The organism is bacterium (assembly GCA_018814885.1).
Lineage (GTDB): Bacteria > Krumholzibacteriota > Krumholzibacteriia > LZORAL124-64-63 > LZORAL124-64-63 > JAHIYU01.
The window spans coordinates 1-52,003 of record JAHIYU010000193.1; the positions used below are offsets into that span (position 1 = coordinate 1).

General features: G+C 67.3%; 32 protein-coding genes. 10 read left to right on the forward strand and 22 right to left on the reverse strand.

Translation table 11 applies throughout. The features are described from left to right. The 5 genes from KJ554_14840 to KJ554_14860 form a co-directional block, all read left to right on the forward strand. On the forward strand, nt 1-836 hold an 836-nt coding region (locus KJ554_14840; GenBank protein MBU0743607.1), incomplete at its 5' end, for a translocation/assembly module TamB. A gap of 56 nt (nt 837-892) precedes the next feature. After that, nucleotides 893-1,957 (forward strand): magnesium/cobalt transporter CorA, encoded by a 1,065-nt coding sequence (gene corA, locus KJ554_14845; GenBank protein ID MBU0743608.1) that lies wholly within the window; start codon nt 893-895, stop codon nt 1,955-1,957. Between the two features lie 25 nt (nt 1,958-1,982). Then, complete coding sequence (locus KJ554_14850; protein ID MBU0743609.1) at nt 1,983-2,807, forward strand: hypothetical protein; 825 nt, start codon at nt 1,983-1,985, stop codon at nt 2,805-2,807. Then, nucleotides 2,788-3,648, forward strand: coding sequence for a mechanosensitive ion channel family protein (locus tag KJ554_14855; protein ID MBU0743610.1), 861 nt, complete (start codon nt 2,788-2,790; stop codon nt 3,646-3,648). The genes KJ554_14850 and KJ554_14855 overlap by 20 nt, the downstream gene beginning before the upstream one ends. Before the next feature lie 67 nt (nt 3,649-3,715). Next, complete coding sequence (locus KJ554_14860; protein MBU0743611.1) at nt 3,716-4,336, forward strand: DUF502 domain-containing protein; 621 nt, start codon at nt 3,716-3,718, stop codon at nt 4,334-4,336. 121 nt (nt 4,337-4,457) lie between these two features. Here KJ554_14860 and KJ554_14865 read toward each other — a convergent pair whose 3' ends face one another. The 3 genes from KJ554_14865 to KJ554_14875 form a co-directional block, all read right to left on the reverse strand. Then, complete coding sequence (locus KJ554_14865; GenBank protein MBU0743612.1) at nt 4,458-5,420, reverse strand: TerC family protein; 963 nt, start codon at nt 5,418-5,420, stop codon at nt 4,458-4,460. Between the two features lie 31 nt (nt 5,421-5,451). Next, nucleotides 5,452-6,744: a 4Fe-4S dicluster domain-containing protein gene (locus KJ554_14870; GenBank protein MBU0743613.1), complete on the reverse strand. Its 1,293-nt coding sequence runs from the start codon at nt 6,742-6,744 to the stop codon at nt 5,452-5,454. Between the two features lie 190 nt (nt 6,745-6,934). Then, nucleotides 6,935-7,555 carry a sigma-70 family RNA polymerase sigma factor gene (locus tag KJ554_14875; GenBank protein ID MBU0743614.1) on the reverse strand — a complete coding sequence of 207 codons (621 nt, stop codon included), beginning with the start codon at nt 7,553-7,555 and terminating at the stop codon, nt 6,935-6,937. Between the two features lie 121 nt (nt 7,556-7,676). Here KJ554_14875 and KJ554_14880 point away from each other — a divergent pair, with 121 nt between their 5' ends. Further along, the gene (locus KJ554_14880; protein MBU0743615.1) at nt 7,677-10,892 is read left to right on the forward strand and encodes a CHAT domain-containing protein; all 3,216 of its coding nucleotides are present in this window, start codon (nt 7,677-7,679) and stop codon (nt 10,890-10,892) included. A gap of 3 nt (nt 10,893-10,895) precedes the next feature. Here the strand turns inward: KJ554_14880 and KJ554_14885 are convergent, their stop codons facing one another. Continuing rightward, on the reverse strand, nt 10,896-11,651 hold the full coding sequence (locus tag KJ554_14885) for a hypothetical protein (protein ID MBU0743616.1): 756 nt from the start codon (nt 11,649-11,651) through the stop codon (nt 10,896-10,898). A 157-nt stretch (nt 11,652-11,808) separates the two neighbouring features. Beyond that, nucleotides 11,809-12,579 (reverse strand): hypothetical protein, encoded by a 771-nt coding sequence (locus tag KJ554_14890; protein ID MBU0743617.1) that lies wholly within the window; start codon nt 12,577-12,579, stop codon nt 11,809-11,811. Nucleotides 12,580-12,772: 193 nt separating this feature from the next. Between KJ554_14890 and KJ554_14895 the strand changes: the two genes are divergently transcribed. Further along, on the forward strand, nt 12,773-13,459 hold the full coding sequence (locus KJ554_14895; GenBank protein ID MBU0743618.1) for a DUF2807 domain-containing protein: 687 nt from the start codon (nt 12,773-12,775) through the stop codon (nt 13,457-13,459). A gap of 100 nt (nt 13,460-13,559) precedes the next feature. On the opposite strand, the gene KJ554_14900 is transcribed toward KJ554_14895, so the two are convergent. The 14 genes from KJ554_14900 to KJ554_14965 form a co-directional block, all read right to left on the reverse strand. Then, the gene (locus KJ554_14900; GenBank protein ID MBU0743619.1) at nt 13,560-16,139 is read right to left on the reverse strand and encodes an AAA family ATPase; all 2,580 of its coding nucleotides are present in this window, start codon (nt 16,137-16,139) and stop codon (nt 13,560-13,562) included. A gap of 37 nt (nt 16,140-16,176) precedes the next feature. After that, nucleotides 16,177-17,241 carry a DUF4231 domain-containing protein gene (locus KJ554_14905; protein MBU0743620.1) on the reverse strand — a complete coding sequence of 355 codons (1,065 nt, stop codon included), beginning with the start codon at nt 17,239-17,241 and terminating at the stop codon, nt 16,177-16,179. A 6-nt stretch (nt 17,242-17,247) separates the two neighbouring features. After that, nucleotides 17,248-17,826 carry a hypothetical protein gene (locus KJ554_14910; protein MBU0743621.1) on the reverse strand — a complete coding sequence of 193 codons (579 nt, stop codon included), beginning with the start codon at nt 17,824-17,826 and terminating at the stop codon, nt 17,248-17,250. Nucleotide 17,827: 1 nt separating this feature from the next. Next, on the reverse strand, nt 17,828-19,339 hold the full coding sequence (locus KJ554_14915) for a hypothetical protein (GenBank protein ID MBU0743622.1): 1,512 nt from the start codon (nt 19,337-19,339) through the stop codon (nt 17,828-17,830). An 18-nt stretch (nt 19,340-19,357) separates the two neighbouring features. Continuing rightward, nucleotides 19,358-21,091, reverse strand: coding sequence for a hypothetical protein (locus KJ554_14920; protein ID MBU0743623.1), 1,734 nt, complete (start codon nt 21,089-21,091; stop codon nt 19,358-19,360). 84 nt (nt 21,092-21,175) lie between these two features. Beyond that, on the reverse strand, nt 21,176-23,692 hold the full coding sequence (locus KJ554_14925) for a hypothetical protein (GenBank protein MBU0743624.1): 2,517 nt from the start codon (nt 23,690-23,692) through the stop codon (nt 21,176-21,178). A 96-nt stretch (nt 23,693-23,788) separates the two neighbouring features. Next, complete coding sequence (locus tag KJ554_14930; GenBank protein MBU0743625.1) at nt 23,789-28,465, reverse strand: DUF11 domain-containing protein; 4,677 nt, start codon at nt 28,463-28,465, stop codon at nt 23,789-23,791. A gap of 1,184 nt (nt 28,466-29,649) precedes the next feature. Beyond that, nucleotides 29,650-30,216 carry a hypothetical protein gene (locus tag KJ554_14935; GenBank protein MBU0743626.1) on the reverse strand — a complete coding sequence of 189 codons (567 nt, stop codon included), beginning with the start codon at nt 30,214-30,216 and terminating at the stop codon, nt 29,650-29,652. 262 nt (nt 30,217-30,478) lie between these two features. Next, a complete protein-coding gene (locus KJ554_14940; protein MBU0743627.1) occupies nt 30,479-32,035 on the reverse strand; it encodes a PEGA domain-containing protein in 1,557 nt (518 codons plus the stop codon). Between the two features lie 244 nt (nt 32,036-32,279). Next, nucleotides 32,280-33,350 (reverse strand): hypothetical protein, encoded by a 1,071-nt coding sequence (locus KJ554_14945; protein ID MBU0743628.1) that lies wholly within the window; start codon nt 33,348-33,350, stop codon nt 32,280-32,282. Between the two features lie 27 nt (nt 33,351-33,377). Further along, on the reverse strand, nt 33,378-33,941 hold the full coding sequence (locus KJ554_14950; protein ID MBU0743629.1) for a hypothetical protein: 564 nt from the start codon (nt 33,939-33,941) through the stop codon (nt 33,378-33,380). 291 nt (nt 33,942-34,232) lie between these two features. Then, nucleotides 34,233-35,462: a glycine C-acetyltransferase gene (kbl, locus tag KJ554_14955; GenBank protein MBU0743630.1), complete on the reverse strand. Its 1,230-nt coding sequence runs from the start codon at nt 35,460-35,462 to the stop codon at nt 34,233-34,235. Nucleotides 35,463-35,498: 36 nt separating this feature from the next. Further along, on the reverse strand, nt 35,499-35,747 hold the full coding sequence (locus tag KJ554_14960) for an acyl carrier protein (GenBank protein ID MBU0743631.1): 249 nt from the start codon (nt 35,745-35,747) through the stop codon (nt 35,499-35,501). A gap of 15 nt (nt 35,748-35,762) precedes the next feature. Further along, nucleotides 35,763-37,901: an AMP-binding protein gene (locus tag KJ554_14965; protein ID MBU0743632.1), complete on the reverse strand. Its 2,139-nt coding sequence runs from the start codon at nt 37,899-37,901 to the stop codon at nt 35,763-35,765. A 204-nt stretch (nt 37,902-38,105) separates the two neighbouring features. Between KJ554_14965 and KJ554_14970 the strand changes: the two genes are divergently transcribed. Beyond that, the gene (locus KJ554_14970) at nt 38,106-39,992 is read left to right on the forward strand and encodes a sulfatase-like hydrolase/transferase (protein MBU0743633.1); all 1,887 of its coding nucleotides are present in this window, start codon (nt 38,106-38,108) and stop codon (nt 39,990-39,992) included. Between the two features lie 8 nt (nt 39,993-40,000). Here the strand turns inward: KJ554_14970 and typA are convergent, their stop codons facing one another. After that, nucleotides 40,001-41,815 carry a translational GTPase TypA gene (gene typA, locus KJ554_14975; protein MBU0743634.1) on the reverse strand — a complete coding sequence of 605 codons (1,815 nt, stop codon included), beginning with the start codon at nt 41,813-41,815 and terminating at the stop codon, nt 40,001-40,003. A 313-nt stretch (nt 41,816-42,128) separates the two neighbouring features. Here typA and KJ554_14980 point away from each other — a divergent pair, with 313 nt between their 5' ends. Together KJ554_14980 and KJ554_14985 are read left to right on the forward strand one after the other, a co-directional pair. Then, on the forward strand, nt 42,129-42,527 hold the full coding sequence (locus tag KJ554_14980) for a hypothetical protein (GenBank protein ID MBU0743635.1): 399 nt from the start codon (nt 42,129-42,131) through the stop codon (nt 42,525-42,527). A 281-nt stretch (nt 42,528-42,808) separates the two neighbouring features. Continuing rightward, entirely contained in the window at nt 42,809-48,898 is a 6,090-nt protein-coding gene (locus KJ554_14985; protein ID MBU0743636.1) for a hypothetical protein, read from the forward strand. Between the two features lie 79 nt (nt 48,899-48,977). Here KJ554_14985 and KJ554_14990 read toward each other — a convergent pair whose 3' ends face one another. Together KJ554_14990 and KJ554_14995 are read right to left on the reverse strand one after the other, a co-directional pair. Continuing rightward, complete coding sequence (locus KJ554_14990) at nt 48,978-50,033, reverse strand: putative porin (protein MBU0743637.1); 1,056 nt, start codon at nt 50,031-50,033, stop codon at nt 48,978-48,980. A 207-nt stretch (nt 50,034-50,240) separates the two neighbouring features. Then, entirely contained in the window at nt 50,241-51,344 is a 1,104-nt protein-coding gene (locus KJ554_14995) for an endonuclease (protein MBU0743638.1), read from the reverse strand. Nucleotides 51,345-52,003: the final 659 nt, after the last annotated feature.

Consider the following 52,003-nt stretch of genomic DNA (forward strand, 5'->3'; position numbering starts at 1 on the left):
CGCGGCCCCTGCTGTGGGACGTGGCGAACGGCGGCGGCGGCGCGTCAGCATCGCCGCCGGCCGCGCCCGACGACGGTCGCGACGCGGCCGGCGCGGGTGATGCGGAAGCGCGGTCGTTCAACCCCACGGCCGACGTACGGGTCTCCATCCCCTCCGGGCTGTGGTTGCGCGGCCAAGGCCTGGAGGTCGAACTCACCGGCGACCTGGAGCTGCGCACGGTTGACGGCCGCCACGACATCGGCGGCGAGCTGGAGGCCGAACGGGGCTTCTACCGGTTCCTCGGCCGAACCTTCCAGGTCGAACGCGGCGCGGTGTCCTTCGACGCGGGCGAAGAGCTGGACCCGGCGCTGGACATCTCGCTGACGACCCTGCTGCACGGCGCCCTCTACCGCGTCGCCTTCGGCGGCACCCTGCGCAAACCGATCCTTCTGCTCACCTCCGAGCCGGAGCTGCCCGAAGGCGATATCATGGCCATGCTGCTGTTCGGACGGCCTCTCGAAGATCTCAGCAGCGGCCAGGAAGGCCTGGTGCAGGAGCGGGCCACGGATCTGGTGGCGGCTTTCGGCACGTCCCAGCTCGAGGCGCGCCTCTCGCAGCAGCTCAAGGTCGACATGGTCAGCCTGCGCCGCGGCGGCGCCACCGGCGGCGGCGACGCCCTGGTGATCGGCAAGCACCTGCACCAGAAGGTGCTGCTCAAGTACGAGCAGGTGCTGGACGAGTGGTCGTCATTCATCGTCAACCTGGAGTACTTCCTCTCGCGGCACCTCAAGCTGGAGACCATGATCTCGCGCCACGACCAGTCCGCCGCCGCGGTCAACTGGTCGGTGGAGTACTGACACGGGACCGTCGATGCGCTAACATGGCCCACACGTAGCCCTGGAGGAGGTCCATGATGGTCAAGCTGCACCACCGCGTCAGAAAACCCGCCGCCCAGGCGCCCGGCACCGTCGAATTCCACGGCGAAAAGAGGGTCGAGCGCGTCACGATCAAGGTGATCGATTACCAAGGCGACCGCTTCGAAGAGCGTGAGATCGACGACTTCCACGAGTGTTTCACCTACCGCAACACCGACACCGTCACCTGGATCAACGTCAACGGGCTGCACGATACCGATCTGCTGCGCGAACTCGGCGCCCACTACGGGCTGCACTCGCTGGTCCTCGAGGACATCGTCAACACGCACCAGCGCCCCAAGATGGAAGACTTCGGCGATTACATCTATCTCGTCTGCCGGATGCTCAGCTTCAACTCCGAAAACCTGAGCCTCGCCTCCGAGCAACTCAGCCTGGTGCTCGGCCGCAATTTCGTGCTCTCCTTCCAGGAGCGTCCCGGCGACGTCCTGGAGCCGGTGCGCGAACGGCTGCGGCTGGGCAAGGGACGCATCCGCACCAACGGCCCGGGGTATCTCAGCTACGCCCTGGTGGACGCGGTGGTCGACCACTACTTCACCGTGCTGGAAGGCTTCGGCGACGAGATAGAGACGCTGGAGGAGGAGCTTCTGCTCGAACCGGGCTTGGACGCACTGCAGAGGATCCACCATCTCAAGCGTGAGATCGTGCTGCTACGCCGGGCGGTCTGGCCGCTGCGCGAGGTCGTGTCGAGACTCGACCGGGAGGAACTCCCCCTGCTGGGCGCACACGTCAGGCCGTACCTGCGCGACCTGTACGACCACGTGATCCACGTGGCCGACTCCGTGGATTCGTTCCGCGATCTCCTGTCCGGACTGCAGGACCTCTACCTGTCGAGCGTCAGCAACCGCATGAACGAGGTGATGAAGGTGCTGACGATCTTCGCCTCGATCTTCGTGCCGTTGACCTTCTTGGCAGGCGTCTACGGCATGAACTTCACGTACATGCCGGAGCTGGGCTGGCGCTGGAGCTATCCGATCTTCTGGCTCGTGACCCTGGCCCTGGGCGGCGTCTTGCTGCTCTTCTTCCACCGCCGGAAATGGCTGTGACCCGGCGCAAACGGAGGGAACCTCGATGAGCGGTATCTGGTGGGGCGGTTTCGAGTTCGCGGCCGGCGAGATGCGCGCCTGGCGCCTGGGGCCGCTCGAGGTGTGGATCACGCGCGCGGCGGCGGAGTTCAGGGTCGCCACACGAAGCGATCCGGGCGGGGACGAGTTCGCGTTGCGGGCCGGGGAGCCCTGCACCGAACCCGTGCCAGACGATGCCGAGCTCGTGCGCTACGGCGTCCGTGACGCGTCCCGCCGGCTGGAGATCGCGCCCGCCGCCGCCGACCGCGCCGTGATCGTCAAGTCCGAGACGACCTTCATCGTGCCGCCGGGCGGCGCCACGACGGCCTTCATCAGCTCCCCCATCTGGCTGCGCATCCAGCTGCCCGAGCCGCGGCGTCTGCTGCACGAGGAGCCGGCGCAACGACCGTCCGACACCTGGTTCGGCGCGTCGACCCTCGAGGGCGAGCTCTGCTACGCGATCCGCACGAGCGTCCGCTTCGACCTGAAGAACCTGCCGGTCCGCCCGTACCGCGCGGTCTCGGTGGTGAGGATCCTCAACCACGCCGACACGCCGCTGCCCCTGGCCCGGCTGCGCCTCCCGCTGCCCTACCTGTCTTTCTATGCGGACGGCGACGGCCGCCTGTGGACCGAATCGGTGACCCTGGACCGCAGGCAGGACGACGATCTGGCCGAGATCAAGCTGGGCAAGTCCGCGCCCCGCGAGGCCGGGCAGTGCACGAAGGTCACGGGGCCGCGCGAGGAGATGGAGAAGAAGCACCTCATCAGATCGTTCACGGGCCTGCTCGGCCTGCGGAAGGACAGGGAAGGATATGAACGCGTTGTTGAGTAAACTGGGCCTGAGCGGCCTGATGACGGCGGAGCAGTTCGCGGACGTGCTGCGCGCCCTGCTGATCCTGGCGGTGGGACTGCTGCTGGCGCGCCTGGCCGGCGCGGCCGCGGGGCGGGCCGTCGGCGCCCGCCTCGGCAAGCAGGAGTCGATGCTCGTCAAGCGCGGCGTCTTCTACGGGCTGGCCGTGCTGCTGATCGCCACGACCCTGAATCAGCTCGGCTTCCAGCTCAGCGTGCTGCTCGGCGCCGCCGGGGTCCTCACCGTGGCCGTCGGCTTCGCCTCGCAGACCTCGGCCTCCAACCTGATCAGCGGGCTGTTCCTGATCGCCGAGAGGCCTTTCCTCGTCGGCGACTTCATCACCGTCGAGGGCACGACCGGCGAGGTGCTGTCCATCGACCTGCTGTCGGTGAAGATGCGCACCTTCGACAACCTGTACGTGCGCGTGCCCAACGAGGCGATCATCAAGGCGCGCATCACCAACCTCACGCACTTCCCCCTGCGGCGCGTGGACGTGAAGGTGGGCGTGGCCTACAAGGAGGACCTGTCCCGGGTCCAGGACGTGCTGCGCCGGGTCGCCGACGCGAATCCCCTCTGCCTCGACGAGCCCGAGCCCCTGTTCATCTTCAAGGGCTACGGAGACTCGGCCCTGGAGATGCAGTACTCCGTGTGGGGCAAGCGGGAGAACTACCTCGCGCTGCTCAACGCGATCCACCTGGAGATCAAGGCCGCCTTCGACGCCGAGGGCATCGAGATCCCCTTCCCCCACCGCACGCTGTACACGGGGTCCGTCACGGAGGCCTTCCCGGTGCGGGTCGTGGAGACCCGGGCGGAGGATTCGTGACACTCTTCTCCGTGCTCTTCGGGGCGGGCATCGTGCTGATGCACGAGCGCGCGAAAGGTCGATGCATATGGGATCCTGGCTGAGAACCCGATTCGTCGCGGGCCTGCTGGTGACGGTACCTCTGATCATCACGTTCCTTATCCTGCGTCTGCTGTACCGGAACCTCAACGGCCTGCTGGGGCCCTGGCTGGATCGGCTGCTCGGCTGGCACGTCCCGGGCCTCGGACTGCTGGCGACCGCCATGCTGGTGCTGCTGATGGGCCTGCTCGCCGCCAACTTCGCCGGCAAGCGCCTCATCGTCCTGGGCGAGGGCATCCTGAGCCGGATGCCCCTGGTGCGGGCGGTGTATCGAACCACCAAGGAGATCGTCGCCGCCGTCGCCCTGCCCAAGGGGCAGGGGCTGCGGGAACCTGTGATGATCGAGTATCCGCGGTCGGGCCTCTGGTCGTACGGCTTCGTGACCGCCTACATCGAGCGCGAGGCGGCCGGCGGGATCGAATCCCTCGCCAACGTCTACCTGCCGAGCCCGCCGATGCCCACCTCCGGGGCCCTGGTGGCCGTGCGTCTCGACGACCTCTATTACCTTGACATGTCCAACGAGCAGGCGATGAAGCTGATCGTATCGGGCGGCATGGTGGCTCCTCCGCGCCTGACGGCCCGGTCATCCGTGACGAAGAACGACGATTAGCCCGTCTCTGGCAGCAGCTGGCCTGGGGGCGCCGCTCCGCGCCCTCCACGCCGGCCCCTGGCGTTCTCCAACAGCACATCGACCACACCCCCGGCTCCGCCGGTCGGCCGGGCCGTGATCTTCACGACCTGTCCTTTTCTCCGCCGCGCCACGAGGCGAACACGCCCCCGCCGAGCAGGGCGAGAATCACGGGGAGCGAAACCGCGGCCGTGATGTGGAACTGATTGGAGACGAGCATCTTGACGCCCACGAAGGCCAGCACCAGCACCAGGCTCGTCTTCAGGTGCGGGAAACGGTCCAGGGCGCTCGCCAGGGCGAAGAAGAGGGACCGGAGCCCCAGAATGGCGAATACGTTGGAGGTGAACACCAGAAACGGATCGCGGGTGATGGCGAATACGGCCGGGATCGAGTCGACGGCGAAGAGCACGTCGCTGCTCTCGACGAGCAGGAGAGCGAGGAAAAGTGGCGTCATCGTGCGCCGGCCCTCGATCCGCGTGAAGAAACGCTGGCCGTCGAAGCGGGGGCTGACCGGGTAGAACCGCCGGGCGGCGCGGACCAGGACGTTGCGTTCCGGGTCCGGGGGGGCGGGCTCGGAGCGCAACATGCGGACCGCGGTCACCAGCAGGAAGGCTCCAAAGACGTAGACGATCCAGTCGAAGCGGTGGATCAGGGCCGTACCGGCCGCGATCATCGCCCCGCGCAGCACGAGGGCCCCGAGGATGCCCCAGAAGAGGACGCGATGCTGGAAGACCGCCGGCACCCGGAAACAGGAGAAGATCATGGCGATGACGAAGATGTTGTCCAGGCTGAGCGACTTCTCCACCACGTAGCCGGTCAGGTACTGCAGCATCGCCGTCCTGCCGTCCAGGGGCCAGGCGGGATCGAGGCCGAGCCCGAACAGGTGGCGGTCGTAGAGCACGTGGACGAGGGCGGCGAAGGCCAGGGCCACCGCGACCCAGACGCCGGTCCAGGCGAGGGCTTCGCGCAGGCTCACGACGTGGGCCCGGCGATGGAACACCCCCAGGTCCAGGGTCAGGAAACAAAGGATGAGCAGCACGAATCCGGACCAGAGCCAGACGATCATGGTCTCCGACTTTCGTGTCGATCCCTCCGACCTAGCTCGCCGCCGTGGCCTTCTTGCTCGAAAGCAGGCGGTTCAGGTAGCGTGATCGCACTTGCTCGCCAGCCATCACCCGCTTGACCGGCGACAGCTTCAGGATGGCGCCGAACACCGCCGCCAGGGCGCGGTGGCTCCACAGCGTGCGCTCGTCCCAGATCAGGTGCTGCAGCTTGCCGCGCTCCACGGCCATGGCCACGTAACGGTGTGCCGCGGTCTCGGGCGTGATGACGCGCTGCGGACGGCTGCGCAGGCTCAGCCCGCCCTTGGTGCAGGCACGCACGCAGACGCCGCAGCCCAGGCACACGATCTCGTCCAGCACGGCCGTCTCCTGCTTCGGGTTCTTCCTGCCGACCGCCGGCGCCAGGCTCATGGCGTCCACCGGACAGGCCTCGACGCACTTGCCGCAGCCCTTGCACTGCTCCGCGTCCACCGCGGGGATGAAGTTGGTCGTGTGCACCGGCTGCAGATGCGCGAAGCGCTTGGCGGCGAGCAGGGCCTCGCAGCAGCAGCCGCAGCAGTTGCAGATGAAGCTCACGCGGCGCCGGACGTTCTCGCCGAACTGCACCAGGCCGCGTTCGTAGGCCTGGTCCAGCAGGTCGAGACACTCGGCCGTCTCCACGCGCCGCGCGTGGCCGTGGCGGGTCAGCGATTCGGCCGATCCGTTGAAGGTCATGCAGATGTCCAGGGGCGCGTCGCAGGCCCGGCCCAGGTGCTGCATCTTGTGCCGGCAGTAGCAGAGGCCGACGCCGATGCAGCTCGCCGTGCGGATGACCTCGCTGGCGCGCTCGTAGTCGAGCACGTGGACGGCGGCCTCGCTGGTCAGGACGGGCTCCTGCACGAAGACGCGGCCCAGGTGGGTCTCGCCGTCGACGAACAGGTTCTTTATGAAGTCCTCCTCGACGTTGAGGTACTGGTAGAAGAGCTCGCTTAGCGCCTGCTGGTCCAGGTCGTCGCGCACGCGCATCAGGGAGAACTCGAAGAAGCCGGCCATGGGCGGCGGCAGCACGTAGCGGGTGACGCCGCCGCGCTCGATGTCCACGAGCATGGCGCGGTCCGCGAGATCGTCCAGCACGCGGCGGGCGGACGCGGCGTCCATCTTCCAGATGCGCGCCGCCTTTTCCGCGGTGAAGGGCTTGATGGGGATCTGGGCCAGCAGCTTCGCCTCGCGCTCGTCGATCAGCATCTTCAGGATGGCGAAGAGCTTGTCCGAGGGCGGCGCGCCCTGGGGGAAGCGGTTCAGGCGCTCGGTGAACGACGCGTACCCGGATTTCACTGTGCGATGGGCCATGTCCGTACCGCCGTCGAAGGAGTGGATCGCCACGATTGTAGCGCGCTCACGCCTTAGCGGCCACGGGCTTCTTGAATTCCCGGTCGTCGGCCTATTCCCCGGTTGGTCGAAGTCGCACTTCTGGATCCCGGGAGCCTTTTCTCGATCGGGTGAGCGGTATCGACGGGACCGGGGTCGAGGCGGGTCGGGATCAGGGCGAAGACATCCCGTCCCGCACGGCGTAGGCGGCCACACTGTCCTGGATGGCCACGGCCAGTTCTTTCAGACAGGCGCCGCGCCGATAGTAGACGCCCTGGACCGTCTTGAAGCCCGTAAGCGCGCGCAGACGCTCGATGGTATAGCCCCGCAGGTAGAATCCCCGCAGCAGGATGCGGCACAGGCGCCCGAGGCCGTCGACGGCTTCCTGCAGAAAGCGACGGGCCTCGTCGGCGAGCAGAAGATCGAGAGCGCTGCGGGCGGGACTCTCCACCCACTCGAGCATCGATTCGATGGGCACCCCGGGACGCCGCTTACGCCAGCTGGCCACGTTGCGGCAGCGGTTGCGGGCCACCGTGATGGCGAAACGGACCAGATCCCCCTCGAAGCCGCCCCCCTCGCGGACATAACGGAAGGCTACGGTGAGCGTCTCCTGCACGATGTCGTCGGCTTCGAGAGCGTCCAGCGGCATGAAGCGACGCACGGCGGTCCGCACGGGTGTCTGCAGGGCGGCGTAGAACTTCTCCTCCGCCACCGGATCTCCGGCGACCACGGCATCCAGGACGCGGTCCAGGACGGGATCGCCGACGCTCTTGCCTTTCCCCGCTCGCTTCACCGTTGTTCCACCACGCAGATCGGGGATATAATGACGTCTGTCCCGGGTGATTCCATGCCTGATACTAGGACAGCCCCCGGGATCTGTCCATAAACCGGCATACCTCCAGGTGAGACGTCGCATGCCCGTGGCACCCTCCCATTCCCGTTCGATCCGCGGTCGCATCCTCCTGATCGCCCTTTGCGCCGCGTCGTTGACGGCCTGTGTCGGTTGCGGGGATGGCGGTCGCGGCGAGGGGCCGGCGCCGGCCCGGGACTCGCTGCTGTTCGATCTCGCGGGCGTTCCCGTCTCCGAACAGCTTGCGCTCGCCCTGGCAAGCGAGGCCCGGGAAGCCGTCTCGACGGCGCCGTCGCGACGGGAGCCATGGACCGGATGGGCCGGCGTCCTCGCACTCGGCGACGAGCTCGAGGTCGCCGTGCAGCGCCCCGCCAGCCGCGAGGAGGCGGGCGACAGGTTGTACGCCCTGTGGCGGGAGCAGACACGGAACCTGTTCTGGATCCAGACGGCCGTCCGCTACGACTATCTGCTGCGACGCGAGCGGGACCTGGACGCCATGATCGCGAGCCTGGCGGCGGACGACTCTACCTCCCCCGCCGCCGCCTTCGCCCGGGGCAACCGCTTCTACGGACGCGGTTCCCGCGGCGAGCACTTCCGCACGGCCGCCGCGCGCGCGACCGAGCTGGACGGTTTCGGGCAGGTCCTGCTCACGCTCAAGCTGGCCATGGTCGAGGCGGACGAAGGAGACTGCCTGGAGGCCGTGGACCGTTTGCTCGCGGCCCTGCCCGGCTGCCGGGCGGGCGGGCCCTGGCTGAGCATGCGGGTCTGGTACGACATCGCCGTCTATCTGAAGCGGGCGGACCGCCTGGACGACGCCATGCACGCCGCCGCCGCCGGCATGGGCGCCTGCCGGGCCACCGGCAGCGCGTACTGGTGGGGGCGATTCCTCATCCTGTCGGCCACCCTGCGCGAGGCGCGACGCGAGACCGACGCCGCCCTGGCCCTCCTGGAGGAGAGTTCCCGCTTCGGCGAGACGCACGACCTGCCCTGGATCTTCCTGGACGGCACGGACAGGGCCGCTTCCCTGTGCAGCGACCTCGGCGACGCCACGCGGGCCCTGCATTTCGACCTGCGGACCCTGGCCCACAGCATCGCCGTCGGCGACTCCTTGAACGCGCCGCGCAACATGATGAACATCGCCGACGACTATCGGCTGCAGGGCCGGCTGGATTCCTGTCTCGTCTACCAGGAACGCGCCAGACGCTGGGTCGACGCCTTCGACGACGCCCGCAACCGCGCCAAGCTCCCGCTCCTGGCCGCGGAATACCACTGCCAGGTGGGCAACTACGCGGTCGCCGATTCGCTGCTGGCTGTGGCCCGCAGCAGATCGTCGACGGCGAGCCTGGCGGTCGACGAGGCCGACCTGCTGCTGGGCATGATCCACCAGGGACTGGAGCTGGGACAACCCGACCTCGCCTACCAGGCCATCGCCCGCCTGGGCGACCTGCGCAAGGTGCTGCACGACGAGCAACCCGACCAGAACCTCGTGGCCGACTACGAGACGGCCACCGCCGAATTCCTGGCCGGGCAAGGCGAGTACGTCCTGGCCCACGAAGCGCTGGGACGCGCCGCTGCCGCCATCGCCCGCGGCGGCGGCGAGAGCAAGGCCTGGCGCTATCATCGCTGCGCGGGCGAGCTGGCCCTGAAGCGCGGCGACATGAAGACCGCCGAGACGGAGTTCACCAGCTGTCTGGACCTCGCCAGGCGCATCGGCAACCCCGGCCTGGAGGCCGCCGGCCGCTTCCACCTGGGACATTATCTCCTGCTGAGCGACCGCCATGCCGAGGCCCGCGACCTGTTCACGGCCGTCTCGAACAGCGGGCGGTACGGCGGCCCCTTCCGCCAACGCCTGGAGACACTCGTTTTCCTCGGCCGGGCGCTGGCCCGGGAAGGACGGCTCGCCGAGGCCGTGGCGCATCTCCGGCGGGCCGACGCGCTGCTGACGCCCCACACTCCCGCCGACCTGGTCGCCCTGGTCCGTTTCGAGCTGGGCAGCTCCCTGGCGTCCACGGACGCGCGGGAGGAGGCGCTGGCCACCCTGCTGTCGGCGAAGGCTCGCCTCGACGAGACCACCCGCGCGTCCATCCCCGAGCTCAAGGCCTTCTCCGAGGACCTGCGCCGGGATATCGTCTCGGCCCTCGTGGACATCTATCTTCATCACACCGACCAGCCCCCGGAACAGGACCGGATCCGCTCGTCCCTGGGCCTGGCCATGGCGTTGAAACCGTTCGCATCCGGGTCCGACGATCCCGCGCGGCTCCTGACCGCCGACGGCTCGTGCGCAGCCGTCTATCTGGTCGGCCGGGAACGCTCCTACCTGTGGGTCGGCGGCGGCGGCGACTTCTCGGTCCACGAGCTTCCGGGACGAGGCGAACTGGCGGAGCTGATCGCGCCGGTGCTGGCCGATCTCACCACACCCCTGCGGCCCGTGGACGGGGAGGCGGTCGCACGCCTGTCGTCGCTGCTGCTGGGGCCCGTCATGCCGGCCTGGCGACAGGACCGGTTGCTGCGCATCTCTTCCGACGATCTGCTCGCGTCGCTTCCCTGGGGCGCGTTGGCGATCGACGACGCGGGCACCCCGGCGGTGACCCACGGCCCCATCATCGAGGCGGAGCAGTGGCGCGACGCGATCGACCGGGCGGGCGACGCGCGGGAGCGACCGGGTGCGGGGCCTGTGCTGACCGTGGGCCTCGACGGCCACGGCGGCGGGAGCGACGCGCCGGCGGACCTGCATCACGCCGAGGCGGAAGCGAAGGCCGTGGCCGCCCTCTGGCCCGCCGACCGCGTCACTCTGCGCACCGGAGAGTCGGCCTCCTGGTCCGCACTCCTGGCGGCGGACCTCGAAGAGGCGAGCGTCCTGCACCTGGCCACCCACGCCGTGGTCCATCAGGGCGCTAGCGAACGGGCCTCGTTGCGTCTCGCGGGGAGCGCGGGGAGCGCGCCCTTGACCCTCCGCTCCCTCGCCGGCCTCGACCTGAAGGCGGACCTGATCTACCTGTCCTGCTGCGAGGGGGCGCAGACGAGCCGGCCGGGCGCCGGCCTGACCGGTTTCGCGCGGGCCTTCCTGGCGGCCGGCGCGCGGACCGTCATCGCGTCCACGGTCCGCGTGGATGACGAGGCGTCCCTCGAGCTGGCCCGTCTCTTCTACACCCACTGGCCGCAGGGCATGAGCAAGGCCTCGGCCCTGCGCGCCGCGAAGCTGGCGCTGCGCGAGGCCAGGCCGGAGTGGGCACACCCCTATTACTGGTCGTTCTACAGGATCATCGGCGAGGCCGGCTGATCGTCAACGCATGCCGTCGGGCAGGGATTTGCCGCTGCCGCCGCCGCTGCCGTTCTCCATGCCCCAGCGCGAGAAGTGCAGGGTTTCGAAGACGAGCTCGGTGCGCGGATCGCTGCCCTGTGGCGCCAGGGTTTCGAGACCGGAGTAATAATAGGTCCAGACGGGATCCGTCCCCTCCCGCCAGAAATGGAATTTGTAATAATCCGGGGTGTCCGGAAGCCACGGCGGGAAACAGAAGGTGACCTCGACCGGCTTGGAGAACTCCAGGTTGTGCGGCTCGAGCAGATACACGGCCGGGTAGTCGTAATTGCCGGGTATGCCGGGATAGTAGCGGGGGACGTAGATGGAGATCTGGACCGGCGTGATGACCGGTTCGAGCAGGATACGATCGTTCCAGGGATTCTGGAAACCCTGGGGCGCGCTCTTGCCCTGGATGATGCCCGGTTCCGCGACCTCGCCCGGGCGGGCGAGCAGGGCCTTGGGCGGTATGTCGACCGAGAAGACGAAACCGGCCGGCCAGGAGTCCGGCACACCGGAGACCAGGCCGCCGGCGATTGGATCGACCGTTCCGCTGATGACATCCCAGTCGCCGTGGTTGCTGGCTTCCCAGAGATTCGCAAGGTAGTCCTGGAGCCAGTCTTTATCCTCGATCCTGGAAGCGGTTTCGGCGGGCTGGACGGGGTCGAGGGCGCTCTCTTCACAGCCGCCGGCCATCAATACGAGGATGCAGAGCAGAATCTTGGCCTTTCTATTTTCCACCTCGGAACCCCCATCGCTCTGGTGATCTCGGTTCGGTTTCCTGTCCTGCTGAACAACGGCGAGCGACTTGTTTCACGGCGAATCCACCAGAATGTCGAAAACAAGAGTACCATTTCCCTGCACCGCGCGTCAAATCGCCCATCGGTGGCGGTTCTCGTCAGGCCGCGGAAGGACGTCTCCGACGCGCGATGGGCGCGGCCAGCAGCAACGAGGCCAAGCCGAGCCAGCCGAGCAGATGCACGGCGAGAGGTGCGGCCTGGATCCTGTAGCCGAGGGTCGCGGCCAGGCCCGCCCGCCGGAAGGAGACGCTGACGCCGCCGAGAGGCGTCAGGTCGGCCGGAACGGGCTCCAGCAGGACCAGGAAGCGGCCGCGGGCCGGCAGGGCCGCCTCGGCGGGTAGCCGGACGCTCGCGCCGTCGGCTCCTTCTTGCCAGCCGTAATCACCGTCGATCTGCTTGATCTCGAGGCGATAGGACGTGGCCCCGGCGATGGGCCGCCAGCTGAGGATGGGCGTCCCGTCGTTCAGGACCTCGCCCTCGACCGGGCGCAGGAATCCGGATTCGGGGTCCTCGCCCCGCGACGTGCCGGGCAACCGGGGCTGGGCCGGCGGCAACAACGTGGCCAGGACGAGCGAGGCTGCCAGGGCGAGACCGCCGCAAGCGGCCAGGAACCTACCGGGGCGCCGCACCCGCAGCTGCAACGGACACTCCGGTTCCACCTCGATGTCGATCCCGCCGGCGGCCCCCAGGGATCCGAGACGGTCGTGCACGGCGCGCTGCAGCCGACAGTCGTCGCAGACCCGCAGGTGGCGTTCCAGCCGACGCCACAGGTCCGGCGCGACGTCGTCCGTGTCCAGCCTCCAGAGCTGCTCGCCCAGTTCCGGCTGCACGCATTCGAAGCGGTGATCGTGATCCGTCACTCTGTCCATGGCGACTCCTGGCGTGTTTCTGGATGGGCGGCTGGGGGAAAAACCCGGCCGCCTACGCTGAGGGAACACGAGATGTTGTCGCGTTTCAAGAGGAACCCGCGATTTTCACCGCGTCTGCGAATAACCCCAAACCTTTCCCCGCGCTCCCGCGTCTAAACACTGTCCGGACAACCCAACGAGCCAGGAGGACGTGATGTCGAGACACAGGTTACTCACCGTATTCGCCTCGATCCTATCGATCGCCCTGATCACCGCCCCCGCTGCCGCCGGCCGGCATTTCCGGCACCACGACGGCGACGTGATCGAGGGCTCTGGCGTGATGGAGACGCGCAGCTTCGACCTGAAGGACTTCGAGGCCATCGAGCTCGAGGGCGCCATGGACATCGAGGTCGCCTTCGGCGGCAGGCAGGAGGTCGCGGTCACGCTCGACGACAACCTCTTCGACAACCTCGAGCTGGAGGTCAACGGCAGGACCCTGACCGTCGGCTGGGACAAGAGCTGCGATCCCGACGGCGACTGCCGCATGAGGATCACCATGCGCAAGCTCAAGGCGGTCAAGATCGAGGGCGCCGGCGACATCGGGATCCGTGACTTGTCGGGAGACGCCTTCGCCTACGACCTGTACGGCGCGGGCGACCTGGAGATCGACGGCCAGGTGGGCGAGCTGGACATCACGCTCAACGGCGCCGGCGACGTCGAGGCCAGGGCGCTGAAGGCCAAGCGCGTCAAGGCGCTCGTCAACGGCGTGGGCGACGTGAAGGTCACGGCCACCGAGAGCATCGACGCCCGGGTCAACGGCGTGGGAGAGATCGACTACTGGGGCGAGCCCGAGCGGGAGAAGACGCGGGTCGGCGGCATCGGGGAGATCAATCGCAAATAGAACCCTGGTCCGGATGTCTGTTCGACTGGATTATCACCCGATCGCGACGCGCCACTTCGCGATCCTGTCTGTTCGACGTCTTCGCGAATCGTACAAGACGCTACTGTTCGAAGACGATGATGTGCTCGTCCTGGGCGACGATCTCGGGATACGCCCTGACGGAATCGCGGTCCCGCTCCCGCATCGCCCCGTCGAGATCGCGGTAGGGAACGAGACAGTCGTGCTCCTTCAGGTCGTCGTCCCGGTCGTCCCTGCTCTCGACCCCGCGCCAGCCGTTCTCCAGCTTGAACCGCACCCATCCCTCGTGCTCCGCCTCCGCCAGATATTCGATGTTGTCGCGGATCATCGTCTCGACGAGGGCCGCGTCCACGGGCTCGCCGGCCGCCTCCGGCACCACCTGGAGACCGATCAGCGACAGCACCTCGGGAATCCGCCGCGCCGCGGCCACGTTGTCCTGCTGGATGCACAGGGGGAGTTCAGCGAACTCCACGTCGTACTTGAAGTCCCATTTCTTCTCGTGCGCCTTCCGGCGGTAATACGCGTGGATATACGGAGCCAGCTTCTCGCATTCCTTCTCGAACCTCTCTCCCTCCCGGACCAGTTCGATCAAGCGGTCGTAGTTCATCTGCCGGTCCACGTGCTCCTTGGGCGGCAAGCCGGATTTCATCAGCCAGCCGGCGTCGTCGCGCTTGGTCAGGGAGAGGATCGTCTCGAGGGAGCGGGCGCCGTGTTCGTACTTGTCGATCTTGACAAGCGCGGACAGCAGTCCCGGGTCCATCTTCAGTCCCTCGTCGTCGCCCAAACGCAGCATGCCCCGCATCAGGATGACGCGCCGGATCGGGAAGCTCGTGTCCTCGGGATCCGGCGCCCAGGCCGCATCGGCGCCGCCGCCGGGAAGCTGGCGGGGGTTGGGGCCGAGCACGTCCAGGTATCCCTTCAACCTGCTGACGAAATCCGGGCCCTTCATCCGCCTGAACCTGCCGGATTCCCAGTCCTCGGAGAAGCTCTTCATGGTATAGCGGGTTCCCCCGGCGAAGACGAAGACGCATCTGCCGATCGGATGCATGATCTGGCCCTCGAGAAAACTGCCGTCCTGCATCGGGGAAAGCAGGTACTGCAACCAGCCCAGATCGTTGCAGTCGAATTCATCCCAGAACACGACGGGGATCTCGCCCTCCAGGGCCTTGTCGCGGGCCTGGTGCAGGGCGCCGTGCAGCATCTTCGCGTTGGGCTCGCCGAACTGCGAGAGGTTGAATTCCAGGATGGGCACGTTCCTGCCGAGGATCCCTTTGGCGATCTGCTTGACGCCGAAGGACTTGCCCGCGCCCGGAGGGCCAAACACGCCGATGCAGAGCGGTTTCTTGAGGGCGCGGTTCCCCCTGTAGTCGCTGATCAGCCTGCGCAGGCCGTTGAAGCTCTCCAGCTCGGACCTGTCCACGGTGAAGAGGTTGCCGAACTCCCCATACGGCGCGACCTCCTTGAGCGGCCGCTTGCCGCATCGCGCCAGGAGACGGGCCTGCCCGTAGAGAGGGGTGCGTTCGTACGAGCACCGGTTCAGGAGGAACGACCACCGTTCGCTCGCGTCGATCGCGGCTTCCGGGACGCAGCTGGTCACGAACGCGCCCTCGTCAGCCCCCTTCTCGCCCTTGATGACCTCCGTCACGCGATCGTAGGGGAATCCCGGCTCCGTAGCCGGCGACACGGCACCGTGACCCAGCCTCAACAGGGTCCGCGTGGCGCGCAGGCCCCGCACGATGCCCGCCGCCAGGTCGAGCGGCGCGGCGGCGGCGTCCCGGCGCACGTGCTCCAGCACCGAGCGGACGACGGCCGCCGTCAGGCACGAGCCGCCGCCCAGCACCCGACCCTCGAAACGGTTCTCGAAGCAACCTTCCAGGCAACCCGGATCGAACACGAGATGGCGCCGCACCGAATCGCCGGTGCCGTCCACCCACAGGGCGCCGTCGTTGCGGAACGTGACGACCAGGTGGCCGCACGAAGCGAGGTCCTTCAGGGTGTCGCGGTTCCCGAGCTCGGCGAGCAGGTCGCGGACCGTGTCCTCCCACGAATGATCCCTCGAGATCATGGCGCCGCCCCGGCGCAGGTCCTCGACGGGGATCACGACCACGACACGGGCACGTCGTTCCACGTCGGGCAGCACTCTTTTGCGCAGTTCATACCACAGGTCGCCCTCGCACGCGGGATGGCTCATCTTCACGACCACCCAGGCGGGCGGGGGGGCGTCGCGGCCCGTGACCCAGGCCGGCCAGCCGTGCGCGGCGAAACGGAAGCCCAGCGCGGCGTCGTCGATGACGGCAACGTCGCAATCCCCCGACAGGACCGGTTCTTCGTCGGGAGCGGGACGCCAGTCGGGCCTGGGGCTGTAGCCGAGCATGCCGGTCACGCGCCAGACGCCCTGCTTCCGCTTGCCGCCGTTGTCGGGGCAAGGGCTCCAGGCCGCGTACGAGTTGTCCGTCCTCGAGCCGGAGGACCAGGTTTCGGTCAGCACCGCGTCGTCGCCGTCGTAGCATCTGCGGATCAGTTCGCCCAGCAGGCTGGCCCCGCCGGGTGCCTCGCGAATCTCCGTGCCCCTTCCGGTGAAGGAGGGATACAGCCGCTCTCCCAGGTACATGTGGTGATCGGTTATGGCATCACCGGCGACCAGAACCTTGATACGCGTCATGTCTACTTCCTCGCTTGGCTGATGTGTATCCGGATCGTCAAGCCTCGACCACGATCTCGTTGAAGCCGGTATTCAGGTGCCAGCCGGCGTTCTCCTGCAGCATGAGCTGCTCGGTCTCCCAGACCATGTGATACAGCCCCTCCAGGTCGTCCACCGCACGGAGCCTCCGCTCGAGATGGCGCAGGTGGCGGACCATCACGGCGGAACGCGTCGCCTGCTTCTTGAACTCGAAGTGGCCGCGCACGCCGGCGAAGGCCGTGCCCAGCGCCGGCAGGGCGATCACCAGGAAGGTCAGCACTTCGCGGCTCAGCGCCCCGTCGACGTGAACGGCGCGCAGCCAGCCGTGCGGCAACAGGTGGAGGATCGCCGTGACGAAGGTGAGCCAGAACAGGGTCTCGCTCGCCGCCGATACGGACAGGTGGGCGCACATCCCCCGGGCTTGCTTGCGCATGTGGAAATCACGCTGGCCGTTGAGCCAGGACCGACGCATGAAATCCCGGAGGATGGGCAGCGCGGCCGGGGGCGCCGACTCCAGCCGCGGCCTCTGCAGCCAGCGGCGTCCGAACTCCTCCAGGCACCACGATTCCTCGACCAGCCGGTCGGACCAGTGCAGCTCCTCGTGGGCGTCGGACTTGCCGCTCAGGAAGGCGACGAAGATGCCGCATCTCATCCGTTCGGCCAGGAAGCGGCAATCCACCCAGTTGCGGTGCCAGCCGAAGCGGTTGCCCAGATGGAAGATCAACAGGATCGAGGCGATGGCGGCCACCTCTGCGGCCACGAAGGCGTGGGGCAGGCCGAAGATGTACTGGGCGGACGCGACGATCACGGCCAGGGCGGCCAGCGAGAAGACGGCGACCGAGGCGCGGCGGTAGCGGATCTGGTAATGGCGCGCGGACAGGTCGACCTGGACGTAACGCGGCAGGAAATGGTCGATCACGGCCTCGAAGCGATCGGCCAGCCGCGCCGTTGCCTGCCCGTCGCCCGCCGCCGCGTGCCTGGCGCAGCTGTCGGCCAGCTGCTCCAGCAGGCTCTCCTTGCGCGCGGCGACGGCCGTCGCCAGGACCGCCTCGGAAACCGTGTTGCACAATCGTGTCCCGTGCATCGAATCCTACCGGGTTTCTGCGTCCAGGCGCTCGCGCACGACGCGCGCAGGATCCTCGCTGTGGATCCAGCAGAGCGGGCGTCCCCGTTCGCGGGCGTAGGCCACGACATCCGCCGTGCCGCCGGCGCCGCGGGCCGGCTTGCCGTCCCAGATCGCGACGACAATATCACAGCGGTCGACCAGTTTGCGACCGGCGTTCGCGTAGGCCGCGTTCCGCGAGCCCGGCGCCGCGAGCACCTCCACGGACGCCGCCCGCGCCAGCAGCGTATCGAACTCGACGCGGGACGCCTCGGTCGCGAAATCCAGACAGTAATCCGCCGGAGGCAGGGGCAACACCGCGTGCAGCTCCACGCCCGGCAGGGCCAGGCCCTCCCGCGCCAGCAGCCGGTCGGCGCCCTCCGCCAGCGAAGAGATGATGATGCCGCGAACGGCGTGGGGAACGTCCTGCGCATCGACGTCCGGCCCGAGGATCGTCGCCAGGACGCGACGCACCGCAGCGGCCAGCCCGTCGTCCGCCGAATCGCGGTGGCCGACCGCGGCGACGCGGATTCCCCCGCCATCGCCTCCCCGGCGCGTCTCCGTCAACTCAAAACCTCCATGTCAATCCCGCCACCAGATAGGTCCCACCATACCACCCGGCTCGAACCTGTCCGTCCTGATCTTGCGGCTCGTCCGCGTCGCCGCCCGGGACCGGCCCGCTTCTCTCCACATCCACCCAGAGGAACTGCTGGAGGGACAGGTGGAGCGCGCCGTCGGGGCCCAGTTGCAGTTCCCCCCGCAGCAGCAGCGAGCCGAGATGGATGCGCCGAACATCGAGCTCCCGGAAACGGTAATCCGTCCGGCCGAAGACCAGGAACGCCGGCTGCCACGTGGCGAGCGTGGCCCGGGGCGAGATCCTGCAGTAGGCGCCGCCCAGCGACAAGGACGCGCCGCGTCCCTCGCGCGTGTACAGGCAGGAGATGCGATCCCAGTCCAGGAACAGCTCGCCGTAGGCGATCTGCTTCAGCCCCATGAGATCAACCACGGTGGACGTGAAGGGCCAGCTCTCGATCTTGGCCCTCCCCCGGCCGTCCAGACGGCTCCGCTCCCATTCGGTCTGGAGCCGCCACGGACCGTGAGGAGACCACCGCCAGCCCAGCACCCGCGAATGGAGGCTGCTCTCCAGATAGTTCAGCCAGCCGAACTTCTGACCACCCCAGTAGGCCCCCGCTTCCACATCCGTATCCAAGTCGGCTTGCCTGAAGACCACGTCGTGCCCCCCGCCGAGGGCGCAGGACACGGCGCCCCGCCACCCACGATGCGCGCCCTCAGGGGACAGCTCGTAGCGGTGCGCGTCGGTGATGTCGGCGAGAGGGTCGAGCACGGTGTCGATCCATTCCAGGTCGCAGGCGAGACGGCGCCACGGTTCGGCGCGGGCGCCCACCCGCCAGGTCCGCTGGCCGAGATTGAGACCGAACTCCACGTGGTCGTCGACCACCCGGCTGCCGAACAACGACCGGGACTCCGTACGGAGGCGCGAGGTATACAGGGTCAGGCGGCGATCGGGGACGAGGCGGACGGCCCAACCCGCACGATCGGCGGGCAGGCCGGGCTCGGATCGCCAGAGAGGACCGACTACGAGGAACTCCAGGCCGAGGTCCCGCTCCCTCGCCCGCAGGGAGGCGCCCAGGATCGAGCCCGAGCCGTCCAGGCTCGTGGCGCCGTCGACGCCGTCGGCCCAGGTGGAGACCTCGGCCCTGCTCAGCGAAGCGCCAACCTGCACGTCCCAGGCGCGGTACCGGAGGGGATGGACATACCTGGCCGTGGTCATCCTGTCTAACGTGGCGCCCTCCCCGGCGGTCAGGCGCGCGGTCAGGGGTTCGAGATGGTGACGCTCGAGATCGAGGACGGGACATTCGGTGGACGGGCACGCGGACCACAGACCCGCGTCGCCCGACAGTGCGGACCGGAAGGCGTCGGGCAGGACACCCGACGCGTCCGCGCCGCCCGACATCAGCAGACCCAGCATGGTCCCGGGGACCTGGCCCGCCGCGAGGGCGGGCCAGAGCGAGACCAGCAGCAGCGCCGACAGGACGGCGCGCGTCGGGGGGGTGCTCACGCGAACGCCCACGACGGGTCAAGGCCCCCAGGGATCGACCGGGTCGCCGTAATCCACGTAGGACCAGTCGATGACGAAGGACGGCTCCCAGTCGTATTCCTCGAAGCCGAAGACGGCGCAGACGTCCGTGCCGCTGGTCATGTCCGGCAGCAGTCCGCTGAACGTCGGGGCGGGCCAGGCCGCCGCCCAGTCGGCGAAGGTCTGGTGCTCCCAGGTGATGCGGGGGACGTGGATCAGGGTCGCGGCCGTCTCATAGGACACGTACCAGTCGATGTCGATCGTGTGCTGGCCGGGCTCCAGGCTCGACCAGTAAGAGAACGAGAAATACGCGGTGCCGGACCAGTCGGGAACGGCCTGCAGCGTGGGAAGGTACGAGGCGACGAACGCGTCCGCCGCGGCCATGAAATCCGCATTGTAATCCCACATGTAGGTGTTCTCGACCTCGCCGTATTCGATGTCTACCGAGTAGTAGAGTTCGTACATGTAGTCCAGCACGTCGATCTCGACATCTTCGATGGTGCCATCGTCGTTGAATCCCTCCACGTCCCCTTGTCCCGTCGTTTCCAGCGTGACCGCATAGGGCGGCAGGAGCTGCTTCATGTCGACGGGCGGGGTGGCGAAGAAGTCGAGGAGGTTGATCGTCAGGGCGACGTCCGGCGTCCAGCCATGGCCGTCCCAGTCCTCCGTGTGCACGACGTCCCCCGCGAAACCCTGCCGGATGTGGGGCAGGTCATCGGCCTGGAATTCGAGCAGGTCGTTCTCGGACAGGTCGTCCGGATCCGTCTTGATGACGTCGTCGTCCTGGGAGTCGGTCTCGTTCAGGAGCGAGGTGATGGCCGCGTCGACGTCGTCCACGGCGTCGATGAAGCGCGTGGGTACGAGGGCCATGCTGGCGGCGCCGTCGAAGCCGTGCGCGCCCTGGGTGCGGAGTCTGAGCAGGTTGCCGGTGTCCTGGTCCAGTCCCTGGAGCAGGCCGGCGCCGTCGTAGGACGGCAGCTGGAGATCGTAGGCGACGACGATGTGGCAGCCGGCGGCGAGCAGCTCGCAGGCCGCCCGCAGGGCCAGGATGTCCGTCCGGTCGATCTCGGCGGGGTCCTCATCCAGGTCGCCCTGCATGCGGGGGCTGACCATGTAGATGAAATCCATATCGTCGGCCACCGGCCCGAGCAGGCCGATGACCTCCTCGGTACGATGCAGGATGATCGTCTGGAAGATGTTCTGCACGCGCGTGATCTGCGGTTCAGTGACCTGCAACGCGGACTTGACGTTCGCCATGACCGTGTGGGTGACGATGTCGAAGGGCAGGTCGAAGGCGCCATCGCCCGAGGGCATGCCCAGGGGAATGCCGAGATGGCGTCCGCGCGACTTGGCGGCCTCGAAGGGGGTGTTCTCGTCGAGATAGGCTTTCCACTCGTCGAAGGCGTCGTTCACCTCTTCGTCGACCGACAGGATCAGCAGGCTGGTGACGGCGAGACCGAACCTGGCCTGGGTGTTCGAGGCGTCGGCCTCGTAGGCGATGCGATAGAGTCTCTCGGCCTCGCCGAAGTCGATGTCGTTCGGGACGTCGGGGTCGACGGCGTCGGGTTCGAGATACTCGTAGAGCCGGGCCTCGAGTTCGTTGCGAGCGGCCTCCAGTTCCGGATCGATCGGGTCGTCAGGGTCGACGGGATCGTCCGAGCACGATGCGAGGAACAGCAACCCGGTCGACAGGAGAAAGATCAGGAACAGGCGGGTTCTTGCGTCGAGCGACATGATACAACTCCTCGTTCAGTGCTTTTATTCTTTCCGCGATGAAGAAGCGGCTTCCCCACCCGGAACCGACATCCTCGAAGGCGACTATCTGACGAGCACCAGCTGCCTGGTCTCTTCGACTCCGGGCGCCGCGAGACGGTAGAAATAGTTTCCGGACGCCACCTTGCGGCCGGTCTCGTCCGTTCCGTCCCAGACGGCTTCGTGTCGCCCGGCGGGCATATCGCCGGCCACCAGGGTCCGGACGAGGCGGCCCGCGAGATCGAAGAGGCGCAGGACGACCGCGCCACCCCCGTCGGGCACCGTGTAGGCGATGCGGGTGCGGGGGTTGAACGGGTTGGGGTGGTTCTGCTCGAGGAAGACCGTGGGCCGGGCCACGGCGTCATCGAGGACCGGTGTGGCTTCGGTGCAGTAGATGGCGAAGCGGCAGGAGGGTCGGCCGCCCGCCTGGCGGAAGTCGCCGCCGACGGCCAGGACCTGGCCCATCACGGCCAGTGCCCCGACTTCGCTGCTGGAGTATCCGTTCCCGATCCCGGAGCCCAGGCCGCTCCAGGAGTCGCCGTCCCAGGCGACGATGTTGTGGGCCACCATCCCGTCCACGTAGCCGATGCTGCCGCCGACGTAGAGCCGGCCGTCGTATTCGACCATGTCTCCGATGACTGCCGAGCCGCCGAACTCGCCGGTCATCTCGGAGACGAGGCCCGTCCAGGAAGCGCCGTCCCAGGCGGCAAGGCCGTCGGCGAACTCCCCCCCCGCGATGTCGAAATATCCGCCGACGATCAGATCGCCTTCGTACACGGTCATGCTTGTGACGGAACCGTACAACCCGGTTCCCAGGGAATACCAGTCCGCCCCGTCATGCCCGGCGATATAGTCGTAGCCGTTGATGTCGTAACCGCCGGCGATCAGGTCACCGCCGTAGACCGCCAAGGCGTAGACCTCGGCGTAGGATCCGGCCTCGAGGTTCGTCCAGGACGCTCCGTTCCAGCTCGCGACGCCATCCATCGGGTCGGCGCCGGAATACTCGAACTCGCCGCCGGCGACAAGCTGACCGTCGTGGGAGACCAGGGCGCGCACCGGGCTGTATTCGCTGTATCCGTCGAGCCCGTACCCCAGGGCCGACCAGCCCGATCCGTTCCAGCACGCGATGTTCCTGGCCGGGACGCCCCCTATCTCCGAGAAGTGACCGCCCGCGTACAGCTGCCCATCATGGACCGCCAGGGCGACGATCCAGTCGTCATCGTCGGCGAGACCCGAACCCAGCGGGTACCAGTCGGTGCCGTCCCAGCGCACGATGCAGCCCGCTGCGATGTTGCCGGCGTGGGTGAATTCGCCGGCGATGATCAGGTCGCCGTCGTAAATCGTCATGGCGAGGATGCTGTCCGAGAAACCGTCGCCGACGAGGCCGCTCCATTCCGCTCCGTCAAAGACGTACATGCCGTGGTCGCCATCCCACGAATAGGCGGATATGAAGAGCAGGCCCGCATAGTCCAGCATCACGGTGATCTCGAGATCCGATTCCTCTCCCGTCATGGGCGTCCAGAGCGGGTCGTCCCAGCGATAGATCAAGGCGCCGCCGGAGGAATACCCCCTGCCGGCATAGAGCACGCCATCGACGTCGGCCAGACAGGTCGCCCAGTCGCCGAAACCGCCGCCCAGGGCGGACCAGGAGCCGCCGTTCCAGGCGGCGACACCATGGGCCGGCACCATGCCCGCCGAAGAGAAGTTCCCGCCCGCGATCAGCCGGCCGTCGTGCACGGCCAGGGCCTGCACGTCCGAATCGGTGCCGTTCGCCAGCGCGGACCAGGAATCGCCGTCCCAGGCGGCGATGTGGTTGACGATCATCGGGCCCGCCGACGTGAAGTCGCCGGCGGTGTAGAGCATCCCGTCGTACTCGGCAAGGGCCTCGACCTCGTCGTTGAGCCCGTCGCCGAGGGGGCTCCAGGCCAGGCCGTCCCAGGCGGCGATGCGATTGGCGTAGCCCGCGCCCGCGACGGTGAACTCGCCGGCGGCCACGAGCAGGCCGCCGTAGGTCGTCAACGCTTCGACGCGGTCGTTCATGCCGTAGCCGAGCGCATGCCAGTCCTGGCCGTCGAACCTGGCGATCCTGTTGGCGACGACGCCGCCCGCGATCGTGAATTCACCGCCCACGATCAGGTCGTCGCCGTGAACGGCGAGCGCGTAGGCCCACCCGTTGATCTCTGCGTTCAGGATCTCCCAGTTGCCGTTGGTCCAGCGGTAAAGGACGCCCGACACGACCACGACGAGTTGATCGTCCCAGACGACCGCCGCGCTGGCGGAACCGTCGAGGGTGGGATCGGGAAAGGTCATGATCCAGAACTCGTCGCCGGGCAGCTTGGCGTCCGACACCGGCATGCGGGTACCGGGAGCCAGGCGGTAGCCGTCGAAGTTGACGGGGCCCTGATAGCCCGCAGCGCGCAAGGCGTCCAGGTCGACCCGGCCGTCCGGCAGCAGGTAGGAATCGAGGGCGGGCGGAGGGACGTCGCCCGCGACGGCCTGCACGAGGCCGGCGGACGAGATCGCCGTGAACAGCAGCGCCAGCATCAGCAATCTGAAGCAGAACAGCCCGTGGTGCGTCCTCATGTCTCTGCCTTTCTCATCGGTGTCCTCGACAGGAACCATCCGGTTGCAAAGAGGGCCGGGAGGGAAGCGTCCGCCCCCCTCCCGGCCGATATCGGTCTACTTCATCAACAGCATCTTCTGCGTCTTCATCGCGTCGCCGGTCACCAGGCGATACAGGTACACGCCGCTGGAGACGCGCCGGCCCGCATGGTCGTCGCCTTCCCAGACCGCGGCGTGGTAGCCGGCCGGTCTGTCCTCGTCCACGAGCGTCGCGACCAGACGGCCGCGCAGGTCGTAGATCCCGAGCTTCACCCTGCCGTCGCGCGGCAGCCCGTAACGGATAGTCGTCAGCGGGTTGAACGGGTTCGGGAAGTTGGCGAAGAGCGTCACCTGGCGGGGGATCGCCTCTTCCGCGGGCAACGCCTCGGCGATGTAGTCCGCGTCGCCCACCACGAGCTTCAGGGCGTGCGGCGAACCGCTGCTGGCGCCAACGAACGTGTACGTGTCCATCTCGCGCAGGTCGACGTTGATCAGCAGCAGCTCGTCCCGCAGCCAGACCTGGTGGTCGGCGGGCACCGACTCGACGCCGGAGAACGTCAGTTCGACGCGCCCCTCCACGTTGGTGCGCACCTCCAGATCCCAGCTCTGGCCACCGCTCTCGGCGTCGACCGGGCGGGCGTCCCTGCAGTAGGCGGGGAAGGGCGTCTCCCATTCGGGATGCGGGAAGCTGACGGTGACGTAGTCGCCGATCACCGGCGGTTCGGGGCGATCAAGGCGATCCCAGTCCGTGTCGGCCTTCTCGTAGACGGCCGCCGTGTTGTCGTTGTCGAGCGCCGCGCCGGTGCGGGCCTCGATACCGACGGCCCACAGGGGTGGCGGATCCGACGCGGGCATCACCTTGTTCTGCGCACCCACCGGGTCGATCAGCAGCCGGTCGTCGTCGCTGTTCGCGGCGACCAGGTAACCGTTGAAGGGTTCCAGGGAGCTGGCCCCCGAGAGCGCCGCCCACGAGCCGACGAAGTTGCGCATGTCGACAGGGTCGCCCGACTCCAGGCTGACGCCGATCATGGGCACCGCGTAGTTGTACGGGTTGCCGATCAGGTTCCAGCCTTCGTTCAGGTTGATCGCGAACGGCGCGGCGGTGGGCACGGTGCCGCCCGGACCTGCGTCGAAGTACAGGCCGGCCTGCTTGACGATCAGGAAGAACCCGCGACCCGGGATCACGTCGCCGCAGTTGGGAAACTCCGAGTTCTCCCACGATTGCGACTCGTTCAGACCGAACAGCCTCCACTTCGCCGGATCATATGTCCCGAAATCGTCCTCGAACACGGGCCCCGGCCGCGGGTCGTCCAGTTCCAGCGGGATGGAGATCATGCGATAGGCGCTCTGCTCGGTCCCGCCCGGCTGGGAACTGGGGTTGGACAGGAGGGTGACGGTGATCGTCAACGCCCCGTGCGCCGATTCGCCCAGGTTGTCCGCCATGTCGCGGGCGCTCACGTAGCAGTCCACGCCGGCCGCGGTGACCGACGCGCCCGGGATCGTGCCCGCATAGGTGTCGGGCGTCGCGGTCGGGCTCATGACCACGTCGGTGTAGGCTCCTGACGCCCCCTCGCAATAGTGGAGTGTGACCGTGCCGTCCTGGATGCCGCCGTTGTCGGTCGCCGACGCGGTGACGGTGATCGACTCGCCCACGGACGCCGGGGTGATGCCGGTGATCGCGACGGCCGGCGGCGGATCGATGGGCAGCATGTCCTCGATGGCCGAGTTGTCATTGGGGTTGTCGTCGATGCCGTTCAGGCTGACGATCTCGGCCTGGTTGGTGATCTCGTCCAGCACGTCCGCGGTCACGACGATATTCAGCGTGGCGCTCGCCCCGTCGAGCAGGGAGTCGATCGTCCACAGGCTGGTGGCATCATCGTAGTCACCTGCGCTGGAGGTGTCGGAGACCCAGGTCACCCCCGACGGCAGGACGTCGCGGATCACGATGTCGGACGTATCGTCGGGACCGTTGTTGACGACGGTCAGCGTGTAGGTCACGTTCGTGTTGACCGGCGGCGCGTCGTCGCTCACGTCCTTGCTCAGGGCCAGGTCGGCGAAGGTCAGGTGTCCGCCGGCCCAGGCCAGGTTGTTGTCGACGCGCGGATCCGGCAGGCTGCTGCCGGAGATCTCGGCGGTGTTGGTGAACGGTTCCGCGAGCAGGACGTCGGCGTAGATCGTCAGGGACTTGCTGTTGGCGGCGCCCGGCAACAGATCGCCCACGAGCCAGTCGCCGCCGATCTCGTCGTAGGTCACGCCCGTCTGGTCATAGCCCGTGAGCGTCAGCACGTTCGCCGGCAGCAGATCCTGCACGTGCACGTCGGTGGCCGTGCTGGGTCCGTTGTTCTTGACGGTCACGACGAAGATGATGGGGTCGCCCTGGCCCGGATAGGAGTTGTCCAGCGTCTTGGTGACCGCCAGATCCGCGGCCCGGCCCACGATGGCGACCTCGGCGCTGTTGTTGACCTGGATCGGATCGGCCTGGTCGGCCCCCACGATCGTCGCCGTGTTGACGATCTCGGCGGCCAGATCCACCTCGGCCTCGATGGTCAGGGTGTCCTGCTCGCCGTAGGCCAAAGTGTCCAGGCTCCAGATGCCGGTCCCCATGTCGTAGCTGCCGGCCGACGGCGTGGCCGACACGAAGGTCAGACCCGGCGCGGACCGGTCCAGGATGCACAGCCCCGTGGCGTCGTATTCGCTGTCGGTGTGGTTTTCCACGATGACCTCGAAGGTCACGGTATCGCCGAGCGCCGGGTATGTCTCGTCGACGCTCTTGGTCACGGACACGTCTACGGGATCGGACGACACGGTCGCGCAGATCATGTCGTTGTTGGGATTGGGATCGGCCTGATCGCTGGACGCGATGAACGCGCAGTTGGTCACGGGATCCTCGGTCGCCATGTCGGCGCCGATCTGCAGGACAAGCTCCTGGCCGACGCCCAGCTCGGCGATGGTCCAGGTGCCGTCCTCGAAATCCGAGTCTGCCGCGGACCAGATGTAGCTCACATCCGTCAGGCCCTCGGGCTCCTCGTCGACCACGACGACGTTGTAGGCGGTCGAGGGGCCATTGTTTTCAATGGTCAGCGAGAAAGTGACGGTGTCCCCGAGTCCCGGACTGTACGGATCGGCCGTCTTGCGCAGCGACAGGTCGGCGCTGTGGCCGCGGATGGTCGCCTCGGCAGTATCGTTGGTGTCGTCCGGATCGGGCGGATGGGCGACGCTGACCGTCGCCGTGTTGGCGATCAGGTCCGCCACGAGCACGGTGGCGCGGACCATCATCGAGTCGACCTGGCCGACGGGCATGGTGCCCAGCCGCCAGTTGTCACCGATGTAGGTGCCGGCGCTCTTGACCACGGAGGTGTAGTACAGACCTCCGGGCAGGGCGTCTTCCACGACGACGTCCACGGCCGCGTCCGGCCCGTTGTTCTCGACCTTCACCTTGAAGACGATCTCGTCGCCCACGCTGGGGTCGGTGTCGTCGACCGACTTGGTGACCGCGAGATCGCAGGCGTGGCCGACTACCCAGGCTGAATCGGTATCGTTGTCGGGAACGGTGTCCGAAGAGCTCTCATCCGCGACGGTGGCGGTGTTGGTCAGGGTGTCGGTCGGCACGTCCACGGTGGCGCTGAGGGTAAGGGTGGCCACCCCGGCGTTATCGAGCTGCCCGATGGCCCACTCGCCGGTCAGCGTGCCGAACTCGCCCTGCGACGGCAAGGCCGACACGAAGGTCAGGCCGTCGGGCAGAGTGTCCACGGCCAGGGTGTTGAAGGCGGTGTCCGGGCCGTTGTTGGTGACTTCCAGGGTGAAGGTCACGGTCTGGCCTACGTCGATGTTGGTGACATCGACGGTCTTGACCAGGGCCAGGTCGGCGACGGGGCCCTCGGCCGCGTCACATGCGGTCGCAGAGAGACCGCTGGCCAGGCCCGCGTTGTCGACTGCCTGGATCTCGTAGCAATACTCGACGTAGTTGTCCACAGTATCGTCCCCGTACGTCATCGAGCTGCCGGCTAGCGCCGACACCGTATCGATCACGGCCGGCGAGCCCTCCTCCGGCGTGCGGGTGATCCAGTAGGCGACGAGGTCGCACTCGTCGTTGTTGTCCCAGGTCAGCGTGATGAGGCGGTCGCCGGTCGAGGTGTCAAGACCGGTCGGTTGAACCGGGGCTTCGGTATCACCGGGGGTGGCGCAAACATCGTCCGAGTACGGGCTTTCGCGCCCGACAACGTTATAGGCCGTAACCGCATAGATATACTGAGTTCCCGAGATGCCGGTGTCGTCGTCGTAGGTCAGGGTGCCCGCCGGGGCGGCACCGATCTGTGTGAGGCTCTCGGGTGTTTCGCCACGGTAGATGCGATATTCAACGATGGCGACTTCGGATTCCATCTGCCAAGCCAGCGCGACCGTGGCGTCATCGACCGTGGCTGCGAGGTCGGTCGGGATGGGCGGTGCAGTGGGACAGGGTTGATCGAAGGTGCAGAACTCCCACACGTAATCACCGCCCGGGTACATGTCGCCGTCGCCGTCGAGTGGATCTCCATCGGCGTCATGTACGCCGTCGGTCAGCCGGCAGGTCACGAACTCGTCCGGGGCAAATGGCGTGTCGGGAGTAAAGGTGAACGCGAGACCGCTTGGGGCATGAGCGAATGTCCCCGTTACCGGCCCTGATTCGGAGCCCGTGACCTCGAACGTGGAGGCGTTGATTGTTGCGGCGTCGGCTGGTTCGCTGAAATCGACGCGGACAGTGCCCGACTCGTCCACATTGAAGTCGTTGGCGGCCGGGGTCGTCCGGTGGGCCAGGAGGCCGAGACCCTCGAAGTAGATGTGGTCGATCGCAACACCGAACGCGGAGGTGTAACCGTAATCATCGGCGCCCCTAAAGTAGAAAAGAAATCTCAGATCCGTGCCAGCACAGTCGGGAACTACAACGGAATGGGGGTTCCAGTTGTTCGAATTACCGGAAAACGGACCTTCGAGATATTCCCACTCACCTCCATCCTTCGAGATCGATACTTGGTAGAAGTCATTCGCATTATGAGTGGACATCCAGAGTGTGTAGTTCAACTTGACTTGACCTTCAATGCCATCTGGAATCCGAAATGGAGGTGAAATTAAGGAACTGGCAGTCTCTTCATAATAGTCCCCCCACGGGATGGTAGAGGCACAATTATCACCGATATATGACTCCGCCGGCCCGGCGGTTGGCACATCGACGAACCAACAACCGTTAGTGGCATACCAGTCGCCCTGTCCATTATCGAAGTTCTCGGGAACTCTTGGTGAGGGAACTATGCCTTTCAGAATATGGATATTATCGACATACCAGCCAAGTGTACTTGTGTAACCGTAGTCGTCACGTGACACGAATCGAAACCCCAATTTGATCATCCGACCTGCATATTCAGTCAGATCAACTGCAAGCCATGACCAGTCGGATGTATACCGCCATTGTGTCGGACCAATATCCTGCCAGCCACTCCCATCATCAATGCTGACTATGCCATAATCATTGGAGTTGTGGCAAATGGTCCAATGCTGGAACCAGAGGATGATCTGCTCATCTGGTGATTCCAGCTCGGGGAGTGGATCGGATAGAGCGATCCAAATTCGTCCGCTGGATGCTTCAGGGTAGTCCCCGGATAGTATAGTGCCTGCACAATTGGCTCCTTGAGGAACCTCTGGTGACGTGGTTGTGGGCCCGACTTCCCAACAAGAATTGATATCAACTTGCCAGTCCCCCTGGCCCCACTCCCAGTTCTCATAGAAGATCACCTCGCCGGAACCGGGCACATCGGTTTCACCTGCTCTGGGCCCCGACAGCCCTACCGCAGCCTGCACCGATAACAACAAGCTCATCACGAGTCCCAAGACCAACAATCTATTCAACATGTCATCTCCCCCTGAAGACCTCACAATGAAATGCGCACGCGAAAACGATCCAACGCCTACCGCGGCAACGCCGGCGGATCCGGCAGTTCATCCGTCGGTGGCGTCGGATCATCGCCGCCGGAGACCAGGATCGCCACGACCGCCACCGCCGCGGCTCCGATCCCGTAGACGGCCTTCTTGAAGAAGCCCTTCTTCTGTTCTGGCTCGCCGGTCGGCGGTTCGTAGTCGGGGTCCTGTTCCATGCGTACCTGGTACACGAGATCCACGTAGTTCCGGTTGTCCTGGGGGTCCGGCTCGTAGCCGGGTGCGATCTCCAGTAGTTCGACGATGGCCTGCTTGGCCTCCGCCTCCTTGCGGCTGCCGATGTAGGCCATGCCGATCAGGCGGTAGGCCTTGGCCTGGATCTCCAGATCTGGCGCGTTGTGGTCGAGACAGTACCTGAGCGTCTCGATCGCCTCGTCGAAGCGGCCGATGTTGTAGCTCTGCTGGGCGCGGGCCAGCTCCTCGTCGCAATCCTGGGCCCGGACCGCCGTCGCGACGGCGAGACCTCCGATCAGGACGGCTAGCGAGAGGACGGCCGTGAGCTTGGCGCGGCCGCTGGGCATAGAGAGACGCATGGACATGATCCACCTCCAGAACGCGGGAATGAACGGGTCGTATTGAAATCCGGGCTGTATCGAGGTATGCGAAGAATCGTCGTTGCTCCACGTGGCCGGGGAAGCGCTCCGACGCCTGATGGCAGTCTTCCCTGACTGCGGGATGCCCATGCAGGGGCAAGTCGGGTGTTGACTGGCGATAGGTGCTCTTCAAGGACACGGATTTTACGATACCGCAAATCGGATGTCAGCCACTATTTTGAACAAACTGAATCGATTCGGTGGGATATCAGGGCGTTCGCTGCATGTCGAAGTGGATGAACGTGCCCACGCCCTCCTCGACCATGAGCTCCCTGGCCCCCAGGGTGTGATAACCGGCGAGCCGTACGTCGATCCGGCGCAATCCCGGCCGCACGGAGATCATGTAGGGGGTGTAGCAGCCCCGGAAACGGTCGTTGACGTAGATGGTGGCGTTGCTCGGATTCGAGGTCACGGTGAGGTCGAATTCCTGCGTGAAGTCGAACACGAGGTTTTTCTCGTCGCCGTTGGCGATCTCCACGGTCTTGCGCCAGACGCCGTAGATCACGTGCCGGGCCTCGACCTCGTAGGTTCCCGGCCGCAGGGCCGTGGTGTAGGGCGCATTGGAGTCCTCCGCCTTCGGATCGCCGTTGATCGCGATCGAGCCCGAGGGGACGATCGTGACGGTCAGGTGACCGACCAGCCGCTCCAGCCGCGCCTCGTGCAGGTAGGGGCGGTCCACACGCAGCGCCAGGGTGTCCCGCCGTGTCGCATAGCCGTCCTTCGACACCACGACCACGTGGTCGCCGCCGGTCAGGCGATCGAAGGTGCAGGGCGTGGTGCCGAGGCGGCTGCCGTCCAGCACGACCTCGGCGGAACTCGGGATCGACGTGACCTCGAGAGCCGTCAGCGCGCGGGACAGGGTCACGTCCACGACGCTGCCGCCGCCGGCCCGCACCTCGACATCGCGCGTCTCGGAGCGATAGCCGGCGAGCCTGAAGCTGGCGGTGTAGGAACCGGCCTCGAGCTCGTGATCCCGCAGCGGGGTGGCGCCGACGTGGTCGCCGTCGAGGTAGACGCTCGCGCCGGACGGGTGCGTCGTGAGCGTGACCGTTCCCCGCGTATCCGCCAGGATCGGGGAAGACTGGCCGGTGATGGCCGTCACGTCGCTCGGTGTCCCCGCCGTGTCCCGTTCGGCCGCCGCCAGGGAATCCGCGCCGGACGCGTCCTGCGTCATCTGCCGGCGGGCCGTGACGTCCGCAGGGTCGCCGATGACGAGGTCGCGCAGGTAGGGCACGCCGAAAATCCCCAGGGCCGCGATCGCGGCGATCGCGAGGCCGAGCAACGGCAGGGTCCGTTTCCGGCCGCCCCTGTACCAGAAACCATCGGGGTCGGGGCGCCACCAGGTGCGCTTGAGATCCAGCAGGCACCGGTCTACTACCCCCACGAGAGTCTGCAGCTGGCGGTCGTTGGGAGGATTCGCGGCGGGCACCCATTGCTCGATGCTGAGGTGGAACATGAAGCCGCGGTTCGGCTTCACCTTGTCGATGCGGAAGATGACGTGGGGCATCTTCATCTGAGACGCCAGCGTCAGCTCCTTCAGGACCTCGTTCGACTTGACGGAATTCTCCGACAGGACGAGGACGACCAGCTTGGTTTCCTCGAGACCCCGGGTGATCTCGACCGCCCAGTCGGCCTTGGGAGGAATATCGCGACTGGAGACCCAGCAGCCGATGTCGTTGCGCTCCAGGGCCTGGCAGACCAGCATGACGGCGCGTTCGTCCTCGCTGGAATGGCTGATGAATACAGATTTCTTCCCGTCACCCACCGGCGATGGCTCCCAGGAGAGTTGACCCGAAGCGGCTCACACCAGACATCCACTCTACACCCTTCCGCCTGATAAGTGAAATTCATATGGCAACGGGCCGGCCACCCCACCCCTTTCGCTCCGGAATGAAACGCCTCGGACCCGCTGGACGATTCTCGTGCGGCGACGGCGTCGCCGCACGGCAAACCGCCCGCCCCCGGCGGGGGGCGGGCGATCGCGTCGCCGTCCCGGACGACGGCAGGGGTCACTGGAATTGCCAGGGGATGAGATCCCGGTTCAGGGGCGGGTGGCAGCAGCCCAGGGCGCAGGCCTCGTAGGTCGCTTCCGCAGCGCCGTAGGCGCCCTTGCAGGCCTTCTTGGCTTTCTTGATGGCCGTCTTGCAGGTGCTCTTCGCCTTGTTGCAGCAACGGCGATAGCTGTTGAGGATCGTCAGATCGGCCACACCGATGGCGATCGGCGCGAACGGACCCGTGAAGACCAGGGGTGTGGCGATGCCCATGCTTTCCAGGGCCTCCTCGTGGCAATCGTCCAGATCCTCGTTCATGACGTCGATGGCGTCGCAGGCCGCGGAGCAGAAGGCGCCCAGGGCGCTGTTGACCGAAGTGTAGAAGACCGCCTTGCAGCCGTTGAGACAGGCCCGGTCCATGAGCTGGCCGGGGGGGCAGTCGACATCGGGCGGCGAGGGCTTCCAGGAAGTCTGCTGGCAATCGTCCTCGCAGGCCTGGTCCTTGGCGAAGCGGTCGGGCCGCGCCTTGGCCATGTCGGACGGATCGACGAAGTTCTCCGGCTCGCAGGCATCGACCAGCGGCCGCAGGAAGTTGAAGTCGACGCCCGTCTCGGTGCCGGCCGAGGCGGTGGCGAGGATGGTGACCCCGCCGAGGGGCGTGAAGATCGTGCCCGTCAGGAAAGTGAGCCGCAGGTCGAGCTGATCGACCAGGGTCTGCCACCGGGGATCGATGGCGACCAGGTCGGCCTGGGTGTAATAGTCGGCCTCGACGACCTCCAGTGTGAAGGGTTCGCCCGTCTGGGACGCGCCCGTGTAGACGCCGGGCGCCACGATCTCCGCGTCGAGATACGTCGCGCTGGCTTCGGAATCGTAGGGCGAGGCGAAGAGTTTCTCCCAGAACTCCTGGTAGTACTCGTCCAGGGGCTGCAGCACGGGTTCCGGCTCCGGCTGGTCGGGCGGCACGATGACGTTCTTGTCGGTCTCGACGGGGTTCGTGACGTCGTCGCTACAGCCGTAGGCGAAGAGCAGCGCCCCCAGCGCCACTAGGGCGAGGGCGGGTACGGATCGTCGGATACGCAGGGTTCGCATGAGGTTTACCTCCCGGTTCGGAGCCGGCTATTCCCAGTGGATGCGGATGATTTCGTGTGCCAAGGCGGGACACAGCTTGCAGCCGCCCTTGCCCGAGGCGGGCGGTCCGTTGCCGCTGTTGAAATTGACCCACGCCATGCAGTGCCAGGCCCAGTTGCCGTCGTCGTCCTGGAGCCATTCGCAGTCCTCGGGGTCTTCCACGTAGGCGCCGCCGCGGTCGATGTCGGTGACGAACTTCTCGCAGGCTTCTTCGTCGGGACAGAGCTGGCACTCGAACTGCCCCTCTACGTCGGTGGCGATGGCGTCGTCGATGGCGGCGCCCATGGCGTCGTGCAACGTCGCGCCGCTGCCCAGTCCCACGGTCCGGTCGCCCTGCACCGTGTAGATGCTGGTGCTGCCGTCGCAGGGTCGGTACTCGTCGAGGAACTCGGTGGTGGGGTCGCCGTCGCCGGAGCCGGCCTTGTCGGCCGTGGCCTGGGTCTGCTCGGGCGCGGTGCTGGTCACGTCGCTGCACGAGGCGAGCAGCAGCGCCACGCCCGCCAGCGCGACGACCAGCAACGGAATCGTCAGTTGCGCGGGAATCCTCTTCATGTTCGGGACCTCCGGCTCGGGTGAAGGTGGGCGCGGTCGCCCGCGCTCTCGTCCTGGCGGGGGGAGATGCCCCCCCGTGCCTGGGGAACATCATCGATCCGGAGGATTCAAGGGGGAGGCGGGGAAAACCGGGACATCACACGGGCCGCGGGCCGAGAACGGCCCCGCAACCCACCCTGACCTTTGCGGAGTACCCTCTCGAGAGACAGGGTCGCACACGAAGATCCGGAACAATACCGCAGGCCGAAGGCCGAGGACGTTCCGGATCTTCGTGTGCGACCCTGTCTCTCTTCAGAGACCGTATTTCTCGACGATCCCCTTCTTGTCCAGCCCGAGGATGCCGTACTTCTCGCCGATCTTCCTGAACGCCGCCACGGCCTTGTCGATGTGCTCGGTCTCGTGTGCGGCCGAGAGCTGTACGCGGATGCGCGCGGCGCCCGACGGCACCACCGGGAAGAAGAAGCCGATGACGTAGATGCCCTCGGCGTACATGTCGCGGGCCATGTCGTTGGCGAGCTTGGCGTTGTAGAGCATGACCGGGACGATGGGCGTGTCCTGCCCGCCCACCTGCAGGCCGGCGGCGGTGATCCGCTCGCGGAAGTACCGGGTGTTCCGCTCCAGCTTGTCGCGGCGTTCGGTGCTTCCGGAGACCAGCTCTAGGACCTTGATCGAGCCGGCCACGATCGACGGCGCCAGGGAGTTGCTGAACAGGTACGGGCGCGCCTTCTGGCGGCAGAGCTCGACCAGCTCCGCGCGGCCCGACACGCAGCCGCCGGACGCGCCGCCGAGGCCCTTGCCGAAGGTGGTGGTGATCAGGTCGACCTTGTCCATCACGCCGAAGTGCTCGTGGGTGCCGCGGCCGGTCTTGCCGATGAAACCGCTGGCGTGGGAGTCGTCCACCAGCACCATGGCGTCGTATGCGTCGGCCAGGGCGCAGACCTCGTCCAGCGGGATCAGGTCGCCGTCCATGGAGAAGACGCCGTCGGTGACGATCAGGCGCGTGCGCTTGTCCCGGTGCAGTTCCAGCTTCTTTTCGAGATGCGCCATGTTCATGTGCTTGAACGTGTCGTACTGGGCGGAGCAGAGGCGGATGCCATCGACCAGGGAGGCGTGGATCAGCCGGTCGGCGATGATCACGTCCTCGGCCTCGAGGACCGCCTCGAAGACGCCGGCGTTGGCGTCCATGCAGGACGGGAAGAGCAGCGTGGACTCGGTGCCCAAAAAAGCCGACATCCTGTCCTGCAGCTCGCGGTGGATGTCCTGTGTGCCGCAGATGAAGCGGACAGAGCTCATGCCGTAGCCGCGGGCGTCGAGGCCCGCGTGCGCGGCGGCGATCACGTCGGGGTGGCTCGACAGGCCCAGGTAGTTGTTGGCGCAGAAGTTCAGCACCTTCCGGTGCGCGGCCCCCTCTGGATACTCCACCTCGATCTCCGCGTCCTGCGGGGAGCAGATGAAGCGCTTCTCCTTGTAGAGGCCCTTCTCCTTGATGCTCTCTATCTCGGCGGCGAACATGCCGCGCATCCTGTCGGAATACGCCATCGCGTCCTCCTGCCTGTCTCAGCCCAGGTGCCTGTCGACCAGTTTGCAGATCGAGTCGACGGTGTCGAAGGCCTCGGGCGTGGCCTCGCTGTCCGGCAGCGAGATCTTGTACTTCTTCTCCAGGAACACCTTCAGCGACACCATGGAGAAGCTGTCGACGATGCCCGAGGAGATCAGCGGCGTGTCGTAGGTCACTTCCAGGTCGTCGTCCTCGTCCACGTACTCGTCGATGATGTATTCGAGGATCGTATCCTTCATCTCGTCCATCGGGGTTCCTTTCGTTCAGTCGTCTTCCAGGGTCGAGAGATCGCCGACCTCCTCGCCCCACTCGAGGGCGCGCAGGTAGCGGCGCAGGATCTTGCCGGAGCGGGTCTTGGGCAGCTTCTCCATGACCTCGATCTCCTGGGGCATGGCCAGCGGCGAGAGGCTCTTGCGGATGAAGTTCATCACGTCGAGCTCGAGCATGTCGTCGAAGTCGAAGCCCGGATTGAGCGTGACGAAGGCCTTGACGACCTCCATGTTGACCTCGTCCGGCTTGCCGACCACGGCCGCCTCGGCGATGGCCTCGTGCTCGATCAGCGCCGATTCGACCTCGAAGGGGCCGACCAGGTGGCCGCCCGTGTTGATCACGTCGTCGTCGCGTCCGACGAACCAGAAGTAGCCGTCGGGGTCGATGCTGGCGCGGTCGCCCGACACGTACCACAGGCCGCCGTCGGTGCGCAGCTGGTCCGGCGTGGCGTCGGGGGCGGCGCCCACGAACTTGCTGCGGTAGACGTCGTGCTGGTTGCGGTACTCCCGGAACATGGCCGGCCAGCCGGGGCGGAAGGCGATCAGGCCCACCTTGCCAGGCTCGGTCAACGGCTCGTGCGTCTCGAGGTCGAGCACCGCGGCGGTGATGCCGGGGAACGGCTTGCCCATCGAGCCCGGCTTGATCTTCAGCCCCGGGTAGTTGGTGATCATCATGGCGCCGGTCTCGGTCTGCCAGAAGGTATCCAGGAACGGCTTGCCGAAGACCTCCTCGCTCCACACCACGGCCTCGGCGTTCAGGGGCTCGCCCACCGAGCAGAGGTGGCGCAGGCTGGACAGGTCGTACTTGTCGACCGTCTCCTTGCCGTCGCGCATCAGCGAGCGGATGGCCGTGGGCGCCGAGTACCAGACGGTGATCCTGTTGTCCTGGATGAACTGGTACCAGCGGGCCGAGGTGAAGCCCGAGTCGAGGACGCACTGGGTGACGCCCAGCGCCCAGGGGCCGATGATGCCGTAGCTGGTGCCGGTGACCCAGCCGGGGTCGGCGGTGCACCAGTAGATGTCGTCGTCCCGCAGGTCGAGCACCCAGTGGGCCGTGAGCGCCTGCCCCCAGATCGAGTCGTGCACGTGCTGGGCGCCCTTGGGCTGGCCGGTGGTGCCGGAGGTGTAGTGCAGCACGCTGGGGGTTTCGGGGCCGGAGCGGAAGCACGCGAAATCCTCGCTGCGGCCGGCTTCCATGTCGTAGAAGACCTCGCCGTCCTTCAGCTTGTCGGGGTTGCCCTCGACCACGATGACTCTCTCGAGCGCGGGCAGCTTGTCCAGGATCTTGCGCACCTTCTTGACGTGCTTGCCCGTGGTCAGGATGGCCCTGGTCTCGGCGCTGGCCAGCCGGACCTCGAGGGAGTCGTCGCCGAAGGCGGAAAACAGCGGCTGGGCGATGCCCCCCATCTTCAGCACGCCCAGGAACGAGATGTACAGGGCCGGGATCTTGTCCATGAAGAGGCAGACGCGATCGCCGGGCTCCACGCCCTGGTCCCGCAGCATCCCGGCGAAGCCGTTGGACAGCACGCGCACGTCGTCGAAGGTGTAGGCCGCCTCGCCGCCGCCGAAGCCCTCCCAGATCAGCGCGGTCTTGCCGGCGTGCCCGCGGGCGCAGATGCGGTCGGAGCACATGTGGCCGATGTTCTGCAGCTCTCCCTCCCGCCAGTCCAGCACCTTGCGGGCCTCGTTCCAGTCGAAGTCCTTCAGCCTCTGTTCGTATGATCCGATGTTGCTCACGCGGAAACCCTCCTGCTCGTTCTGCATCACGACCACGGCGAGCGCCACGGCTCGCGAATGGGACAGGGAGACCCGGCATCCCCCGACGTTCTTCTCGTCGGCCCGCGCACGGGCCGCGCCGCGCAGCTCCAGGGCGACGGCGCCCGATTCCGCTCTCACGACTTCCACTTCGTGCCAGCGCAGACCCTGGGCGAGCCCGGCGCCCAGCGCCTTGAAGGCCGCTTCCTTGGCGGCGAACCTGGCGGCGTAGGTCTCCCACGGCCGCGCCTGGGTCTTTGCGTAGGCGATCTCGCCGGGCAGGAAGAGCTCCGCGATCAGCGCCTCGCCCGGACTCCCGGCCAGACGGGCGCGAAACCCGTCGATATCCACCAAATCGATGCCCATGCCGACGATCATCGACCACTCCACGGTGCACGGGTCCGCCGACTCTCGGAATCGGGAAAAGACATTCGCTAGGAATAACCAGAGGGGTCGGGTTTGTCCACGGGGAAATGGCGCCGCCTCCCTCTCGCCGGGCAACGGCTGGCGCGCGGGTTCCCGGCGTGATATGTTCCGGTCGGAACGGCCACGACCTGTCGACTCCCGATGATCGGCTAACTCATGTACGTGTTGCAAAACGCTTTGCGGGTCGACGGCTCGAAGCACGCCGTGCGGGACGCGGCCCTCGTCGCGACGGTGGCCCTGCTCGCCCTCTGCGCCGCGGGCTGCCAGGACGACGGCGAGCGGAAGCCCGCCGCGCGGAACACCCCGCGGGAGACCGCGCTGCCCGGCGACACCCGGCCCAACCTGCTGGTGATCACCCTGGACACCGCCCGGGCCGACCATCTGGGCTGCTACGGCGCGGCGGCGGCGCGCACGCCCCACATCGATCGCCTGGCCCGCGAGGGCGTGCTCTTCGAGCAGGCCATCACCGCCGCCCCGCTCACCGTGCCGGCCCACGCATCGCTGTTCACCGGGCTCTTGCCGCCGGCCCACGGCGCGCGCACCAACGAATCCACCCTGGCCGACGGGTCCAACGTCACCCTGGCCGAGATCCTGCGCGACCAGGGCTACGCGACCCTCGCCTTCGTGGGGGCCGAGGTGGTCCGCCGCTGGAGCGGTCTCGCCCAGGGCTTCGACGCCTACGCCGACGATTTCTCCGGCGACCGGCGGGCCGGCTCCGGCAAGTACGTGGAGAAACCGGCCGAGGACGTGGTGAGCGAGGCCGTCGCCGGCCTGCGCGCCGCCCCCGAACCGTTCCTGGCCTGGGTGCACCTCTTCGACCCCCACGCGCCATACGCGCCGCCCGCGGGGTATGAGGCCCCGTCCGGGCAACCCTACGACGGCGAGATCACCTACGCCGACCACTGGCTCGGCGAGCTGCTCGCTTCGCTGGAGCACACGGGACGCCGGGAGCGCACGGTCGTGGCCTTCCTGTCCGACCACGGCGAGGCCCTCGGCGAACACGGCGAGCACACCCACGGGATCTTCCTCTACGACGTCACCCTGCACATCCCGCTGATCCTCGCCGGCCCCGGCACGGGAAAGCCGGGCCGCCGCGTGCCCGAGCAGGTGCGTATCACCGACGTCATGCCGACCCTGCTCGCCCTGGCTGGGATCCCGGCCCCGGAAGGCCTGCACGGCGTCGACCTCGGCCCCCTGTGGCGCGGCGAGGGACTCGGCGAACCGCTCCCCGCCTACAGCGAGACGCTGCACCCCTGGACCGCCATGGGCTGGAGCCCGCTCTACGCCATGCGCGCCGACGGCTGGAAGGCGATCGAGGCGCCGCGGCCTGAGCTCTACGACCTGGCGCGCGATCCCGGCGAGAACCGCGACGTCGGCACCGACCACGCTAAGCGCCGCGACGGGATGATCGCCCGCATCGCGGAGATCAGGGACGCGTGCGCGGGGACGGCGCGCGGCACCGCGGCCACCCTCGACGACGAGCGCCGCACCGCGCTGGAGTCCCTGGGCTACGTCACGTCGAGCCGCTCCGGCGACGCGCCCGAGGTGGCGCCGCACCTCTTCGATCCGAAGGACGGGTTGCAGGTCCTAGAGAGCTATCAGCGCGGACACGCCCTGATCACGCAGGGCGATCCGCAGGGTGCCGTCGAGGTGCTGCGCCCCGTCTTCGCGCGCCATCCCGGCGCGACCCAGCTGGGCGGCACCCTGGCCGAGGCCTACCTGGCCCTGCGGCGCTACGACGACGCCCGTCAGGTCTACGAGAAGGTGCTGGAGCGGGACCGGCGCGCGACCAAGGTGCTCGTCAACCTCGCCAGCCTTCATCTGATGAGCGGGGACACCGACCAGGGCATCCGGTACCTGGAGCGCGCCCTGGAAGTCGATCCGCACCACGTGGCGGCGCTGATCAACCTGGCTGAGACCTACCGCGCCGCCCGCGGCGACACGGCCCGCACGCGCGCGTACTACGAGCGCTTCCTGGAGGCGGCGCCGACCGACCCCGACGCGCCGCGGGTGCGGCGCATCCTGGAGAGCATGGGCGGGTGACGGGCTGATCACACCTCGCCGGACGTCTTCACTTTCGCCGCCCGCTTGCGCGCGTTCTCGTCCAGCAGCGCCTTGCGCATCCTGATGTGGCTGGGCGTGATCTCCACGTACTCGTCGGCGTTGATGTGCTCGAGGCACTCCTCGATGCCCATGACCACCGGCGGCGCGATCCTCATCTTCCGGTCGCTGCCGGCTGCCCTCATGTTGCTGAGCTGCTTGGCCTTCTGGGCGTTGACCAGGATGTCGTCGTCCTTGGCGTGCTCGCCGATGACCTGGCCCATGTAGAGCACCTCGCCGGGGGCGACGAAGAAGCGGCCGCGGTCCTGCAGCGCGTCCAGGGCGAAGGCCACGGCCCGGCCCTGGGCGCGGCTGACGATGCTGCCGGACTGCCGCTGGGGTATGCTGCCCTTGAAGTACTCGTACTGGAAGAAGCGGTGGTGCATGACGATCTCGCCGCCGGTCTTGCGCAGCATCTTCGAACGGAAGCCGATCAGGCCGCGGCTGGGGATGCGGAACTCGAGCCTGGTCCGCTCCGCTCCCTGTTCCATCCCCACCATCTCCCCCTTGCGCGCGGCGGCGTACTCGATGACCGTGCCGGCCAGGTCGGACGGGATGTCGACGGTCAACACCTCCACCGGCTCGGCCTTGCGCCCGCCGATCTCCCGGTAGATCACCTGCGGCTGGCCCACCATGAACTCGAAGCCTTCGCGCCGCATGGTCTCCATGAGGATGGCCAGGTGCAGGATGCCGCGCCCGCTCACCCGGAAGGTGTCCGCGCTGGCTGTGTCCTCCATGCGCAGGGCCACGTCGCGCTCGGTCTCCCGGCGCAACCGCTCGCGCACCTGGCGGCTGGTGACATACTTGCCGTCCTGGCCGAAGAACGGGCTGTCGTTGGCCATGAAGCTCAGCGACAGGGTCGGCTCGTCCACCGCGATGATCGGCAGGGGCTCCGGGTTGTGCGGATCCGCCAGGGTGTCGCCGATGTCCACGTCCTCGAGCCCCACCACCGCGCAGATATCGCCGCACTGGACCTCGTCCACCTCGCGGCGGCCCAGGTTGTCAAAGACGAAGAGCTTCTTGATGGGCGAGACGACGTTGCTGCCGTCGCGCTTGAGCATGGCCACGCGGTCCTTGGATCTCAGGGTGCCGCGCTCGATCCGGCCGACGCCGATGCGGCCCACGTAGTCGCTGTGGTCCATGGCGGCCACCAGCATCTGCAGGGGACCTTCGCGCACCGTGGGCGCCGGGATATGGGCGATGATCATGTCCAGCAGCGGAAAGAGGTTCTCGCGCGCGTCCTCGAGTTCGGCCACGGCCCAGCCGTCGCGCCCGGCCGCGTAGACGCCGCGGAAATCGAGCTGCTCGTCGTTGGCGTTCAGCTCGCAGAACAGGCTGAAGACCTCGTCGAGGATCTCGTGGGGACGCGCGTCCTTGCGGTCCACCTTGTTGATGACCACGACCGGCTTGAGGTTCAGCTGCAGCGCCTTCTGCAGGACGAAGCGGGTCTGGGGCATGGGACCCTCGAAGGCGTCGACGAGCAGCAGCACGCCGTCGGCCATCTTCAGCACGCGTTCCACCTCGCCGCCGAAGTCGGCGTGGCCCGGCGTGTCGATCAGGTTGATGCGCACTCCCTTGTACGTCACCGAGAAGTTCTTGGCGGTGATGGTGATGCCGCGCTCGCGCTCGAGGTCGTTGGAGTCGAGGATGCGCTCCTGGACCTGCTGCCCCTCGCGGAAGACATGGCACTGGCGCAGGATCTGGTCCACGAGCGTGGTCTTGCCGTGGTCCACGTGGGCGATGATGGCGACGTTGCGGATGTCCATGGTGTCCTCGATTGACGTGGGTCGCGCGGGGCGAGCGCCCATAAGATGCCCCCGGTCGCCCCGTACCGCAATGCCGGCGTCGGCATCGGCTCCCGAAACGGTATCTCGTTTCTGCGGAGTTTCCTGCGAACGGGCCGGCGCGGGCTCGCAGACATCTCCGAAGCGGACGCGCGGGTACAGGCGGCGTGATCCATCCAACGAATTGACGCGCCATGAGATACGGACACGCGGCGGCTCTGCGGCAAACCCGGCGCGGCGATTGCTGTGGGGGACGCGGGACTCGGAGGAACACACGACCACAGGAGGTTGGATCATGAAGAACGCACTTCGTCTGACGATGCTCGCCCTGCTGCTCGGGCTGCTGTCCGCGGTCGCCTACGCGCAGGACCCCGGCCCGGGATACGGCATGGACCCCGATCTCGACCCGCCCCGCGCGGGCGTCGGCAACGCCAACTCGGGCAACCACAACATGAACATCCACAGCTACTGGTACAGATGGGGCACCGCGGAGGATCTGCTGTGCTCCGGGTTCGGCGCCTCCACGCAGGATCCGATCCAGGCCATGGACGGCTTCTGCTACGGCCCCGGCGACGGCACGGGATACATGGGCGAAGGCCCCGGCGACGGCACTGGCTTCGGTCCCGGCACGGGGGAATGCACCAACGACGGCTCGGCTGACGGGGTCTGCTCCCGCCGGCTCTCGAAGCGCTAGACCGAAGACGGGACGGACGGGGTCGTCAGATCGCCACCATCACCATCACTCGCAGGTGATACCGTCCCGATCGGGAGCCCCGGGCCCACGCCCGGGGCTTTTCTCGTTACCGACGCGAATCGACCGTTGCCTCGCCGATCGTTCCTCCCAATATTCATGGCAAGCATCTCGCGGGATATTTTCAAGGGGAAATCGCTTTAACCCATCTGTGCGCGCGCGTAACGTGCGGGACGTATCGGACCATTCATCCCCAAGCCCGTACCCGAACGGGGAGCCATGTCATGAACCCGTCGATCGATGCCATATCCCTCCCGCGCTCCATCCGTCTGTCTCTGGTCGGATTGCTCGCCATCATCTGTTCAGCGGGCTGTCTCGACAACCAGACCGTGAGCAGCGATCCCACGACCGGCCCTCTGCCCGGCAGCGAACACAGCGCGGACTACGCCGAGGACTGGACCCGGGTCGAGGCCCTGAAGAACGAGCAGAAGTTCGAGGCGGCCGACGATCTGGTCACCGAGATCCGCGCCGCCGCCCGCGACAAGAACCACCAGGAGACCTGGACGCGCGCGCTGGTCGAGGAGACGCAGCTGCGCACGGCGCTGCACGGCTACGAGACTGCGGTCCGCTTCCTCAAGGACGAGCCCTGGCCCGACGAGCCCTTGTGGCGGTCCGTGCTGGACCTCTACTACGCCAGCGCGCTGGTCGTCTACTTCCATCAGTACAGCTACGAGATCCGCGGCCGCGAGCACGTGGCGGGCGACGAGACCGTCGACCTGAAGGCCTGGACCACCGACCAGATCGCGCAGCAGGCGCATCTGGCATTCGGGCGGGTCTGGGCGCAGCGCGAGATCTGGGGGGCGCGTTCGCTGGGCCCGCTGTCGATCTACATCGAGCAGAACGACTACCCAGCGCGCATCCGCGGCACGCTGCGCGACGCGGTGTCCTACATGTGGGCGAATCTGCTGACCGACGAATCGCTCTGGCGCCCGAAGCACGGCAACGAGACCTTCCTGCTGGACAGGGCGGTCCTGATCGAGGGCGGCACGGACGGCGACGTCGATCCGACCGACCCCGACATCCATCCCCTGCGACGGCTCTGCGCGATCCTGGGCGACCTGGAGCGCTGGCACGCGGACGCCGCGCGCGACGAGGCCGCCCTGGAGGCGCGCCTGACCCGCCTGCGCAGCCTGTTCGCTTCCCTGGGGACCGAGCAGGACAAGCAGGCGGTCATCGACCACCTGGCCCGGGTGCAGGGCGGGTTCGACGCGGCCTACGACTGGTGGTCCATGGGTCAGTGGCAGCTCGCCGCGTTCCTGCAGGAGGGGCAGGGCGACGAACCCCTGGTCGCGGCCCATCACGCGGCCGTGGCCGGCCGGGACCGTCATCCCGAGAGCCTCGGCGGTCGTCGCTGCGCCAACCTGGTCGAGAACCTGGAAACCCCCGACTACAACCTGGAAGCCATGTCCGTGGACGCGGCGCACGAGCGTTCCATCCGGATCACGCACAAGAACATGGATCGCCTGTATTTCCGGGCCTGGCGGTACGACCTGGCGGAGTACGTCGAGGGGACGGAATGGCAGAGCGCCCCCTGGCCCGGCGACGAAACGATCGAGAACTGGGTCGACTTCCGCGAACCGGATCTGGCGTGGAGCGTGGACCTGCCGCCGACGCCCGACTTCGCTTCGCACAAGACCTACACCACGCTGCCGGCCGACGGGAAGGGCGCCTACGTCGTGACCGCCTCGCCGCGCCGGGACTACGAGGGGCGCTTCAACCGCGTGACCGCCGTCAACATGATCGTCAGCGATCTGGTGCTGATCGTGCGCGATCTCGGCGGTGAGCTGGAGCTGGGCGCGCGCTCGGGGGCGACCGGCAAGCCCATGGCCGGCGTTAGCATCGAGATCCAGCGCCAAACCGGTGGTAGCCGCGATTCGCGAACCGAGAGATTGGAAACGGATGCGCGGGGACTCGCCTATGCCGATGTCCCGAGCCAATACACGAGAATGCGCGTCTTCGCCCGCAAGGGCGGGGATCTGGCCCTCATCCGGAATCTCCACGCCAGCCGGCCGCGCGCGCCGCAGGATCGCGTCCGCAGCTTCGTCTACACCGACCGCAGCGTCTACCGGCCGGGACAGACCCTCAACTGGAAGGTGGTCGCCTACCGGGGCGGCGCGCAGCCGGAATACGAGACGCTGCCCGAAACACACCTGGTGGTCTCCCTGCTCGACGGCAATCGCAAGGAAGTGTCCGCGGATACTCTGCAAACCAACGCCTTCGGCTCGGCTGCGGGGAGCTTCGTCATCCCACGCGGCCGCATGCTCGGCAACTGGCAACTCCTGACATCCCTCGACGGCAACGCGTCGGTGAAGGTCGAGGAATACAAGCGCCCCACCTTCGAGGTGAGCATCGACGACCCGGCGAGTCCCCTGCGTCTGAACCGGCCCGCGAGCCTCGGCGGCCGGGCGGACTACTACTTCGGGCTGCCCGTGAGCGCGGGCGACGTGGTCTGGCGGATAACGCGCCAGCCGCGCTGGCCGCGCTGGTGGTGGTGGCAGCCCCCGTCCGCCGGCATCCAGACCGTCGCGTCCGGACGCACCACCCTGGACGCGCAGGGTGCGTTCGAGGTGGAGTTCACGCCCCGGGCCGACGAGCGCCTGAGCGAAGACACCGACGTGAGCTACTTCTACAACCTCACCGCCCACGTGACCGACGAGGGCGGCGAGACCCGACTGGCGGAGCGCGTGTTCCGTCTCGGTTTCGTGTCGGTGGACGCGGTCGTCGAGACCGCGGCCGGCTTCGGGCGCGCAGGCGAGCCCCTCGCCCTGACGGTGACCCGCACCGATCTGAACGGCACGGCGCGCCCCGGCGAGGGCGTCTGGCGGCTGGTGGAGCTGCAGCAGCCAGAGAAGGCCCTCCTGCCGGCGGATCTGCCCGTGTTCTTCCCTCCTGCCGACGGCGAGCCCTACCGCACGGCTGGCGATTCGCTGCAGCCGCGATGGCAGACGCTCCCGTCCGCCGAGCAGACCACCGTCCGCTGGCCCGACGGCCGCGAACTCGACCATGGGACGCTCGAACACGGCGACGACGGCGTCGGCGAGCTCCGGATGGCCAACCTGCCCCCGGGCGCCTACCGGCTCCATTACGAGACGGTGGACGACTTCGGCGCAACCAGCCGCACCCGTCGCGACTTCCTGGTCGCCGGGCGCCGGGCCAAGCCCCTGGCGCTGCCGCTGATCCTGCAGGCCGAGCACAGGTCGGTCGCCGCGGGCGACACGGCGCGCCTGCTGGTGCGCTCGGGGTTACCCGATCAGGAGCTGGTGCTGGAACTCGCGCAGGACGGGCGCCGCTTCGAACGCCGGGTGATGCTCTCCGGGCGCGACGACGAACTGATCGAGATCCCGATCACGCCCGGATTGCGCGGCGGCTTCTGGGTCCAGGCGACCGCCCTGCGCGACCACCAGGTGATGCAGACATCGGTGAACATCTTCGTGCCCTGGGACGACCGCAGACTGAAGATCGAATTCGCGACCTTCCGCGACCGCCTCCGGCCGGGCGCCGACGAGACCTTCCGCGTCACCGTCCGCGACGCCGACGGCCGGCTCGACGAGCAACTCGTGGCCTCGGGTGCCGCCGAGCTGCTGGCCTACATGTACGACCGCAGCCTCGACATCTTCGCCATGCACACGCCGCCGTCGCCGATGTCGCTGTATCCCACGCACATCCGTCCCATGAACGTCAGCGATTCCCTGGGCCTCGCGCAGAACATCTGGCGACGCGGCCGGGGTCACGGCGCAAGGACGGGATTCCCGTACCTGCAGGAGGACCGGCTGCGCGCCATCGACGGCTACGGCATCGGCGGCATGGGTGTGCGGATGCGGAGCGGCCGGCTTTACGTGCGCGGGGGGCGCGATGGGAGCATGGACATGGCCGCTGAAGTGGCCGATTCGATGATAGACATTCCCGGCACCCTGTCAGATTCCGACAGCAGCTACATCATGGCCCCCGCCGAAGGCATAGAGACCCCGGCCGGCGGCGGACCTGCGGAGGAACCCGTCCAGCCCCGCACCAACTTCGCCGAGACCGCCTTCTTCGCCCCGCACCTCCTGCTGGACGCCGACGGCGCCGCCGTCATCGAGTTCAAGGTGCCCGACTCGGTCACCGAGTGGAACGTGTGGGTGCACGCGGTGACCCGCGATCTGCGCTCGGGCTCCGCGCACCGGACGACCGCCAGCGTCAAGGAACTGATGGTCCGCCCCTACCTGCCGCGCTTCCTGCGCGAGGGCGACCGCGCCGAGCTGAAGGTGCTCGTGAACAACGCCGGCGACGCTGCGCTGAGCGGCCGGCTGGACTTCGAGCTCTTCGATCCCGACACGGAAGCGGACCTGCGCGGCGCCTTCGGCCTGACCGCCGACGCGACGACCGGCGTCCCCTTCACCGTCGCTGCCGGCGGCGGCACGGACCTGGTCTTCCCCATCGCGGCACCGGTCCGCGTGGGCCCGGTGGTCTGCCGCGCGACCGCCCGCGCCGGCGACTACAGCGACGGCGAGCAGCGGTCGCTGCCCGTCCTGCCGGGACGCATGCACCTGATGCAGTCGCGCTTCGCGAGCCTGCGCGAGGGCGAGCGTCGCGAACTGCATTTCGCCGATCTGGCCGCGGACGACGACCCCACCCGCATCGACGAACAGCTCGTGGTGACCGTCGATGCGCAGCTGTTCTACGGCGTGCTGGGCGCCCTGCCCTACCTGGTGGACTATCCCTACGCCTGCACCGAGCAGCTCATGAACAGGTTCCTGAGCACCGGCATCGTGACCAGCCTCTTCGACAGCTACCCGCCCGTGGCGGAGATGGCCCGCGGGTTCGCCGCGCGAGAGACACGTCTGGAGGCGTGGGAGGACCCCGATCCCAACCGCAAGCTCCTGCTGGAGGAAACACCCTGGCTGCGGCGGGCCGAGGGCGGACGCGAGACGGGATACGGCCTGATCAAGGTGCTCGACCCCGCGATCGCGCGCTCGACGCGCGACGTCTCCCTGGCCAAGCTGCGCGAGGCGCAGACGGCTTCCGGCGGTTTCCCCTGGATGCAGGGCTGCCCGCCGTCCTCCTACCTGACCCTGTACATCCTGTACGGCTTCAGCAAGGGCCTCGAGTTCGGCGTCGACGCGCCCAAGGACATGATCGCCCGCGCCTGGCGCTACATGCGGGAGCATTACTACGACGACCATGTCGACGAACTGATGGCCAAGGGCTGCTGCTGGGAGACGGTCACCTTCCTCAATTACGTGCTGTCCAACTATCCGGACGACACCTGGACCGGCGGCGTCTTCACCGACGACGACCGCGCCCGCATGCTCGATTTCTCCTTCGCGCACTGGCGCGAGCACGCGCCGCTGCTGAAGGGCTACCTGACCCTGACCCTGGCGCGCGCCGGCCGCGACGACGATGCGCACCTGGTCTTCGACTCGATCATGGACTCGGCCAGGGACAATCCGGACCTCGGCACCTACTGGGCCCCGGAGGACCGCGCCTGGCTGTGGTACAACGACACCATCGAGACCCACGCCTTCGCCCTGCGCGTGATGACCGAGCTGGCGCCCGACGACGCGCGCCGCCACGGCCTGGTGCAGTGGCTGCTGCTGAACAAGAAGCTCAACCACTGGAGCTCGACCCGCGCCACCGCCGAGGTGATCTACGCCCTGGTGCACTACATGGAGCGGGAGGGCGCCCTGGGCGCGCGCGAAACCGTGGATGTGACCGTCGGTCCCCTCGCAAGGGAATTCGTCTTCGAGCCCGACGCCTACACGGGCGCCCGCAACCGCGTGATCGTCGCGGGCGACGAACTGGACCCGAAGACCATGTCCACCGTGGTCGTCGAGAAGGGCGGCAAGGGCACGGCCTTCGCCTCGGCCACCTGGCACTTCTCCACCGAAAAGCTGCCCGCAGCAGGCGACGGCGACCTCTTCGCGGTCGCCCGCAGCTTCTTCCGGCGCCACAACGACGGCGAGGGGTGGGTCTTGAGCCCTCTCGCTGCGGGAGAACACGTGGAAATCGGCGACCAGGTGGAGGTCCAGCTGTCGGTGAGCGCCAGGCACGCCGCCGAGTTCGTGCACCTGCGCGACCCGCGCGGCGCCGGCTTCGAGCCGGAGTCGACGACCTCCGGCTACCGCTGGGACCAGGGACTCGGCTACTACGAGGAGATCCGGGACTCCGGCGCCAACTACTTCTTCTCCCGGTTCCCCGCGGGCCAGTACACGCTGCGCTACCGGCTGCGCGCCAACATGGCCGGAGAATTCGAGGTCGGCCCGGCGATCCTGCAGTCGATGTACGCGCCGGAGTTCACGGCGTATTCGGCGGGGAGGCTGCTGCGGGTGGAGTGACATCCGGGTCGCGGCCCCACCGCCGGAAAACGAAAGCCCGGGCCGCATGGTCCGGGCTTCGTCGTCGCTTTCCCCCGCGCTAGAACCGGAACTTGAGATCTGCCATCAGGCGCTTGAAGTCGGTGCCGTTCTCGACGCCCAGCTTGTTGACGAAGCAGGTCAACGCGAACACTGACTTGCCCGACAGCTGGTAGCCGAAGCCGAACTCGTGGCCCTTGCCGTCGGTGCCGCCGCCGCGGAAGTCGGAGTCGGTCAGGGCGCCCATGACGGCGTCCTTCTGGACCTCGCGGTAATTGTACTTCAATTCCCAGGTGCCCGCCTTCTTCGCCTTGCCCAGCCTGGCGCCGAACAGGTAGCCCTGCTCGTCGGCATCGGCCTCCTGGTTGGTCACGAAGTCGGCGAACACGGTCACCGGCAGCTCGCCCGCCGCGAAACCCAGCTGCACGAAGACCTCGACCAGGTTGAAATCCGTAGCGAAGGCGGCGCCGTCGTTGCTGTTGCCGAAGAAGTCGCCGTCGTACAGCGGCCCGGCGAGATCGGTGTAGTTGAAGTAGCTGCCGCCCACGACGAACCATGCGCCGTCCAGCGTCTGCCGCAGGCCCGCCTGAGCGCCGAACAGGGCCGAGTTCTCGGCGGATGAGCGCTCCTCTACCCACAGGCCCGCGCCGTTCACGAAGAAGCGGGTGTCACCCTCGCCCATGGTGTGCGCCAGGGCGAGACCCTCGGGAGAGAGATCGTTGTCCCACAGCAGCTCGCTCGGGGCGAAGAACGGAATGCCCATCTTGCCGCCGGTGATCACCGCACCGGACCGCGCGTGCGTCCAGGCGAAGTACGCGCGGTCGAGCATGATGCTCTTGGTGGTGAAGCCGTCGCCCAAGGTCTGGTTGCCGGATACAGGATCGCCGCTTCCCGACGACAGGCGGAAACCCAGCTCCAGGTTGTCCTCGGGCAGAGCCGCGAGGTCCAGGCGCGCCCTGATGCGCTGGCGGTTGCGCAGCTCGCTGCCGTCCACGTCGAATCGCTCTTGACGGTATCGCAGATCGCCGCTCAGGGTGACGGTCTCCGTCCAATCCCCTGCTGTCGCACAGGCGGCGGCGAGCACGGCGAACAACGCCGCAAGGGCACAGCTCTTCATGTATGTCACTCCTCGACTTCAGGCAGATTGTGGGCCGCGGTCCCGATCAACATGCATCATCCGGGTTTGGTACAACACGTCACGGCCTTGTGTCTGTGGTGGGAACCGAACGCAAGATACGCGTATGGCAAGAGTCCGGCGAGTGAAAAAATACCTGCGATCTTCCGGCGCAGCGCGACGGACAGGCTCATGCCGGCGATACCGGCATCATTTGATCAGGATCACCTTGCGCACATCCGCCGCACCCCCGCTCAGCAACCTGACGAAGTAGGCGCCGCTGGCCGCGCGCGCGCCCGCGTCGTCGGCACCGTCCCAGACGACCCGGGTCTCCCCGGCCCCGCGGTACTCGCCGAGCAGGGTCCGCACCTGCCGACCCGCCGCCGAGAACACGTCGAGGCCCACGTAGGCGGGCGCTTCCAGCCGGACGGACACCGTGGTGCTGGGATTGAACGGGTTCGGATAGATCTCCGCGATGACGGGCCGCGGCGTCGCGTGGGCGGCGACGGCCGTGGCGCCGCCGTCGAAGATGTAGGCCACCCATTCGGGATGGTCGATGAAGGGATTGCGGTTGCCCTGGTAGGCATACACGATGTCGTTGCGGCCGCGCTCCCGGTCGTCGACGGGATCGTCGAAGTGCCAGGCCAGCAGGGTCTCGAGCAGGCCCATGTAGGCCACCGAAGCGTTGACGCCGCCGGAGGTCTGGATCAGGGCAGGGTTGTCGGTCAGGATCAGATCCGGTTCGGCGCCGGCGTCGCCCTCGTAGCGGACGTCCATGTAGAACATGGCCCGGGCCACGTCGCCCATGCGGCCCGCCCAGGTCTCCCAGGAATCGGCGTCCTGCTCGTTGACGCCGCTCTGGCCGTCGTAGAAGTCGGTCGCGTATGACGTGCAGCCGCTGACGCAATCGTCATAGTAGAGGTTTCCGCGCGCGCCGTTGTAACCGATGTCGCACAGGAACAGGTGGTGGCAATCGCTGTAGGGCAGGTTCGACGAGCCGTCGTCGGGGAAGCCATAGCTGTTGGGCCAGGTGTGTTCGCGGTTGTAGTCGTCGTTGCCCGCGCCGTACTTGGGGAAGGTGCGGTTCCGGTAGACGTCGAGGATGCGGCCCGAATTGTAGGGATCCTCGTCGGCCAGCTCGAGCACGTTCCAGGTATCGGTGGACGACGACGTGTAGGGGATCTTCGTGTGGCCGTCGATGACGTCGTGCAGCGTGGCGCGCAGGGACGCCGGGCTGGTGATGTCGATGGTGCCGTAATAGCCGGAAGGCGGCGCGGCCGCACCGCGAAGGGGTGCGAGGGACAACAGCCACATGGCGGCGAGCGCATATCCGAAAAAGGCCGTTCCCCTACGGGCACATCTGGACAAGAAGGAACCTCCAGTTGAAATCCGGTCCGCATGCGGCACTTTCGAAGCGGTCCCGACACATGATTATAACACGAAAAATCTCCAGCGCCGAATCGCGACGTGCCGCCACCGCTTTCTCGACATCACGGCGGCACTGTAACGAAACGTCTTCACGGCACGCTCTGTCTTTGAATAAACGAGATGAACGCGCCGCGCCACGACATCGGCGGACTCTCCGGGGATCGTCGTCCGGAGAGGTCGCTACTTCTGCAAACACCGCCGTGGGTCCTCCCCTGCCGCCCGGACCGCGAATCCGTGAATCCGGAGTTTCCACGCATTCCCTGCGTGGACCGGAACTGGATCGAGACGATCCCGACACTCGAGATCGCCGACGATGACTTGACCCGGGGACGGCCGATGAGTCTGTACCGCCGATATGGAATGGACGTATGCCGGGGGGGGCCGCCCTCCCGCCGGGAGGCGGATCGTAGAGTAGGGCGCAGGCGCGGTGACCCGTAGGTCTTCCCTTGGCTGTGTCCGCCGTTTCCAGCTTCGTGCCCGTTTAGGGACGACCGTGGCTCCGTTTCCAGCACCCCCTCATCAAACCGTGCATGAGGTTTTCCCTC

What these genes read in the sequence shown, in the direction of transcription:
- corA (MBU0743608.1), top strand. Translation starts at nt 893, where the DNA reads ATGGTCAAGCTGCACCACCGCGTCAGAAAACCCGCCGCCCAGGCGCCC.
- KJ554_14850 (MBU0743609.1), top strand. Translation starts at nt 1,983, where the DNA reads ATGAGCGGTATCTGGTGGGGCGGTTTCGAGTTCGCGGCCGGCGAGATG.
- KJ554_14855 (MBU0743610.1), top strand. Translation starts at nt 2,788, where the DNA reads ATGAACGCGTTGTTGAGTAAACTGGGCCTGAGCGGCCTGATGACGGCG.
- KJ554_14860 (MBU0743611.1), top strand. Translation starts at nt 3,716, where the DNA reads ATGGGATCCTGGCTGAGAACCCGATTCGTCGCGGGCCTGCTGGTGACG.
- KJ554_14865 (MBU0743612.1), bottom strand. Translation starts at nt 5,420, where the DNA reads ATGATCGTCTGGCTCTGGTCCGGATTCGTGCTGCTCATCCTTTGTTTC.
- KJ554_14870 (MBU0743613.1), bottom strand. Translation starts at nt 6,744, where the DNA reads ATGGCCCATCGCACAGTGAAATCCGGGTACGCGTCGTTCACCGAGCGC.
- KJ554_14880 (MBU0743615.1), top strand. Translation starts at nt 7,677, where the DNA reads ATGCCCGTGGCACCCTCCCATTCCCGTTCGATCCGCGGTCGCATCCTC.
- KJ554_14890 (MBU0743617.1), bottom strand. Translation starts at nt 12,579, where the DNA reads ATGGACAGAGTGACGGATCACGATCACCGCTTCGAATGCGTGCAGCCG.
- KJ554_14895 (MBU0743618.1), top strand. Translation starts at nt 12,773, where the DNA reads ATGTCGAGACACAGGTTACTCACCGTATTCGCCTCGATCCTATCGATC.
- KJ554_14900 (MBU0743619.1), bottom strand. Translation starts at nt 16,139, where the DNA reads ATGACGCGTATCAAGGTTCTGGTCGCCGGTGATGCCATAACCGATCAC.
- KJ554_14905 (MBU0743620.1), bottom strand. Translation starts at nt 17,241, where the DNA reads ATGCACGGGACACGATTGTGCAACACGGTTTCCGAGGCGGTCCTGGCG.
- KJ554_14920 (MBU0743623.1), bottom strand. Translation starts at nt 21,091, where the DNA reads ATGTCGCTCGACGCAAGAACCCGCCTGTTCCTGATCTTTCTCCTGTCG.
- KJ554_14925 (MBU0743624.1), bottom strand. Translation starts at nt 23,692, where the DNA reads ATGAGGACGCACCACGGGCTGTTCTGCTTCAGATTGCTGATGCTGGCG.
- KJ554_14935 (MBU0743626.1), bottom strand. Translation starts at nt 30,216, where the DNA reads ATGTCCATGCGTCTCTCTATGCCCAGCGGCCGCGCCAAGCTCACGGCC.
- KJ554_14945 (MBU0743628.1), bottom strand. Translation starts at nt 33,350, where the DNA reads ATGCGAACCCTGCGTATCCGACGATCCGTACCCGCCCTCGCCCTAGTG.
- KJ554_14950 (MBU0743629.1), bottom strand. Translation starts at nt 33,941, where the DNA reads ATGAAGAGGATTCCCGCGCAACTGACGATTCCGTTGCTGGTCGTCGCG.
- kbl (MBU0743630.1), bottom strand. Translation starts at nt 35,462, where the DNA reads ATGCGCGGCATGTTCGCCGCCGAGATAGAGAGCATCAAGGAGAAGGGC.
- KJ554_14960 (MBU0743631.1), bottom strand. Translation starts at nt 35,747, where the DNA reads ATGGACGAGATGAAGGATACGATCCTCGAATACATCATCGACGAGTAC.
- KJ554_14965 (MBU0743632.1), bottom strand. Translation starts at nt 37,901, where the DNA reads ATGATCGTCGGCATGGGCATCGATTTGGTGGATATCGACGGGTTTCGC.
- KJ554_14970 (MBU0743633.1), top strand. Translation starts at nt 38,106, where the DNA reads ATGTACGTGTTGCAAAACGCTTTGCGGGTCGACGGCTCGAAGCACGCC.
- typA (MBU0743634.1), bottom strand. Translation starts at nt 41,815, where the DNA reads ATGGACATCCGCAACGTCGCCATCATCGCCCACGTGGACCACGGCAAG.
- KJ554_14980 (MBU0743635.1), top strand. Translation starts at nt 42,129, where the DNA reads ATGAAGAACGCACTTCGTCTGACGATGCTCGCCCTGCTGCTCGGGCTG.
- KJ554_14985 (MBU0743636.1), top strand. Translation starts at nt 42,809, where the DNA reads ATGAACCCGTCGATCGATGCCATATCCCTCCCGCGCTCCATCCGTCTG.
- KJ554_14990 (MBU0743637.1), bottom strand. Translation starts at nt 50,033, where the DNA reads ATGAAGAGCTGTGCCCTTGCGGCGTTGTTCGCCGTGCTCGCCGCCGCC.
- KJ554_14995 (MBU0743638.1), bottom strand. Translation starts at nt 51,344, where the DNA reads ATGTGGCTGTTGTCCCTCGCACCCCTTCGCGGTGCGGCCGCGCCGCCT.